Origin of the sequence: Rhodobacter sp. Har01, from assembly GCF_020564565.1 — a bacterium.
Classification (GTDB): domain Bacteria; phylum Pseudomonadota; class Alphaproteobacteria; order Rhodobacterales; family Rhodobacteraceae; genus Pseudogemmobacter.
Genome location: NZ_JAJCTD010000002.1, coordinates 388,357 through 445,015, shown reverse-complemented (window position 1 = coordinate 445,015; position 56,659 = coordinate 388,357). Strand labels below are relative to the sequence as shown.

Sequence of the window (56,659 nt, the reverse complement as noted above, 5' to 3'; positions counted from 1 at the left end):
ACCGGGGCCACGAAGGGCGCGGCTGCAGCCACCGCGCGGATGTCCGCCACCAGTGCCTCTTGCGCGGCGCGGTCCAGATGCCCGGGCCAGACACGGAAACCCCTGATCTGGAAAGACTCTGCCATTTGGTCACCTTTGCGCTGAAAATTCGCCGCAGACTCAGGCCCCAGACCGTTGCAGGGCCGAATACGCCCGCCTATATACGCCCAGTCACACGGTCCGGCATCTGACGTCGGACCAGAACCATACCCCGACCGGGGGTGCCGAAATTGCAGGGCCTCCGGACGGTGCATCGCCTGTATGAAAGGGATACGCACATGGCCAAAGTCATCGGGATCGACCTCGGCACCACGAACTCTTGCGTCGCCATCATGGACGGCGCCGCCCCTCGCGTCATCGAGAACAGCGAAGGCGCCCGGACCACCCCGTCAATCGTGGGCTTCACGGAAAGCGAGCGGCTGGTCGGCCAGCCTGCCAAGCGCCAGGCCGTCACCAACGCCGCCAACACCGTCTTTGCCGTCAAGCGCCTGATTGGCCGCCGTCTGGGCGACGCCGAGGTGGAGAAGGACAAGAAGCTGGTCCCCTATTCCATCGTGGACGGCGGCAACGGCGACGCCTGGGTCCAGGTGCGCGGCGAGAAGTATTCGCCCAGCCAGATTTCCGCCTTCATCCTGCAGAAGATGAAGGAAACCGCCGAAAGCTACCTGGGCGAAACCGTCACCCAGGCCGTCATCACGGTGCCCGCCTACTTCAACGACGCCCAGCGCCAGGCCACCAAGGACGCCGGCAAGATCGCCGGTCTGGAAGTGCTGCGCATCATCAACGAGCCGACCGCGGCCGCGCTGGCCTATGGCCTGGACAAGAAGGAATCGAAGACGATTGCCGTCTATGACCTGGGCGGCGGAACCTTCGACATCACCATCCTGGAAATCGACGACGGGTTGTTCGAGGTCAAGTCCACCAACGGCGACACCTTCCTGGGCGGCGAAGACTTCGACATGCGGATCGTCCAGTACCTGGCGGACGAGTTCAAGAAAGAGCATGGCGTTGACCTGACGCTGGACAAGATGGCCCTTCAGCGCCTGAAGGAAGCCGCCGAAAAGGCCAAGATCGAGCTCTCCTCGTCCAGCCAGACCGAGATCAACCAGCCGTTCCTGAGCATGGACCGCAACAGCGGCCAGCCCTTGCACCTGGTGATGAAGCTGACCCGCGCCAAGCTGGAAAGCCTGGTGGATGACCTGATCAAGAAGTCGATCAAGCCCTGCCAGGCCGCGCTGAAGGATGCCGGTGTCTCGAAAGAGGACATCGACGAGGTGGTTCTGGTCGGCGGCATGACCCGCATGCCGCGGGTCATCGAGGAAGTCACCAAGTTCTTCGGGAAAGAGCCGCACAAGGGCGTGAACCCGGACGAAGTGGTTGCCATGGGCGCGGCCATCCAGGCCGGTGTGCTGCAGGGCGACGTCAAGGACGTGGTGCTGCTGGACGTCACCCCGCTGAGCCTTGGCATCGAGACCCTTGGCGGCGTCTTCACCCGCCTGATCGACCGCAACACCACCATCCCGACCAAGAAGTCTCAGGTCTTCAGCACTGCCGAGGACAACCAGAACGCGGTGACGATCCGCGTCTTCCAGGGCGAGCGCGAGATGGCCGCCGACAACAAGATGCTGGGCCAGTTCAACCTGGAACAGATCCCGCCGGCCCCGCGTGGCGTGCCGCAGATCGAGGTGACCTTCGACATCGACGCCAACGGCATCGTGTCGGTGAACGCCAAGGACAAGGGCACCGGCCGGGCGCAGCAGATCACCATCCAGGCCTCGGGCGGTCTGTCGGATGAGGACATCGACAAGATGGTCAAGGACGCCGAGGCGAATGCCGAGGCCGACAAGGCCCGCCGCGAACTGGTCGAGACCCGCAACCAGGGCGAAAGCCTTCTGCACTCGACCAAGAAGTCGCTGTCCGATCACGGCGACAAGGTCGACCCGTCCACCGTCGAAGCCATCGAGTTGGCGATGAGCCCGCTGGAAGACGCGCTGAAGGGCGAGGACCCGGGCAAGATCCGCAGCGCCATCCAGAACCTGACCGAAGCCGCGATGAAACTGGGCGAGGCGATCTACAAGGCCAGCCAGGCCGAAGGCGGCAAGGGCGACGATGGCGACGAGCCGCGTCCGGTGGATGAGGAGGACATCGTCGATGCCGACTTCGAGGATCTGGGCAACAACAAGCGGAAGTAACGCCGCTTGAACGGGAACGGGGGGCGGTCCGGCGACGGGCCGCCCCCTCCCGGTTAGGGGCACAGAGGTCCTGCGATGGCAAAACGCGATTTCTATGAGGTGCTGGGGGTTTCGCGCGGGGCATCCGCAGACGAGATCAAGAAGGCCTACCGCACCAAGGCAAAGGAGTTGCACCCCGACCGCAACGCCCAGAACCCCAAGGCCGAGGCCCAGTTCAAGGAAGTGAACGAAGCCTATGACGTCCTGAAGGACGAACAGAAGAAGGCCGCCTATGACCGCTTCGGCCATGGCGCTTTTGAAGGCGGCATGGGGGCCGGGGGCCCGCGCGGCGGCCCCGGCTTCCAGCAGGGCGATTTCGCCAGCGCCTTCTCGGACGTCTTCGAAGACCTGTTCGGCGACTTCATGGGCCGCGGCGGCGCTGGCGGCGGCGGCGGTCGCGCCCGGGCGCAACGCGGCTCGGACCTGCGCTACAACCTGCGCGTCAGCCTGGAAGAGGCCTGGAAGGGCGTCCAGAAGACGATCAGCGTCCCCACCAGCGTGGCTTGCGACACCTGCCGCGGCACCGGGGCCGAGGGCGGCGCCGAGCCGGTCACCTGCCCAACCTGCTCTGGCCTGGGCAAGGTGCGTGCGCAGCAGGGCTTTTTCACCGTCGAACGCACCTGCCCCACCTGCAATGGCATGGGCCAGACGATCAAGAACCCCTGCAAGACCTGCCACGGCGCCGGCCGGGTGGAACGCGACCGCTCGCTCAGCGTCAACATCCCGGCGGGCGTGGAAACCGGCACCCGCATCCGCCTGGCAGGCGAAGGCGAGGCCGGCCTGCGCGGCGGTCCGACGGGCGATCTCTATATCTTCATCGAGGTCAAGGATCACCCGATCTTCCAGCGCGACGGCGTGCACCTGTTCTGCCGCGTGCCGATCTCGATGCCATCGGCGGCGCTGGGCGGAGAGGTCGAGGTGCCCACCATCGACGGCGGCCGCGCCCGGGTGAAGGTGCCGGCCGGCGCCCAGTCCGGCAAGCAGTTGCGGCTGCGCGGCAAGGGCATGCCCGCCCTGCGCGGCGCGGGCACCGGCGACATGGTGATCGAACTGGCGGTGGAAACCCCGGTCAACCTGACATCGCGCCAGAAAGACCTGCTGCACGAGTTCGAGAAGCTGAGCGAAGAGAACAACCCGGAAGGGCATTCGTTCTTTGCAAAGGTCAAGGGCTTCTGGGACGGCATGAAAGGCTGAGGCTGGCCGGGTGTCGGGAATTAACCATTCCTTCACCATCGCCATGCCAGGGTTGCGGCCATCATGGCCCGCCCCGGTTTCGCAGACGCCTCGCTTCCGCTCTTCGTGCCCCAGGGGGACGCAGACGAAGCCTGTCCGCAGGCGCTGACCGGCCGGCTGCCCAGCTACATCGCCGACCACCGCAAAAGGCTCCGCTCCCGCTTCATGGAGGGGGGCGCGCAGGCCATGCCGGACTACGAATTGCTGGAACTGGTGCTGTTCCGCGCCATTCCGCGGCAGGACGTCAAGCCGCTGGCCCGGCTGCTGCTGGACACCTTCGGCGACTTCAACCGCGTTGTCACCGCATCCGTCCCGCGGCTGCTGATGGTCAAGGGCGTAGGCGAGACGGTGATCCAGGAGTTGAAGATCGTCGAGGCTGCCGCCCAGCGGATGATGCGCGCGCGGGTGATGCACCGCCCGGTGCTGTCAAGCTGGGATACGCTGCTGGACTATTGCCACACCACCATGGCGCACCGCGAAACCGAACAGTTCCGCATCCTTTTCCTTGACCGCAAGAACGTGCTGATCGCCGATGAGGAACAGGCGAAGGGCACGGTGGACCATGTGCCCGTCTACCCGCGTGAAGTGGTGAAGCGGGCGCTGGAACTGAACGCCAGCGCGCTGATCCTGGTGCACAACCACCCCTCGGGCGACCCCACCCCGAGCGAGGCCGACATCTCCATGACGATCCAGGTTCAGGACGCCTGTCAGACCCTGGGGCTGGTGTTACATGACCACCTGATCATCGGCAAGTCACGCGAACTGAGCTTCCGCGCGTCGGGCTACCTTTAGCCCTCAAGGTGCAGCAGGCTTGGCGGCGGCGGGCGGTGGCGGGGCGAAGTCCGGCACCACCCACAACTCGACCCGCCGGTTCAGCCGCCGGCCCACCGCGGTTTCGTCGCAGGCCATCGGCAGAGCCTCGCCAAAGCCTTCCACGCGCGGCACTTCGTCTGGCCGCAGATCGGGCGCGATCGCGGCCAGGTCGGCGGCCACCCGCTGCGCGCGCTCCAACGACAATGCGCGGTTGGCGGCAGCCTCGCCCTGGCCGTCGGAAAAGCCGGCCAGGATCAGCGCCTGGGCCGGAAAGCGATCAGCCGCGATCAGCCGGGCCAGCTGCAACAGGTTTTCCTGCGAGGTCGCGTCCAGCATCGAGGTGCCCTCCTGGAACCGGAAGGTCAGCGACAGCCGGTCGGCGCCGTCCATCACCTCGGCCAGGCGCTTGAGATCGGCCAGCGTCACGTCCTCGCCCGCGCCCTGGATGGCGTTCAGCAGGCGCAGACCATCCTGTGTCATCGGCGCGCGCTCGACCGAGCGGTCAATATAGCCCGCCTCTGCGACGGCGGCTTCGGCGGCCGGGGTGGCCAGGAATTCAAGGAACTCGCGCGCCAGAAGCGGCAGCCGGCGCGGCGGCGTCAGCAGGAACAGCGGCAGCGCCAGCGGGTAGTCTTCCGCCTTGACCGCAATCGAACTGGGCAAGAGGGGAAAGCCACAACTGTCGGCCAGCGCAAGGGATTTGGCGGCGCCAATCTCGGATCGGCCGGTGATGGCCAGCGCCCAGGGGTCATGGGCCACGGCGGCGGCGAGGCTGGCCAGGTCTGGGTGCGTGGTGGCTTTGGCCAGCGGCTGCCCCAGCCGTTCGGACAGCGCGCGCTGGACGTCGGTCGCGGGGTCCAGCGCATGCAGGACAAGCGGCATGTCGGGTCCGCCCAGATCAGCCCAGTTGGTCGCCTCGCCGGTCAGCGCGCGGACCAGATCCACGGTCGAGACCTCGGGCGTGGGGTTGTCGGGGGCGACAATGGGCACCAGCGCATCCAGCGCCAGCGGACGGGCGCCAAAGTCGCTGTCAGACATGGCCGAAACCTTCAGTTCGGCCCTGCCCTCGGTGACGGCGGCCGCGGCCTCGTCGGGGGAGAGGGGCTGAAACGACAGGTCGGCGAGCACTTTGCCAGTGGCAGGGTCAAGGATGGTGGCGGCCCAGCCGGTCGCGGCCTCGGTCGGCGCGTAGATCAGGCCGCGGCCTTCGGCAAAGGCCCGAAGCAGCCCGGGCAGCAACCGCGCCCCGGCGTCAGGGGCGCCGACCAGGCGGATGGTGGCTTTTGGCGCGATCAGGTCAGGGCAGGCCGGGCCGTCGCAGATGACCCCCTGGGCGTCCACGGTCAGCGGGCCATAGGCCGTGTCCAGACGGTAGAATTCGCCGTCAAAGCCCTGAAGCGTGCCGTTGAGGACGATGTTCCCCTCGCGCGAGATCAGCGTGACGTCCTGCGCCAGCGCAGCCCCCGTGCCGAAAAGAACAAGCGCGGCGAAGATCGCCGCGCGTCCAGCCATGCCCTGCATGGGACCCCTTGCCTGCGCGCACCTAATTCACGGCGGCAAGTGTCACGTCGGGGACCAGATTGTTCAAGACCAGAATGTCGCCCACCGCCTCGCAGCCGGGCATCGACACGGTAAGATCGGTCACCTCCACGGCGCCTTCGCGAAGGTGGATGGTCTCGCCCAAGAGATCGCGGCCGCAGGTCATTTCGGTGACCGCCGCCTCGACCACGGGCTCGGCATAGCTGCTGCCGTCGGCGGGCCAGGTGTAGACCTCGGCCATCATCGGCAGGTCCAGTGCGGGGTTGCCCAGGGTGACCAGACTGCCGCCGTTGGGCGAATTGCGGTTCGACGCCGAGACGTCACCCGGCGTGCCGAAGACAGCACCGTTCTCATAGGCGTGCAGTTGGAAGGCATCGTCGGCCATCCATTGCACGGCAAAGCGGCGCACACCGCCCATCCCGGGCACCGGCACCGCATCGCGCAGCACCGAGGCATCGGCGAACAGGACAGACACCTCGCCCTCGGCGCCAAGCGCCGGCAGGGAAAACGCAAGCTTGCCGTCTGGGCCAAGGGCTTCGGCCACGGTCAGACCGGCGTGACGAAGAACCACCCGTTCACCGCCGCGGCAGGGCGCAGAGATCGACACCGAGATCATTGCATTCGGGCCGACCGCAAGACCCAGGTCGGTGGCGCAGCTTTCGGCCTGGGTCACGATCACCGGCGCCGGCTCGGGCTTGGCAACGGGTTGCACAGGATCGGCGGCCACCTGCACAGGGACCTCGGGCGCGACATCGGCACCGGCAGGCGCCGGCAGCTCCTTGACTTCGGCAGCCACAACGGGTTGAGCGGCGGCTTCAGGCGCGGGGGCGGAGGAGGCAACCATGCCGGCAAGAACCGGTGCGACGGGCGGCGTATCCACAGCGGCAGGCGCATCCGTCGCGGCGACCAGCGCGGCACCGGCGGGAAGCGCCGCTTCGGCCAGTTTGTCAGCCGAGGCTTTCTCGGCCGCACCCGATTCAACCTTGGCCGGCTTTGCCGGCGCATCGGTCTCGGCCTGACGCTCGGCATTCATCGTCTGAACCAGGTGACCGGCAGCCAGGGCCACGCCAAGCAGGGCCACCGCCCGGATCATGCTGCGTTTCCTGATCATCTCTGCCCCCGACAGAAAGTAGACTCGCTTTCGAGTCAAACTGATCCGCAATGGCGGCAATCCCGTGTCCGAAACGGGGAATGTTTCCTGCTGGAAACCAGCACAAAGCGCTGGAATCGCGAAAGCGGCGGGGACGCCGCCGCTTTCCCGCCGCAATCCTGCCGCCGGTCAGGCCAGACGGCCGTGGCAGTGCTTGAACTTCTCACCTGAACCGCAGGGGCAGGCGTCATTGCGGCCGGGGTTTCCCCAGGTCGAGGGGTCGGTCTCGTCGAACCCATCCAGCCGCGCCCCGGCCATGGCCGCCATTGGTGCGGACGCTGGCGCCCGTGCCGGTGCCGGTGCCGACGCTTCGGGGGCCGCATCCGCGGCCGCCGGCTCGGGCAGTGCAGCAAGCGGCGTCTTCCGAGGCTCGCCGGCCTGCTGCGACGCCACCAGCTGTGCCATCATCTGTTCCTGCTCGTCCTTGGTCAGCGGACGAATCCGGCCAAGCTGCTCGGTCACCTGCTCGCGCAGCGAGTTCAGCATCGAATCGAACAGCTGGAAGGCCTCGGTCTTGTATTCGTTCAGCGGGTCGCGCTGGGCATAGGCACGGAAGCCGACCACCGAACGAAGATGCTCAAGCCGCAGAAGGTGTTCGCGCCACTTGCCGTCGATGGCCTGCAAAAGCACCTGCTTCTCGATCGATTCCATCGTCGGCTTGCCGAAAGCCTCGGCCTTTTCGGTCATGAACTTGTCCGAAGCCTCGATCAGGCGCTCCGACAGCGCGGCCTGGTCCACGCCCTCTTCGGCGGCCCAGTCCTGCACCGGCAGATCAAGGTTCAGCTTCTCGCGCAGCGCGGCGCGCAGGCCGGCGGTGTCCCAGGCGTCGGGGTAGGTCTTCGGCGGCAGGAACTGGTCAACCAGATCGTCGATCACCTGCATCCGCATGTCGGCGGCAATCTCTGCCACATCCTCGGCCTGCATGATTTCCAGCCGCTGGCCGAAGATCGCCTTGCGCTGGTCGTTCATCACGTCGTCAAAGCGCAAGAGTTGCTTGCGGATGTCGAAGTTGCGCCCTTCGACCTTGGCCTGGGCCTTTTCCAGCGACTTGTTGACCCAGGGGTGAACGATGGCCTCTCCATCCTTCAGGCCCAGCGAGCCCAGAATCTTGTCCAGCCGTTCAGACCCGAAGATGCGCATCAGGTCGTCTTCCAGCGACAGGAAGAAGGCCGAGCGCCCGGGGTCGCCCTGACGGCCCGAACGGCCGCGCAACTGGTTGTCGATGCGCCGGCTTTCGTGTCGCTCGGTGCCCAGGACAAACAGCCCGCCGGCGGCCTTGACCGCCTCTTCCTCGTCCTTGTGTTCGGCCTCGATGCGGGCGCGAACCTCGTCGGGATGGGCGTTCGGGTCGGCCGCGATGGCCTCCATCACCTTGAACTCGACATTGCCGCCCAGCTTGATGTCGGTGCCGCGGCCGGCCATGTTGGTGGCGATGGTCACCGCCCCCAGCTTGCCGGCGTCGGCGACGATCTGCGCTTCTTGTTCATGCTGGCGGGCGTTCAGCACGTTGTGCGGAATGTCGTCCTTCTTGAGCAGGCTGGACAGCAGTTCGGATTTCTCGATCGAGGTGGTGCCGACCAGGATGGGTTGGCCGCGCGCATGGGCGTCCTTGATCGACGCAAGGATGCCGTCGTATTTCTCGCGGGCAGTGCGGTAGACCTGATCGTGTTCGTCCTTCCGCATCACTGGCTTGTTGGTCGGCACCTCGATCACGCCCAGGCCGTAGATCTGCATGAATTCCTCGGCTTCGGTTGCCGCGGTGCCGGTCATGCCGGCCAGCTTTTCGTACAGCCGGAAATAGTTCTGGAAGGTCACGCTGGCCAGCGTGACGTTCTCGGGCTGGATCTTGGTGCCTTCCTTGGCCTCGATGGCCTGGTGCAGACCGTCCGACAGGCGACGGCCACGCATCATGCGGCCAGTGAACTCGTCGATCAGGGTCACTTCGCCATCGCGAACGATGTACTGCTGGTCCTTGAAGAACAGCTTGTGCGCGCGCAGGGCCTGGTTGAGGTGGTGCACGATGGACGTGCTTTCCGGGTCGAACATGTGCTGGCCTTCGGGCAGGATGCCGGCCTCGCGCAGCAGCTTTTCGACGGCGTCGTTGCCTTCGTCGGTGTAGGTGACGTTGCGCGCCTTTTCGTCCAGCTTGTAGTGCTCTTCGGTCAGGTGCGGAATCAGCTTGTCAACCGCGGTGTAAAGATCCGACCGGTCCTGCGCCGGGCCCGAGATGATCAGCGGCGTGCGCGCCTCGTCGATCAGGATCGAGTCCACTTCGTCGACGATGGCGAAGGCATGGCCACGCTGCATCATCTCGTCGATGGTCGACTTCATGTTGTCGCGCAGGTAGTCGAAGCCCAGTTCGTTGTTGGTGGCATAGGTGATGTCGCAACGATAGGCGACGCGCTTCTCGGCCTCGGGCTGGTAAGGGACGACGACGCCGGTCGTCAGGCCGAGGTGCGCGTAGACCTTGCCCATCCAGTCGGCATCGCGGCGGGCAAGGTAGTCGTTCACGGTGACGATATGCACGCCCTTGCCGGTCAGCGCATTCAGATAGGCCGGAAGGGTGGCGACCAGGGTCTTGCCCTCGCCGGTGCGCATTTCCGAAATGTTGCCCTGGTGCAGGAAGATGCCGCCCATCAACTGCACGTCAAAGGCACGCAGGCCCAGTGCGCGCTTGCCGGCCTCGCGGCAGTTGGCAAAGGCCTCGGGAAGGATCGCGTCCAGCTCTTCGCCGCCCTCTTGCACGCGCTTCTGGAACTCGCGCGTCTTGGCGATGATGCCGTCGTCGGACAGCGCCGCGAATTCCGGCTCCAACGCATTGATCTTCGCCACCAGCGGCCGGACCGCCTTGATCTTGCGGTCATTCGGGGACCCGAAGACCTTGCGTGCAAGCGAACCCAGACCCAGCATGATTACTCCGTGAGGCGGCCTTTTACGACATCGTGTGAGGCGTGGCCTTGCCCGCCCTCACCGCCTTCCATAGAAGAGCCAAGAAGGACCGCATCGGCCCCGTCTCACGCGACTGTCGCGATGTAAGGGGTAGGGCGGGCTTAGTCAACGTCGCGCGGGCCGCGTGGCCGATCAGGAGTGGGTGATATGACCAGAGGAATGCGCCTAGGGGTGGCCGTCGCGGCCCTGATGGCCTTGGGGGCCCCGGTCTGGGCCGAGGGCGAGACCGCCGAAACCGTGGTGGCCACGGTGAACGGCACCCAGATCACCCTGGGCCAGATGATCGCGCTGCGCGAAAGCCTGCCGGAACAATACCTGACCCTGCCGGATGACGTGCTGTTCAAGGGCATCCTGGACCAGCTGGTGCAGCAGGAAGTGATGAGTCAGTCGGTGACCGCCCTGACCGCGCGTGACGCGGCGAACATCGCCAACGACAAGCGCGGCTATCTGTCGGGCGTGGTGATCGACAAGGTGGCCAGCGGCGCAGTGACCGACGAAGCGCTGCAAAAGGCCTATGACGAGCGGTTCAAGGACACCGCGCCGCAGAAGGAATACCACGCGGCCCATATTCTGGTCGAAGCCGAGGAACTGGCCAATGAGCTGAAGACCCAGCTTGAGGGCGGTGCCGATTTCGCCGAACTGGCCAAGACGAATTCGATCGACACCGGGTCAGGCGCATCGGGTGGCGATCTCGGCTGGTTCGGGCTGGGCATGATGGTCAAGCCGTTCGAGGATGCCGTGGTCGCGGCCGAGGTCGGCAAGCTTACCGGTCCGGTGCAGACCGATTTCGGCTGGCACCTGATCCTGGTGCAAGAGACCCGCATCGCCGAGAAGCCGACGCTGGACGACCTGCGCGAAGAGTTGGCGGCCGAGCTTGAGACGAAGGCGATCGAAGACCACATCAAGGTCCTGACCGAGGCCGCGAAGGTCGAGAAGCCGGGCGAGGCGATCGACCCGGCGGTGCTGAAGAACTCTGCGCTGATCGACTGATCCAAAGGGAGGCCGGGCATGGCGAAGACCGACTGGAAGGCCGAAGCGAAGGCGCTGAAGAAAAGGTTGAAAGCGCTGAAGGTGACGCTGTCGGCAGCGGCGGGCCCGGTGGCCGAGGCCGTGACCGAGGCGGTGGGTGACGTGGTGGCCGCCGCGAAGAAGGCGATGAAGCCCGTCTCGCCGCTGGCCCCGGAAGCTTTTCCCGACCTTCCCCTGATCGCCGGGGCCGAATTCGCCGCCATCAGTGCCGGGATCAAGTACCAGGGCCGCAAGGACGTGATGCTGGTCAGCCTGTCTCCCGGTACCGTGGTCGCGGGGGCCTTCACCCGATCGACCACCCGGTCGGGCTGTGTGCGCGATTGCCAGTCCAAGCTGACCTTGAAGGCCCCGCCGGGCACCGAGGCGGGCACCGGGGCGGCGATCGTGGTGAACTCGGGCAACTCGAACGCCTTCACCGGCAAGATCGGTGACGAGGCTGTGGCCGCCGTCACCGGGGGCGTGGCCGAGGCGCTGGGAATTCCCGCAGCGCGCGTGTTCTCGTCGTCCACCGGGGTGATCGGCGAGCCGCTGCCGCACGGCAAGATCACCTCCGTCCTGCCCGCTCTGGCTGCAGGGCTTTCTGAGGCCGGCATCCAGATGGCTGCCGAGGCGATCATGACGACCGACACCTTTCCGAAAGGAGCCGCCGCCACCCTGCAGGGCGACGGCGGGATGATCCGGATTGCCGGCATCGCCAAGGGATCGGGGATGATCGCCCCCGACATGGCGACGATGCTGGTCTACATCTTCACCGATGCGAAGATCGGGCAGGCCAGCCTGCAGAAGATGATCGACCGCAACCTCGGGGCGACGTTCAACTCGATCACCGTGGACAGCGACACCTCGACCTCGGACACGCTGCTGGTGGCCGCAACCGGCCGCTCGCCCGCGGCCGAGGTCAAGGGCACCGTCGCCAAGGCGTTCGAGACCGCGCTGGCTGGCGTGATGCGCGACCTGGCGCTGCAAGTGGTGCGCGACGGTGAAGGCGCGACCAAGCTGGTCGAGGTCCGCGTCACCGGCGCCGCCAGCGACGAGGATGCCGCGAAAGTGGCGTTCAGCATCGCCAACTCGCCGCTGGTCAAGACGGCGGTGGCCGGCGAAGACCCGAACTGGGGCCGCATCGTCGCCGCCATCGGCAAGTCGGGCGCCCTGGCCGACCGCGACAAGCTGACCATCCGCTTCGGCGACATCCTGGTCGCGGAAAACGGCTGGCGCGCGGAAAGCTACGCCGAAGAGGCCGGCGCGGCCTACATGCAGCAGGCCGAGCTTGTGATCGCGGTGGACCTGGGGCTTGGCAAGGGCCGCCGCACGGTCTGGACCTGCGACCTGACGGCCCGCTATGTGGAAATCAACGCGGACTATCGGTCTTGAGGACTTTGCTGGTGTCGGCCGTCGCGCTGATCGACGCCGACGGCCGGGTGCTGCTGGCCCAGCGACCGGAAGGCAAGTCCCTGGCGGGCCTGTGGGAATTTCCCGGCGGCAAGGTCGAGCCTGGCGAAACGCCGGAAGCCTGCCTGATTCGCGAGTTGAAGGAAGAGTTGGGCATCGACACCTGGCGGTCCTGCCTGGCGCCGTTGAGCTTTGCCAGCCACAGCTACGACGATTTCCATCTGCTGATGCCGCTGTTCGCCTGCCGCCGGTGGGAAGGCATCCCGCATGCCCGCGAAGGCCAGACGCTGGCCTGGGTGGCGCCGGCAAAGCTGCGCGACTATCCGATGCCGCCGGCCGATCTGCCGCTGATCCCCATCCTGCGCGACTGGCTTTAGCGACGCCATGCCACAGCCGCGGCCGTGCCCGGCTTTGGCATTTTGTTTTCCGTTTTCTCGCGAAAGGCGATAAACACGCCTCTGGCATCGATCTTGGGGGAGAATCGCTTGCTTCGCACCATCGCCATCGGCAGCTGCATTTCCGTTCAGGGCCTGTTCGTGGGCCTGACCGCAGACGGCAAGACCATTGTCCGCGTCGACGAAAAGAATTTCGTCGGCACGCCGGTCAGTGGCAGGCCGCACCTGTCCTGAAAACCAGGCCGCACCGAATGCAAAAGGCCGGGCACATGGCCCGGCCCTTGCGGCGTTTGTAAAGGATCAGGCCAGCGAGCGCTGGACTTCCTCGCGTTCGAAAATCTCGATCACGTCGCCGGCGCGGATGTCTTCGTAACGCTCGAAGGCCATGCCGCATTCCTGGCCGGAATGCACTTCCTTGACCTCGTCCTTGAAGCGCTTGAGCGTCTTGAGCGTGCCTTCGTGGATGACCACGTTGTCGCGCAGAAGCCGCACGCCTGCCGAGCGCCGCGCCACCCCTTCGGTGACCAGACAGCCCGCAACGTTGCCGGCACCGGTGATCTTGAAGACCTCCTGGATCTTCGCGTAGCCGATGAAGTTCTCGCGCACTTCGGCCTTGAGCAGGCCCGAGGCGGCTTTCTTGATGTCGTCGATCAGGTCGTAGATGATCGAATAGTAGCGGATCTCGACGCCTTTCTGCTGGGCGGCCGACCGCGCGGTGGCATTGGCCCGAACGTTGAAGCCGATGATCGGCGCGCCCGAAGCCTCGGCCAGACCGACATCGCTGTCGGTGATCGCGCCGACGCCATGGTGCAGCACGCGCACGCGCACCTCGTCGTTTCCGACCTTTTCCAGGGCCTGCACGATGGCTTCGGATGAACCCTGCACGTCGGCCTTGACCAGAATCGGCAGTTCGGACACGTCCTGGTCGGCCTTGGCCTTGGCCATCAGCTGTTCCAGCGTCGCCGCCGCACCGGCCGCCGCGCGCTTGTCCTTGGCGGCTTTCTCGCGGTAGTCCGCGATCTCGCGCGCCTGGGCTTCGGTGTCGACCACGTTCAGCACGTCGCCGGCTTCGGGCGTGCCGTTCAGGCCCAGAACCTCGACCGGGACGGAGGGGCCGGCCTCGGTGACGGTCTCGCCCTTGTCGTTGACCAGCGCGCGGACCTTGCCCCACTTCTCGCCCACGACGAAGATGTCGCCTTTCCGCAGGGTGCCGTTGTGCACCAGGACGGTTGCCACCGGGCCACGGCCGACGTCAAGCTTGGCTTCGATCACGGCGCCCGCGGCGGCCCGGTTCGGGTTCGCCTTCAGCTCCAGGATTTCGGCCTGCAGCGCGATGGCCTCAAGCAGATCGTCCAGGCCCTTGCCGGTCAGCGCCGAAACCTCGACATCCTGCACCTCGCCCGACATGGCTTCGACCACCACCTCGTGCTGCAGCAGGTCGGTCCGCACCTTCTGCGGGTTGGCCGAGGGCTTGTCGCACTTGTTGATCGCCACGATCATCGGCACTTTGGCGGCCTTGGCGTGGTTGATCGCCTCAACCGTCTGCGGCATCACGGCGTCGTCCGCCGCAACCACCAGCACGACGATGTCGGTGACCTGTGCTCCGCGGGCGCGCATGCTGGTAAAGGCAGCGTGGCCGGGGGTGTCAAGGAAGGTGATCAGCGCGCCATTGGCGGTGCGCACCTGATAGGCGCCGATGTGCTGGGTGATGCCCCCGGCTTCGCCCGAGACCACGTTGGTCTTGCGGATCGCATCCAGAAGGCTGGTCTTGCCGTGGTCGACGTGGCCCATGATGGTCACGATCGGCGGGCGGGATTCCAGGTTCTCAGCGGTGTCCTCGACGGTGTCGATGACCTGTTCCACGTCGGCGTCCGAAACCCGCACGGCGCGGTGGCCGAACTCCTCGATCACCAGCTCGGCGGTGTCGGCGTCGATGGGCTGGTTCATGGTGACCATCATGCCCATCTTCATCAGCGCCTTGACCACGTCGGCGGCGCGTTCCGCCATCCGGTTCGCCAGTTCGCTGACCACAATGGTTTCCGGCAGCTGCACGTCGCGCACCTGCTTTTCGGCCTTCATGCCCAGACCCAGCGCCTTGGCGCGGGCCTTTTCCTGCTTGCGCTTGATCGCGGCCAGGCTGCGCTGGCGGCCGCTTTCGTCGCTGATCGCGTCGGACAGCGTCAGCTTGCCCGACTTGCGGCCCTCGTCGCCACGCTTGGCGCCGCGGTCGGTGGCGCGGTCGTCGCGCTCACGGTCGGTCTTGCGCGGCGAAAGGCCGGGCTTGGCGCCGCGGTCTTCTTCCCCGGCAGCCGGAGCGGCACCGGGTTTCGGCCGCGCCTGCCCGGTCGAACGGTCGGTCGGCGTGGCTGCAACGGCTGCAGGCTCTTCCGGCTTGGACGCCTGGCGGCGCGTGGTTCCCAGAACATCGGCCTTTCGGGCGGCCGCCTTGGCGGTTGCCTCGACCTCGGCCTCGCGGCGAACGCGCTCCTCTTCCTCGGCCTTGGCGCGCAGGGCGGCCTCGCGCTGACGCTCTTCGCGCTCTTTCGTCTCGATCTCTTCGCGGCGGCGCTGGCGGTCTTCCTCGCGCGCCTTCTCGTCGGCGGCCCGCTTGGCGTTGTCTTCCTGCTCGCGCGCCTTGGCGCTGCGCAGGGCGTCAAGACGCCGCTGCATCTCGGCTTCGGAAATCCCGGCAGGACGCTTTGACGGATCGCCAAGGTGCGTCGCGGCCGGAGCCCCGCCGCCTGCGGACCCCGAAACGCCCGGTTTCGCCGGGGTGGCCACCACCACGCGCTTGCGCTTGGTCTCGACGACCACCGCATGTGTGCGGCCATGGGAGAAGCTTTGCTTCACCTGACCGGAACGGGGGGCGCCACCCAAGCCCAGGGGTTTCTTGCCGTCAGTATCGCTCATGCGTCCTTCGTATCCTTCCCGGCGGTCTTTCCGCCGTCCTGCCTGCCCGCTTCATCCCGAAGCCCGGCAAGCCTTGCCGCTTCCTCTACAACACGAGTTGTGAGTCCACCAGCCGCAAGCGCGGCGTGTATGGCACGTTCGCGGCCGAAAGCCAAACCGATTTCCCCTGCCGAAAGGCAAGAAATCAGGCTGTTTTCGCCGTTGGGCGCCCTGAGTTTCGTCTTGCCGCGTTCCGAGCCGTCTTCCGCCTGAATCAGCACCGTCGCGCGACCCGTCACCAACCAGTCTTTCACCTTCTCGTAGCCCATCACCGCAGCGCCCGCCTTGCGCGCCAGCGAGAGAAGATCGACCACCCGCCGCAGCACCAGCGACTCGACCAGATCGGCCAGATCGGCGGGCGCCTTGACCGGCGCCTTGGCGGCCCGCGAAAACAACCCCTTCGCTGCCGCCTTCGCGATCATCGCCCGGTCGGCCGAGACATAGATGCCCCGCCCCGGCAGCCGCCCCGTCAGATCGGGAACCACGGTCGCATCAGGCCCCACGACGAACCGGATGAGCCCCGCCTTCGGGCCCACCGCGCCGGAGACGATGCACTTGCGCTCCGGTTCGTCCTGGTCTTTTTCCCGGCCGCCGCGTGTCATGGGCGGGTTCCCCAGGGCCTGAGATCAGGCCCCGGCCTCCTCTTCCTCTTCGGCCGGCGTTTCTTCGGTGGCGCCGCCCATCTCGGTCGGGTCGACCCAACCCAACATGACCCGCGCGGTCATCACCAGGTGCTGAGCCTCTTCCAGGCTCATGTCGAACTTTTCAAGCAGGCCGTCGTCCTTCTTGCGCTGACCGTTCTCGGTGGTCCAGCCGCCCGCAAGTTCCCAGTCGGCGCAGGTGGCAAAGTCCTCCAGCGTCTTGATGCCGTCCTTGCCCAGCGCCTCAAGCATTTGCGGAGTCAGGCCCTCAAAGCCGATCAGGCTGTCGTCCACACCCAGCGCGCGGGCATTGTCCAGCGCCTTCTTGGCCTGCTCTTCCAGATAGTCGCGGGCGCGGGCCTGAAGCTCGGCCGCGGTGCCTTCGTCGAAGCCGTCGATCGACAGGAGCTCGTCCTGATCGACGTAGGCGACTTCTTCCAGGTTGGTGAAGCCTTCCGAGACCAGCAGCTGGGCCATCATCTCGTCGACGTCCAGCGTGTCCATGAACAGCTTGGTGCGTTCGGCGAATTCGGCCTGGCGGCGCTGGCTTTCCTCGGCCTCGGTCAGGATGTCGATGTCCAGGCCGGTCAGCTGGCTGGCCAGCCGCACGTTCTGCCCGCGGCGGCCGATGGCAAGCGAAAGCTGCTCATCCGGCACCACCACCTCGATCTTGCCGGCGTCCTCGTCCACCACGACCTTGGAGACCTGCGCCGGTTGCAGCGCGTTGACCAGGAAGGTCGCCTGGTCCTGGTTCCACGGGATGATGTCGATCTTTTCGCCCTGAAGCTCGTTCACCACGGCCTGCACGCGGCTGCCGCGCATGCCGACGCAGGCGCCAACCGGGTCGATGCCGTTGTCGTAGGAGATCACGGCGATCTTGGCGCGGCTGCCCGGGTCGCGGGCGACGGCCTTGATCTCGATGATCCCATCATAGATTTCCGGCACCTCCATCTTGAACAGTTCGGCCATGAACTGCGGGTCGGTGCGGCTCAGGAACACCTGCGGCCCGCGCACTTCGCGGCGCACGTCCTTGATGAAGCAGCGGATGCGGTCGCCGATGCGATAGGCCTCGCGGCCGATCTTCTCGTTGCGGCGCAGGATGCCTTCGCCGCGGCCGATGTCGACGATGACGTTGCCGTATTCCTCGCGCTTGACCACGCCGTTGATGATGCTGCCCTTGCGGTCGCGGAATTCCTCGAACTGGCGGTCACGCTCGGCCTCGCGCACCTTCTGCAGGATCACCTGCTTGGCCGATTGCGCGGCGATGCGGCCCAGGTCCACGGGGGGCACCTCATCGACGATCTCGTCACCGATCTGCGGATCGGCCAGGAAGGACTTGGCCTGCTTGACCGTCAGCTGCGCGTGGTGATTCTCCAGCGCCTCGTCTTCCACCACCGTGCGCACGCGGGTAAAGGCGGCGCGGCCGGTCTTGCGGTCAATCTTGACGCGGATGTCCATCTCGGCGCCGTAACGCGACTTGGCGGCCCGGGCGAGGCTGTCCTCCATCGCCTGGATCACCAGATCCGGGTCGATCATCTTTTCGCGCGCCACGGCCTCGGCCGTTTGCAGAAGTTCCAGCTGGTTGGCCGACGTAATCGCCATGGGACATCCCCCCTAGTGTTTCGTCTCGGGGGCGGCGTCTTCCTCGTCCCCGTCGATTTCTTCAATCTCGTCAAAGCCGCCGTCTTCGGGCAGCTGCACTTTCCTTTGCCGCAGCATCTCGGCGATCAGCTCTTCGGTCAGGATCAGCTTGGCGTCCGACAGCCAGTCGAATTTCAGGCCGATGGTCACGTCCTTGCCCTGATCCTCGATCTCGATCAGCACCTCGTCGCCCTCGACCCCCATCAGCCCGCCCTTGAAGCGGCGGCGGCCGTCAATCAGCTCGGTGGTCTCGATGCGGGCCTCCCAGCCCTTCCAGGTCTCGAAATCCTTGAGCCGGGTCAGCGGCCGGTCGATGCCGGGGCTGGAGACCTCGAGCACGTAGTTTTCCTCGATCGGGTCTTCGACGTCCAGCACGGCCGAGACGGCGGTCGAGATCGCGCCGCAGTCTTCGACGCCAATGCCGCCATCGGCCTTGTCGGCCATGATCTGCAAGGTGCGCGTCACCTTGCCCAGCCCGCCCATCAGGCGCAGCCGGATCAGTTCGAACCCCAGCCCCTCGATCACCGGGCCGACGATGTCGGCCAGCCGGCGGTCGATGGAGGTCTTGGCGATGAGGTCGGTCATGCGAACCCTGAGAAAAACAAAAAGGCGGACCCAGCGGCCCGCCTGTGGCTTTCGGTAGCTTCGGGTTTGGACCCCGAAACCGCTGTTGAAGGGCATATACGCGCGCGCCCCGGAGTCTGCAAGGGGTTTGACCCTAGAGCTTGCGGAACACCATCACCAACCCGCGGTCGTCCCGGTGCGGATGGTCGACGCCTTCATAGATGGGAATGTCGCGCCAGGCGACCGGGGTGATCCGGCCCAGCGCCACCATGCGGGCCAGGGCCGAACCGAAGCCCGCACCGTCCAGAACCGGGCCGATGGTGCCGCAGGCGAACACGCCGCCGGGCCGCGTGATGCGAAGCAGCTCGGGGAAACACACGGGGCCGACGTGGCCGTGGGTGAAGGTGCCGCAGGAGACGATGCCACCATAGCTGGCGTCCGCGATGTCCAGGGCCTTGGTCAGGTCACCTTGCATCAGGTTGCGGTACAGACCCTTGTGCCGCGCCACCTCAAGCATCTCGGGCGTGATGTCCAGCGCATCGACGGTCCGTCCTTGCAGGCTTTCCGCCACCAGGCCGGTGCCGGCACCGATGTCCAGGATTTCGGCCTGCGGGTCGATCTCCGACTTCAGGATCGCGGCAATTTCGCGCGGGGCGATGTAGCCCCAGCCGCGGCCAAAGCTCTCGTCATAGGTTTCGGCCCAGGCGCCGTACATCTGCCGCGCCTCTTCGGGACCGTTGATTTCGTAGGCCTGGTCCAGATCGTAGCCGTCCAACGACATGGCGTCCCTCCAAGGTTCGGTGCCCCGGCATGAATCCAGAGCCGGATGACACGGCGATGACGAACATGTTTCGCGAAAATGACGGGCCGGCGCCGGGATGGCCCGCTTTGCGCCCGTGTTTCCGCGGCATGGTGCAACCGACAGCGCCCCTGCACGTTGCCCTTTCCGGTGGGCCTGCCATACTTGGCCCAGGCATCTTGGGGGCTTGGTTGGTTCGCACGGCAATCCATCGTGGCAGGGTTCGGGGGGTTGCCCTCGCGCTGATCCTGGCCGCAGCTGCCCCGGCGATGGCGCTGGACCGGCTTGACTTTGCTGTCACCTCGGGCGGCGAGTCGGTGAAGAAGGCGGCGCGCGGTGCCTCCCTGCTGCTGGCACAGCAGGCCGACGGGGCGACCGATGCGCAGGACCTGTTCGCCGCCGCCCGCGCCGACTATGCCCGCATCCTGGGCGCGCTTTACGCCGAGGGGCATTATTCTGCCGTCATCCACATCCGGATCGACGGGCGCGAGGCCGCCGGGATCGCGCCGCTGGACGCGCCCGACCGGATCGGCACCATCGAGGTGCGCATCGACCCTGGTCCGCGGTTTGCCTTCGGGCAGACACGGATCGCCCCGCTGGCGCGGAAAACCGAATTGCCCGAGGCCTTTGCCCCCGGCCAGCCGGCCCGCGCCGGCGTGGTGGAAGAGGCGGTCGGCGCCGCCATCCTGGGCTGGCGCGAACAGGGCCATGCCCGCGCCCGCACCAGCCGCGACACGATCCTGGCCGACCACGCCGCGGCCACGCTCTCGACCGACATTGCGCTGGACCCCGGCCCCGAACTGCGCTTCGGCCCGACCCTGGTGACCGGGGCCAAGCGGATGAGCGTCGCCCGCATCGTCAAGATCGCCGGCCTGCGCCCGGGCGAACGCTTCAGCCAGACCGAGCTGGACCGCGCCAAGGCCCGCCTGCGCCGGTCCGGCGTCTTCGCTTCGGTCACCCTCAGCGAGGGCGAGACGCTGACCGCCGAGGGCCTGCTGCCCATCCTGGTGACGGTCGCCGAAGCCAAGACACGGCGCTATTCCTTCGGCGCCGAGATCGCCAGCCTGGATGGCTTGTCGCTGTCAGGCTACTGGCTTCACCGCAACCTGTTCGGCGAAGGCGAGCGGCTCAAGATCGACGGCGCGATCACCAACATCGGCGCCGGCACCAGCGGTCTGGACTATTCCCTGGGCTTCACCCTCGACCGGCCGGCAACCTTTTCGCCCGACACGACGGCCAGCCTTTCGGCCGGCATCGGCCATCAGGACGAGGTGGACTATGCCGCCGACACGGCGCAAATCGGCCTGTCGCTGCGGCACTACTTCTCGGACAGTCTGACCATCCGCGCCGGAATTGCCTACGAATACACCGAAGGCTCCGACCCCGGCGGCGACTTCCGCTTCCGCAACCTTTCGCTGCCGATCGGCGCCACCTGGGACCGACGGGACAATGCCGCCGATGCCCGCAGCGGGTTCTACATCGACGCCGAGGCCAAACCGTTCCTGGGCTTCGGCACCACCGGCTCTGGTGTGCGGTTGACGTTCGATGCCCGAGGCTACCGCAGCTTTGGCGCCAGAGACGGCGCCACATTGGCGCTGCGCTTTCAAGGCGGGGCGATCACCGGCAGCAGCCTGCTGGATACCCCGCGGGACGAGCTGTTCTTCTCGGGCGGCGGCGGCACGGTCCGGGGGCATCCCTACCGCAGCCTGGGCATCTCGGTCACTCGCGGGTTCGGGCCGGCCTTCCTGATCGGCGGCACCCACATGCTGGCTGGCTCGGCCGAACTGCGCACCCGGGTCACCGACCGGCTGGGCGTCGTCGGCTTCTTCGACATCGGCCGGGTCGGTGTCGACGGGTTCTTCGATTCCCTGGGCGACTGGCATTCCGGGGCCGGTCTTGGCCTGCGCTACGAGACCGGCTTCGGTCCGATCCGGTTCGACGTGGCCGCTCCGGTGCAGGGCAGCACCGGCGACGGGGTGCAAATCTACATCGGCCTGGGGCAAAGCTTCTGATGCGCGCCGCCGTCCTTGCCCTTTGCCTGTGCACCGCGGCCGGCGCCGCCGCAGCCCAGACCGACGACCGCGACACCCTGACCGCCTGGCTTGAGGATTCGCTGTCCGATGCCGGCCGGCAAGTCATCGTCACCGGCTTTCAAGGCGCACTTTCATCGCGCGCCACGGCCGAGCGGATCGAGATCGGCGATGCCAAGGGCATCTGGATCACCCTTGAGGGCGTCACGCTGGACTGGAGCCGCTCATCGCTGCTGTCCGGTGAGGTGGTGGTCAACGAACTGGTCGCGGACCGCATCGCACTGGCACGGTGGCCTGAAGCTGACACCGGCACCTTGCCCGACCCCGAGGCACCGGGCTTCAGCCTGCCGGACCTGCCGGTTTCGGTCGAGATCGGGCAGATCGCGGCCCAGGACATCGTGCTGGGCGCGGCCGTCCTGGGCCAGCCGGTGCGCGGCCGCATCTCTGCATCGCTGACGCTGGCCGATGGCGCGGGTGAGGCAAAGGCGGACCTGCACCGCACCGACGACGGCCCCGAGGGCAAGATCGTGCTGGCGGCCAGCTATGCCAATGCCACCGGACAACTGCAGCTGACGCTAGACGCGCGCGAGGACGCCGGCGGAATTGCATCCGGCCTTCTGGGCCTGCCCGGCCAGCCCGCCGTCGCGCTGACAGTTTCGGGCAGCGGCACGCTGGACCAGTTCACCGCCGATGTCCGGCTGGAAAGCGACGGCGTCGAGCGCCTGTCCGGCCCGATCACCCTGCAGCTGGACGCAGCCGGCGCGCGCGCCTTTTCGGCCCGGCTGTCCGGCAACCCGGCGCCGCTGTTCCTGCCCGATTACGCCGGCTTCCTGGGCGACCGCGTGGCACTGGAGGTGACCGGGCGCCGCTTCCCCTCGGGCCAGCTGAAGCTTGAGCGTTTTCATCTTTCCGCCCAGGCGCTGGAGCTAGACGGCAGCGCCACCATTGCCGGCGATGGCCTGCCCGAAGCCTTCGACCTGACCGCCCGTGTCGGACTTGCGGACGGTGCATCCGTGGCCCTGCCGCTGCCGGGCGAGGGAGTCACCCAGGTCCGCCGCGCCGATCTGGCCTTGCGCTTCGATGCCGCAACCGACAGCGGATGGTCCGGCCTGGCCACGGTCGAAGGGCTGTCGCGCCCCGATCTTACGGTGGACCGGGCCGAACTGCGCGGCGCCGGCCGGATCGAGCGAACGGCCAAGGGCAATGCGGTGGGCGGCACGCTGGACTTTGCCTTGACCGGGGCCTTGCCGCGCGACCCCGACCTTGCCCGCGCCCTGGGCACCGACGCGACCGGCATCGCCGAGTTCAGCTGGCACGAGGGCGACGACGCCCTGGCCCTGCCGCAGGTGGTGCTGTCGGGCGAGGGTTATGACCTGACAGCTGCGCTGTCGATCGAGGGCCTGTCCGACGCCCTGCGCATGACCGGCCGGGTCCAGGCCGAGATGACCGACTTTGCGCGTTTGTCCGGGGTGCTTGGGCGGCCGCTGGGCGGGTCCGGCACGGTGCGGCTTGAGGGCAGCGCCAGCATCCTGAGCGGGGCCTTCGATCTGGTGCTGACCGCGCTGGCCCAGGGGCTCGCCCTGGGGCAGCCGCAGGCCGATCGGCTGCTGGCCGGGCCGTCGCGCCTGACCGCGCAGGTTCTACGCGACGAAACCGGCACGCGGCTGCGCGCGTTGCAGCTCGACGCGGCCTCGCTGAGGCTGACAGCTGAAGGGCTGCTGTCAACCACCGGCAATGTCCTGACCGGTCAGGTCGAGATCGGCAGCCTGGCCGACGTGGTGCCCGGATTTGGCGGCAGCCTGTCGGCCGAGGCGCGGTTCGACGGTGATCTGGCGCGCGCCACGCTGTCGCTGGCCGGCACCGGGCGCGGCCTGCGCATCGGCCAGCCCGAGATCGACCGCGTTCTGGCCGGAGACACCCGCCTTACCGCCGCGCTTGCCCTGGTGGATGGCACGGCGCGGCTGGAGTCGCTGGATCTGGCCGGGCCGAACGCTTCGCTGACGGCCAAAGGCACCGGAGACGGGGCGCGGCTCAGCGTGGACGGACGGCTGCGCGACCTGCGGCTGATCGCCGAGGCGTTTTCCGGGCCAGTCACGGTGTCGGGCAGCGTCGAGCCAAGCGGCGCGGCGCAATCGGTGGACCTGCGGATCAGCGGCCCGGCCGGGATCAGCGCCCGGGTCACCGGCCTGGCGGGCACAACGGCCGATCTGGCCATTGCCGGCACCTCGGCCGCGGCGGTGGCCAACGGCTTCATCGTCCCGGTCACGCTGGACGGCGCGGTGGCCTATGACCTTCGGCTGGCCGGGCCTTGGCGACTGTCGTCGCTGACCGGCCGGGTGACCCTTGCCGGGGGCAAGGTGGCCGTCCCGGCGCGCGGACTGTCGCTGAACCGGGTGGCGCTGGCGGCCGACCTGGCGGGCGGGCGGGCCCGCATCTCTGCCACCGGAGAGGGTGCGCGCGGCGGCACGCTGCGGGTCGATGGGCCAATCGAGTTGACGCCCCCCTTCGCCGCCGATCTGGCACTGCGGCTGGACGCGATCAACCTGCGCGACCCCGAGCTTTACGAAACCACCGTCTCGGGCGCGCTGGCGCTGTCAGGGCCACTGCGGGGTGGCGCCCGGCTGTCCGGCGCGCTGGTGCTGGGCACAACCGAGTTGCGCATTCCCTCGACCGGCTTCGCCACCGCGGCCGAACTCGAGGCAATCAGCCATGTCAACGACACCGCCGACGTCCGTGCAACGCGCGCCCGTGCCGGGGTCGGCGGCGGCGCTTCGGCCGATGGCAGTTCGGCCGCGAGCGGCCTGCCGGACTGGGCCTTGGACATTGCACTGTCGGCACCCAGCCGGGTCTTCCTGCGCGGCCGCGGACTGGATGCCGAACTGGGCGGCAGCCTCCGCCTGGGCGGCAGTCTGCGCAGCATCGTGCCTGCGGGCGGGCTGGAACTGATCCGCGGCCGGCTTGACCTGCTGGGCAAACGGCTGGATCTGTCCGAGGCTTCCCTGGTGCTGGAAGGCGACATCGTTCCCTTCCTGCGCATCGCGGCCTCGAACCAGACCGAAGGGGTGACCAGCACGGTCACCATCGAAGGCCCGGCCGACGCGCCCGAGGTGCGCTTCACCTCGAACCCGGAACTGCCGCAGGAAGAGGTGCTGTCCTGGCTGCTGTTCGGTCGCGGCCTCGACACCCTCTCGGCGTTTCAGGCGGCGCAACTGGCCAATGCGGTGGCGGTGCTGGCCGGGCGCGGCGGCGAAGGCATCATCGGCGGGCTTCGCAAGGGCTTTGGCTTCGACGATCTGGACATCGCCACCGACGCCGATGGCGGGGTGGCGGTAAAGGCCGGCAAATACATCTCCGAGAAGGTCTATACCGAGATCGGGGTCGATCAGGACGGCAAGAGCCGCATCAACCTGAACCTCGACGTCCGGCCCGGCGTCACCGTCAAGGGCCGCATCGATTCGGATGGAGAAAGCGGGATCGGCGTGTTCCTGGAAAAGGACTACTGACGCCGATCCCGCCCCGCGATCGCCGGCCCCCTGTTCACGGAGGGTTCATGCTGATCTGCTCATCGTTGTCGCCGCAGGCGATGGCGCAGATGATCACCACGCCCAGCAGGATGGGCAGAAGACCAACGCTCGACGAGGATTTCTCCTGCACGACTTCGGGCTGGCCTTCTTCAACCACGACGACCGGGCCCCCGGCAAGCGCGGCGGAACCGGTCAGGGCAAGAATGGCAACCGCCGAAAGAACCTTCTTCATCGTTTCACTCCCTCGATTCTGCGCCTTTTGCGCACGCTCATGTGTCGCGCCGAAGATGGCATGACGCAAGCTTCAACCAACGGATGAATTGCAGAAAAGTACCGTCCCTTGGCTGAAAAGCCAGGCGCACCGATCAAGGCAGTCTTGCGAAACCACAGCGGCACGGCAAGATCGGGCGCTGTCCGATGCTGTTCAAGGCTGCAGCGTTTCGGGCTGGCTTGAACGCGCACAGCGCAAGTCGTGGCCGCGAGGGTCGCCCGCCGGTTCCGGCCAGTTGGAGAAACCCCATCAAGGTCAAAATGAATCGCACCCGCGCCATCGGCACGGGTGCGATCCAGATCGACCTCCGGTCAATAGCTGACCGGAGCAAATTCAATCAATTGCCGGCAGAGCCGCCGTCACTCGGGAACGGTTTCCGGGGCGGGCTCGTCATCATCGCCACCGCAGGCGATGGCGCAGAGGATCACGACACCCAGCAGGATCGGCAGGATGCCGACGCTGGAGGAGGATTTCTCCTGCACCACTTCGGGCTGGCCCTCTTCGACAATGACGACCGGACCGCCGGCCATGGCGGCCGAGGCGGTCAGCGACAGCGCGGCAAGAGCAGAGGCAATTTTCTTCATTTGATGTCTCCAGTTTCCGTTAAGTGATTGGTGACCCTTGGGGTCCTTGCTTCTATGACTGGCCGGACCCTATGTCGTCGGAACCGGACCGCCATTCCTTGATGAGGCAGCTGCCCGCCTCAGATCACGCAGGCGGCTCGTCGTCGTCGCCACCGCAGGCGACAGCGCACAGGATCACGACGCCCAACAGCAGCGGCACAAGGCCGACACTGGAGGACGACTTTTCCTGCACCACTTCGGGCTGGCCTTCTTCGACCACGACCACCGGACCGCCGGCAAATGCCACCGAGGTCGAAAACGACAGGGCACAAAGCAACACGACGAACTTGTTCATGGAGAGTTCTCCTCGCCTTTTGCCAAGGTATACCATTGGCTTTGCCCGGAAAGAAGCCGCTTCGCCGGTGAACTCTGCGCCCTGTGCCCAATAGCACACAGTGTTGTGGCATTCGAATCTCGGAATATGTCAGTCCTTGACCGCCTCGAACTCGGCATAGCCGGCGCCAGGGCTGGCCCATTGCCGCGATTTGCGGACGATGGGTCCCTCCAGCCAGTAGTCCGACGTCAGCTTTCCGGCGTCGCGCTGACAGGTTTCGCGCAGGTGCAGGGCGCGACGGGGCTGGCCGGCGATCTTCAGGTCTTCCGGACCAAGGGATTCGGTGGTGCAGACATAGACACGTTGTTCGAAGTCGCCGTCCGGGCCGGTCACATACCACGCCCGGCGATATACCGTGCCGGTCTTTGCCAGCTGCGCCGGGTCTGGCGCCGCCGCCGACATCAGGTCCGATCCAAGCCCCCGGGTCTCGATCAAAAGGCCGTTGCGGAAGGTGAAGGTGGTGCCGCCCGAGGTCGTCCAGGTGGTGACCGCACCATTGCTTTCGCGCGGAGTTAGCCAGGTGTCGATCCCGCGCGCGGCGATCCGGACCTGCATCAGCGGCGTATCCGAGGCGGCGATCTCGGCCTCGGACAGCGTCTTCGGCCCGGCTGCGGCCGGCGCCCTGGCCTTGCGCCCACCGACCATCTGCTGCGCGGTCGCCATGACCTTGGCGACCGGACCCTTGCCGGCGCCGCCCGATCCGGCGCCGCAGCCGGCCAGGGTCACCGCCAGCACTGCCGCAAGGCCGCAAGGGGCAAGCCGCTTCACCGCCAGAACGTGCCCCATTGATCGTCCAGTTCGTTGCCGTGGAACGTGCGGATGTTGTCATACAGCCGTCCGGACACATCCAGCCGCGCCCCGCCGTCACCTGAGTTCGGTCGGAAGGTGCGGCTGAACTCGCCGGACTTGTCCTTGCCCAGCAGCCAGTCAAGCGGCATGGTGATGCGCACGCCCTTGTCGAACGAGCCTTCGCCGAATTCCGCCGCGGTTGCATCGGTGACGGTCGCGAAGGCGCCGAAACGCCAGCCATTGGCAAATTCCCGGTCCAGCGAGAGGGTCGCCCCGACATCGCCGGCCAGATAGCGGCCCACGTCCAGCTGGCCCAGGTAGCCGCGGCCGAAGTCGTAGTAAGCCGAGACGTGGCCGCTGGTCACAGAATAGTCGAACTCGGAAAAGCCGAAGCCGCCGTCGGTGTCGCGCTGACGGGTGTGGTTCACTTCGATGCCCAGCGCCAGCCGGCTGTCCACCGGTTTCCACAGCAGCTCGCCCGAGACCCCGGCGTGCATCCGTTCCAGGTAGCCCAGGCTCACCCGCGAATAGAGGTTCTCGCCCGGCCGGGCGTACCAGGCCAGCTGCAGCGTCTCAAGCCCCGGGTCGCCATTGCGGGAATAGTCGATGCTTCGGCTGCGCACCGGCGGCAGCAGCGAAGGGTCCGCCGGGCTGGATCCCAGGTTGTCGGCCAGGGGTTTGTAGACCGACCCGCTCAGCACAAGGCCGGGCCGAAACTCATAGCTGGCGCGAAGCCGCAGGCCGACGTCGCCCTTGAGGTTGCTGGTCAGGCGCAGCGCCGGCCGAAGACCCCAGGAGAACTTCGGGAAGCGGTCCTCGGGGTAGACCAGGCCCGGCGGCACCGGGCCGGCGTCGGAAATCGCGATGCGGTCGCGCATCGCGGCATGGTTGCCGGCGACGTGCTCCAGTGCCTCCAGATCGGCCCGGCGAACGGTGATCTTCGACGTGCCCATGCCATGACTGACCGGCACGATCTCGAACACCTCCACCGAGGCCGGCATCACATGGCTCATCGCCCGCGCCACCCGGCCCACCACCTGCGACTCCGAATCCATCCGGTTCGAGCGGATTCGCAACTGCGCCTTTCCGGCGGTGTAGGCCAGGCCCTCGACCGCGATGCCATCGACGGCCAGCCGCTTGGCCAGGTTGGCCTGCAGGATGCCGGCCGCATCGGGCTGGGTAACCCAGCCGCTGTCATAGGCCTCAGGGTCGGCCGCGCGCGTCGGGCGTTGGCCCACGGCCACCGGGGCACCGCCGGTTGCGCCGCCATGCAGCGCCGTCTTCGGGTCCAGCACCAACTGGAACCGCAGCCCGATCTCCGAGCCGTACAGCGAATAGACCCCGGCCTTGAAGAACCGGCCGCGGCTGTATTCGACGCCAAAGTTCAGCGGGCTCTTGTGCTCGAACACGCCGCGGGTGCCGGCGATCTCGTCATAGCCGTCCGAGGAATACTCGGCCTTCACCGTCCAGGCGTCGTTGATCTTCCATTCCACCCCGGCAAAGGCGGCGGCGGGACCCCGGAACCAGTTGTCGGGCTCCGGCTGGCCGCCCAGGCCGAAATCGGTGACCGGGCGGCCACCGAACGGCGTGCCGATGTCACCATAGGACCCCAGCCGGCCCCAGCCCAGGCCGGCGGTGACCTTCAGCCGGTCGCCAAAGGTCTTGGTGGCCGCCAGGTATTCGGCGGCGTCGTTGCCGGTGTTGAAGATGTCCTGCAGGCCCAGCGTCACCGCGGGCAGGTTGGCGGTCTCTTCCAGCAGGGTGAAGCGCAAGTCGAAGCTCTTGCCGTCGTAGGAATTCTCGTCGGCCGGGAACAAGGCGTTCCAGTTGCCCACCGTTTCGAAGCGATAGGTGGCGGCGATGCGGGGAGAGAGCTGGAAGGTCAGCGCACCGCGGCGCATATCGCCGAAAAAGGCGGCGGTCACCGAAAATGTGCCATCGGGCTGGCTTTCGCCCGAGGGCATGTCGATCACGCCGGGCACGCCGCGGAAGCTGAGCGTCGGCTTCATCTCGGCCAGGGCGGGCGCCGAAAGGTCGCAGGACAGCGCCGAAATCCACGCCGCCGTCGCCAAGAGGCGCTGTCTTCGTCCTGCCACGTTCCGCCCTCCGTTTCAGCCTCTATGGACGGGCGGTGCAATCCGGGCAAGACCCGTCGCTCGGCAGATCGAATTCCGAGTGCGACTATGACCGGCTGGCCGCAGTGCCCCGTCCCCCGGCGGCATCATGGCCATGGACCAGCGCAAGCGCAAGCCGGCGCGCGGCGTCGGCCTTTCCGGCCGCGGCGCAGCGATGAAGCTCTTGCAGGGCCGCCGCAACTTCCAGCGCGGAAGGAACGGATTCGCGGGCCCGCAGAATGCGGGCATGCGGTGTCGGCAAGAGACGGTCGCCGATCAGCAGTTCTTCGTGCAGCTTCTCGCCCGGGCGCAGGCCGGTGACGCGAATCTCGATGTCGCCGCCCGGGTTCTGGCCATCGCGGACGCTGTAGCCGGCGGCATGGATCAGCTGTTCGGCCAGATGCCGGATGCGCACCGGCGCGCCCATGTCCAGCACGAAGACATCGGCGGCCGCGGCACCCTCGCCCTCCAGGGCGCCGGCCAAGAGAACCAGGCGCGACGCCTCTTCGAGCGTCATGAAGTATCGCGTGACCGCCTCGTCGGTCAGCGTCACCGGGCCGCCGCGGGCGATCTGTTCCTTGAACAGCGGGATCACCGATCCGGAAGAGCCAAGCACATTGCCGAACCGGACGATGGCGAAGCGCGTCGCCGGCGCGCGGCGGGCCAGGTCCTGCACCACCATTTCGGCCAGCCGCTTCGAGGCCCCCATGACATTGGCCGGTCGCACCGCCTTGTCGCTGGAAACCAGGATGAACCGTTCAACCCCGGCCTGGCGGCTGGCCTCGGCCAGGATGCGGGTGCCGATGACATTGTTTTCAAGGCCCGCCAGCGGGTTCGCCTCGACCAGGGGAACATGCTTGTAGGCTGCGGCATGGACCACGATCTCGACGCCATGGTCTTGCAAGGCCCGCTGCACAGCACCGGCATCGGCGACATTGCCAAGGACGGCGACGATCTCGGTCCAGCCCTCGGTGTTCAGGTCGCCCAACTCGCGATCGATCTGGTACAGCGCAGCCTCGGACAGCTCGAACAGCACCAGCTTGCGCGGCCGGCAGGCCAGGAGCTGCCGGCACAGTTCCGACCCGATCGACCCACCCGCGCCACTGACCAGGATCGTCCGCCAGCCGTAGGTGTCCGAGCAATCCGGCAGCCCCTCGCCCCGGGATTCGCGGCCGAGGAACTGGTTCGGCGGCAGCGCGGTCAGCGTGTCCATCATCCGTTCGGTTCCCACCAGCTGGGCGAACGAGGGCAGCGCCTGCACCTCAAGCCCAAGGTGCCGCAGCCGATGGCCCAGTTGCGCCTTCTTCGGGGCCGAGACCGAAGGCATGGCCAGGATCACCCTTGTGATGTCGTGGCTGCGCACCGCCTGGACAAGACGCTCGGGCGGGTGGATCGGCAGCCCGCCCAGCCGTTGCCCGGCCAGCGCCGGATCGTCATCGATAAAGCCGTAGACGGCAATTCTGGCATGCGACCGCAGGGCCGAGGCGAGTTGCAGCCCGGTCGACCCAGCGCCGTAGATCAGCACCCGGGTCAGCGGCCGCCCGGTCCGCAGTGCCCAGCGCAGCAGCCCCAGCAGGGCCAGCCGGGCACCCAGCGCGCCCAGATGCAGCAAGAGCGCGAACACCAGCAGGCCCACCAGCGGGAAATCCAGCCCGATCCCCCGGACCATCAGCGCCAGGGCCAGCGTGACAATGGCGGCCAGCGGCAGAAGCCCGGTCATGCCGTGGCTTTCATAGGTTTGCAGCTTCTGCCGCGGCAGGCCCAGCAGCAGCGAGAACCCGGCCGAGACCAGGGCGATCAGGACAAACAGGTCAACCTGGTTCAAGAGCCCGGGCAGCGGCCAGACCGAGCCCTGCACCGCCGCCCAGGCCAGGTACAGCGCGACCGGAGCCATCACGACGTCGATCGCCCAGAGCACCAGTTGCTTGGACCGGCGGGTCATCCGGCGAAACAGGTCGAAAAGCACTGTCCTTGGCCCGGTCATGGCTGGCGAACCCCTGCGGGCCTGCGCAACCCGCCTGCGCCGAAATACGCGGAGAATGGTTAGGAACAGGATAACCGCGTCGGCCCCAACCGAGGCATGGCGCTGATACAGCAGGTCCAGCCGCGCCTTGCGCGGAATGCATCGGCGGGCATAGACGGCATCGGTCTCTTCGGCGCTGCGGCAGGGGGAAAGCAGGCGTTCTTCGTGCCGGTGAAAGACCAGAGTCGCCAGGCCAGTCAGACCGGGTCGGCTGCGCAGGACGGCGGCGTACAGCGCGGGAAACCGCTCGACATAGGTCCGCAATGGCGGGCGGGGGCCGACAAAGCTCATGTCGCCGCGCAGGATGTTCCAAAGCTGCGGGATCTCGTCCAGCCGGGTGCGGCGCAGGAACCGTCCCTCAGGCGTGACTCGCGCCGCCTTGTCGCCGCCGGAAACCCCCGATTCGCCGCAGCCGGCCGGGGCCATGGTGCGGAATTTCCACAGCCGGAACGGGTGTCCGGGGGCGGCCATCCGTTCCGAGACGTAGAACACCGGGCCGCCGCGAACTGCCAGCCAAAGCGCGATCCCCAGCGCCGGCAGCGCCAGCAGCGCCGCGAGGATCAGGGCGAAAACAATGTCGAACAGGCGCTTGGCCGGCGTCACGCGGACACCTCCTGCAGCCCTGCCAATTCGGCGGTCAGGGCGCAAGGCGTGGCCCGCGGCAGCGGAAGAAGCGCGCCAAGGCGGCGGGTGTCCAGCGCATGCCGCGGCACCACACCCGGGTTGGGCGGGCCATAGGCCCAGGGCCGGCGGGCGGCACAAAGCAGCGCCTCCATCGGCAGCGGCGGGCTTTGCGCCAGGTTCAGCACCGGAGGCAGCGCGCCGCTGCAGGCCAGCGGCACCAGCCGCGCCAGCGCCAGGGCCAGCGTCTGCGGCCCGATCCAGGACCGCACCGGCCCGCCTGGCCGACCGGGCACCGGGTCCAGCAGGATGGGGCCGGGGCGCGGCGCAAACAGCGCATCGGCGCCAAGGACATTGCCAATCCGCAGGGCCGTCACCGGACGCCCGCCCACCAGGGCCAGCGCCGCGCCTTCGGCGGCCAGTTTCGCCCAGCCATAGTCGGACCGCGGGTCGGGGGCGCTGTCTTCGGTGCAATCCTGCGGACCCGCGGCATAGACGGCCGCGGTCGAGGCGAGCAGCACCGCCGAGGCCCGTGCCGCCTGCGCCGCCGCCATCAGGGGCGGGATCATGCGATGGTTCGCCTCAAGCGCCTTGGCGGGGCCGCGCAACACACCGGCCAGGTGCAGGATCACCGCACCCTGCGGCAAGGCCGGGGCGGGGCCAGACAGGATGTCCCACTGCAGATCTCGACCCGGCCCTCGCGACGACCACAGCACCGGCAAGCCCGGCAGGCTGGACTGCCAACTGCGACGCAGAAGGTCCGCCACCCGGCCGTCTGCGCCGGTGACCACGATTGTCCGTTGCGTCTGTGCCGCCATGGCCGGACCCCCTTTGCCGCCGCCCGGATGGGCTGCGTCTCGGGATCATTTGTCGCGATTCCTTTCGATCCGGTTTCCGGCGCTCAGTTCTCGCGCTCAAGCCGGGCGCGAAGCTCGCGCAGTACCGGCAGCACCGCGCGCACCCGATCGGCGCCCAGCGCCGCCACCACTTCGGCGATCAGCGGCGCGACCGCCTGCACCGCGGCATCGCGCGCCGTCCGGCCCGAGGGGCTGATCGACACGAACTTCCGCCGGGCATCGTCCCAGTCGGGGCGGATATGGATATGCCCGGCCCATTCCAGCCGGGTCAGCGTGTTGGTCATCGCCCCGCGGGTGACGTGGAACGCCCGCGCCAGCTGCGCCGGGGTCCGCTCATCGCCCACCCGCGCCAGGTGGTTCAGCACCGAGAAATGCGACAGTTCCATGCCCTTGGGCAGCGCCTTCGATACCAGGTTGCGCGCCAGCTGGTCGGCCATGAACAACTCACCGAACAGCGCCACCGCGATATCGTCGGTCCGGTCGCTCATGGCCCCTCATACGCCCGGTCATGCAAGAGCGAAGGCACCCGGCCCCGGGCCTGCGCCACGCGGGTCAGGTCAAGATCGACCAGCGTCACCCCCGGCTCGGTGCCGGCATCGGCCAGGATTTCGCCCCAGGGCGCGATGGCCAGCGAATGGCCATGGGTGCGCCGGCCCTTGCCGGCGGTTTCGGCGTGAAAGCCGGTCTGCGCCGGAGCCAGCACGAAACACCCCGTCTCGATCGCCCGCGCGCGCACCAGGGTTTCCCAATGCGCCGCGCCGGTCAGGTGGTTGAAGGCGGCCGGAATGGTCAGGATTTCGGCGCCTGCCTGCGCCAGGCGGCGGAAGAGGTGCGGAAAGCGGATATCGTAGCAGACCGTCAGGCCCACACGTCCGAAGGCGGTCTCGGCCAGAACCGCGCGCCCGCCCGGCCGGTAGGACGCGCTTTCGCGGTAGACCTCGGTTTCCGACACGTTCACGTCGAACATGTGGATCTTGTCATAGCGCGCGACGATGCCGCCATCCGGCCCGATCAGGAAGGACCGGTTGGCAAAGCGGCCGTCCGCATCATGCGTCAGCAGGCCCAGAGAGCCGATCAGCAGCCAGACCCCCGCCCCGGCGGCAAAGTCGCGCAAGGCGGCCAGCGTCTCGTCCGCGCCTTCATGCCGGAAGACGGCGCGCTGGTGGTCGCGGCTGGAGGACAGGCAGTTGGTCATCTCGGGCGTCAGCACGAAACCCGCGCCCCCCGCCACCGCCTGCCGGCAGAACGCCAGGGTCTGTGCCAGATTGGCCTTGGGGTCATCGGTGACGGTCAGCTGAACGAGCGCGGCCCGCATCAGCCGGCCAGAAGGGCGTCAAGCTGCCCCCTTGCGTCCAGGTCGTACAGATCGTCGCAGCCGCCGACATGCTGCCCGCCGACAAAGACCTGCGGCACTGTGTAGCCGCCGCCGGCGCGCGCGGTCATCGCCCGCCTCAAAGCGGGGTCGCGGCTGACATCGGTCTCGGCAAAGGCCACGCCCTTTGCCGCCAGCAACCGTTTGGCCGCGTGGCAGTAGGGGCAGGTGGGCGTGGTGTAGATCTCGACGGGTTTCATCGGCCAAATCCCTTGTCCAGACCGGACTATAGGGATTTAGGCCTGCTTCGCAACGCGTGCCAGTGACAGCACCGACACCGAGGCCGCGCCCGCCGCGACCAGCGCCTCGGTCGCCGCGGCAAAGGTCGCACCCGAGGTCATGACGTCATCGACCAGCAGGATGTGGTGGCCGCGAATTCGCTCGCTCCGCCGGGGATTGGCCTGAAAGGCGCCCTGCATGCTGGCAAAGCGGGCATCACGGGTGCGGCCTTCCTGACTGCCGGTGCTGCGGCGGCGAAGCAGCGCGTCGGGGCACTGCTGCAGCCCGGCCACCCGCGCCAGCGCCGCCGCCAGCAGCACCGCCTGGTTGTACTTGCGCTTCAGCATCCGGCCCCAGTGCAGCGGCACCGGCACCACCAGCATGCCGGGCTGCAGCATCGGTCGCGCCGCTCGCGCCAGCCACTCGCCGGCCGGGCGGGCCAGCTCCATCTGGTCGCCGTGCTTGAGGGCCAGCACGATCTTGCGGGCGTTGTCGCGATACAGCATCGCCGACCGCCCCGATTGCCAGGGCCGGGCGGTCTGCAGGCAATCGTCGCACAGCGCCTCGGCCTCGTTCGGGTCGCCCGGCAGGGGTGTGCCGCACTTGCCGCAGACCAGACCGGTGATGAAGGGAGTATCGCGCCAGCAATCGCCGCAGAGGCCGAAATCGGTGGCCACCAGCGCATGGCAGGTGATGCACTGCGGCGGGTAAAATGCGTGGATCAAGGCTTGCAATGCCATCCCGTCCCCCTAAGGTCGCGCTCCATGTCGCAAGCCCTCCTGACCGACCGCCCGGCGCTGCTGCGCGCCCGCGCCCGTGCGCTTCGCCAGCCGGAACCAGCCTTGTTCCTGCACGAAATGGCCGTCGCCGAGGTGCAGGAAAGGGTGGGATTGGTTAACAGAACCTTTACAGCGCCCGCCGTGGTGACGGGTTTTGCGGGCCTGTGGCATTCGGCCCTGCCTGCCGCCCGCGTGGTGGCGGATGACGACACGCTCGACCTGGCGCCCGGCGCGCATGACCTGGTGGTGCATGCCCTGGCCCTGCACTGGGCGAACGATCCGGTTGGCCAGATCATCCAGTGCCGCCGCGCCCTGCGTCCGGACGGGCTGTTCCTGGGCCTGGTGCTCGGCGGCCGCACCCTGCACGAACTGCGCGCCGCGCTGGCCGAGGCCGAGACGCAGGTCACCGGCGGGTTGTCGCCCCGCGTGCTGCCAATGGGCGACATCCGCGATCTGGGCGCGCTGGTGCAGCGGGCCGGGCTTGCGCTGCCGGTGGCCGACAGCTTCACCCGATCCGTCGCCTATCGCGACCTTCCGCACCTTGCCGCCGACCTGCGCGCCATGGGCGAAACCAACGCCCTTGCGGCCCGCCTGCGCCGCCCCACCGCCCGGGCCGTCTTCGCCCGCGCCGGCGAAATCTACGCCTGCACCTTTCCCGGCCCGGACGGCCGCATCACCGCCAGCTTCGAGATCGTGTGCCTGACCGGCTGGGCCCCGCACGAAAGCCAGCAGAAACCGCTTCGCCCCGGCTCCGCGGCGCAAAGACTCGCCGTTGCCCTGAACGTGACCGAACGTCCGTTGCCCGGAACCGCGCAGGACGGTTGACCACGGCGCGGAACCCTATATCTCCGCCTTGTAACTGAAGCTGAAAGCCACAGGATGCCGGATTCGAACGAAGCAAGAGGCGCCGCGTCCACCAGGGCGACCGACGATGGCTTCGTGCGGCCCGGCCAGGGCCGGCTGGCCCACGCCCCGGCCGACCACCCTTTGGTGCGCCGGCCCAAGGTCGGCGTGCTGCTGGCAAACCTCGGCACCCCCGACGGCTACGGCTACTGGTCGATGCGCCGCTATCTGAACGAGTTCCTCTCGGACAAGCGCGTGATCGACTACGACAGCTGGAAATGGCAGCCGCTGCTGCAACTGGTGATCCTGTCGAAGCGGCCGTTCTCCTCGGGGCGCAACTACCAGGAAATCTGGAACCACGAGCTGAACGAAAGCCCGCTGATGACCATCACCAAGGCACAGACCGCCCGGATCGCCAAGACCCTGGCAGCCCGGCACGGCGATGGCGTCATGGTCGATTTCTGCATGCGCTACGGCAATCCTTCGACCGAATCGAAAGTGCGGGAACTGGTCGAGGCGGGTTGCGAGAAGATCGTGTTCTTTCCGCTTTACCCGCATTACGCCGGCGCCACCTCGGCCACCGCGAACGATCAGTTCTTCCGCGCCCTGATGAAGGAAAAGCGCCAGCCCGCGGTGCGGATCGTGCCGGAATACTACGACCACCCGCTTTACATCGAAGCTCTCGCTGCATCGGTGAAGCGGGCCTATGCGGCGCTGGCACGCAAGCCCGACGTGCTGGTGGCCAGTTACCACGGCATGCCCAAGCGCTATCTGATGGAGGGCGATCCCTACCACTGCCAATGCGCCAGGACCACGCGCCTGCTGCGCGAGCGGCTTGGCTGGGGGTCCGAGGCGATCAACACCACCTTCCAGTCGGTGTTCGGTCCCGAGGAATGGCTGCAGCCCTATACCGTTGACCATGTCGCGGCGCTTGCCCGCCAAGGCAAGAAGCACATCGCCGTCATCGCTCCGGCGTTTTCCGCCGACTGCATCGAGACGCTGGAAGAGATCAACGGCGAGATTCGCGAAAGCTTCGAACACGCGGGCGGCGAGGAATTCACCTACATCCCCTGTCTCAACGATGACGAGGCCCATATCGCGGCGCTGTCGGCGGTGATCGAGGAAAACCTGTCCGGCTGGGTTCGGCGCTGAGCCCCCCGCGCGGCACAAGACGACACAATGAAAAAAGGCGGCAGCCGAGCTGCCGCCTTTTCTTCGGCCAGGCCGAAATCAGTTCGAAACGACAGCCGCGAGCAGCACGAGCAGCAGCAGCGGAACAATGATGCCGCCGGCCGACGACGAGGTCTCAGCCTTGACGACTTCCGGTTCCATCACCGGCTCGGCCATACCGCCCGCAAAGGACGTGGTGGCAGCGACCGAAAGCGCGGCAGCGAGCGCGAGTTTCTTCATGTTAGCCTCCAGTTACGGCACGCCGTCGGAATTGCAGAGGCGACGGCATGCACCCAAGTTTTTCCTCGTAGGCCCGTCTAAGCAGGCACTTCGGGAATTTGCAATCGGGGTTGCGCGCCCGCGTCCTTGCCGGCGTTCAGTTTGTCAAATAAGCAACACCTGCGTGCCGATTTGCGCCATCTCGAACAGCTCTTCGACATGCTCGTTGTACAATCCGATGCAGCCGTTCGACGATTTGCGACCGATCTTGCGGGTGTCGTGGGTGCCGTGGATTCGGTAGTAGGTCCAGCTCAGGTACATCGCGCGGGTGCCCAGGGGATTGTCCGGCGCGCCGCCCAGAACCTGATCCGGCCAATCGGGATTGCGCTCTTTCATCGCCGGGGTCGGTCGCCACGGCGGGTTCACCACCTTCTGCACCACCTCGGTGCGGCCGCGGCGGGTCAGGTCTTCCGACAGCGGCACCGAAGTCGGGTAAAGCCGGTAGATCGACTGGTCTTCCGACCAGAAATGCAGCGCCCGCGAGGTGATGTCGATCAGGATCGCACCGTTGCGGGTGCTGTCGAAATACTCTTGCCATTGCAGCATCCGGAAACTCGAGACGTTGTTCCTGATGGTGCTGGAGGCAGGCGGGGTGAACTCGGTCGTGCCGTCCTGGGCACGCGCCGGAACGGTCAGCAGGCCGGCCCCAAGGGCGGCTGCGGCCCCCAGGAATGCACGGCGTGGAAGCCTTTCGGCTGTCATCGGAAGCTCCTCGGTCGTCGGATTTGACGGCAACCTATCCGCTCCGGCGGGAAGCCGCAAATCAAACGCCCGTCAGCAGGCAGGTTCACGCAGACTTGGGTTTGCCTGTCACACCGGCTTTCGCTAAAGGGAAGGCGCAAGCCGCCCCGCGGGGCCAAATCATCCTGGTGAGACCCATGAACAGACGCGCCATCGTCCTGCTGGCTCCTGCACTCCTGGTGGCCGGTTGCGTCTCCGGCTCAAACGACGTGCCGCTTGGCGCTGACGGCAAGCCCCTGCCCCGCGTCTATCGCATCACGCCCGACGTGGCGCAGGACATCCCGTTCCGTTTCCTTGACGGCATGAACACGCTGCGCGCCGCCAAGGGCCTGCAGCCGGTGGCCTTCAACGCCCAGCTGAATGCCGCTGCCGAGACGCATTCGCGCGACATGTCGGTGCAGAACCGGCCCTGGCACTTCGGCTCGGACGGGTCGTCGCCGCTGGTGCGGGTGCAGCGCGTCGGTTACGGCGGTCGCCTCCTGGGCGAGCTGATCTCAGAGACCTACCAGACCGAGCTGGAAACCCTTTCGGCCTGGATGGCGCAAGGCGACACCCGCACTGTCATCATGGACCCGTCGGCCCGCGACCTTGGCTTCGCCTGGTATCAAGAGCCAAGCGGCAAGATCTGGTGGACAATGCTGACCGGCGGCTGAGACCGGCCCAAATCGCCTATTTCGAGACGCGCACCGGCGTGACCAGCGTTTCCGGCGCAACCGCAACTTTCTGGAACAGCGGGTATCCTTCGGCGGCGAAACCCTCGGGGTCGGTCGGCTCGAACCCGGCGTAGAAGCGATCAAGTCCAAAGCTGACAAGATCGACTTCGGTCCATTCCGCCACGATCTTCTCGTAGTTGCGCTTCAGGACCGTGCTCTTGGGGTCAAGCCCGGAAATCAGGATCAGTCCGGTCGGCCGGCACGACAGCGCGGTGATCTTCAGGTCGGGCCGGTACTGCCGCAGGATCGGGATCATCTTCCACACGTCTCCTGTCCAGGGACCGCGCGGCAGGTTCTTCAGATCTCGGGTCAGCATCCGCTCGTTGAACGGCAGGCAGTCATGCAGCGCGATCACGCCATCGGGGTCGCTGTTGGCCTCGGTATTCAGGAAATCGCGCAGCAGGAACTCGAACAGGTGCAGCCCGTCCAGGAACGAATAGGACAGCTTGATCTTGGCCGCCTTCAGGAAGCCGGACTCGAAGAAAGCATCGCTGGTTTCCTGAAACACCAGCAATCTCGGCTTGGTGCCGATCACATCGGTCTCGACCTTGAAGAAAGGGTCCACGGCAATGGTCTTGCCGCGCACCGGGGCGAAGGTGCGGCCGCTGCGGCAACCGACCTCCATGTACCAGTCGAAGGCATGCGTCTGGTGCAGCCCGTCCAGAAAGTCGCCGTATCTCTGGCCGGTGTTGCGCCGAAAGCCCGGCCGGGCGGCTACCGCGTTGTCCATCGCTGGCTCCCACTTCGTTGCGATCTGACCAAACCTGATCGGCCGGCCGAGAGGACTTGGATTTCCCGGCAACTGCAAGAGACTTTGCCCCGCTGCGCGGCATCCCACGCCGTCAAGGCAGGATGTGGATCGGGGTGCCAGGCTTGATCATCGAATAGATCACCTCGATCTGCCGGTCGGTCACGGCGATGCAACCCGCCGTCCAGTCGCGCTGCGAGACCCTCTGTCTGGGGCCACCGTGGATGAAGATGTCGCCGCCGGGCTCCTTGCCCATGCTGCTGGCATAGGCGCGGTCAATGTCATTCGGGTAGCTCACCCGCAACGACAGGTGGAAATCGGACCCCGGGTTCTTGTGGCTGATGGTGTAGGTGCCTTCCGGCGTCTTGCCATCGCCCTCGAACTGCTTGTGCCCCTCGGGCGCGAAGCCCAGGCCGACATCGTAGCTTTTCAGCACCTTGTCGTTGTGCAGCAGGTACATCTTGCGCTCGGTCTTGTGGACCTGCACCGAGGTCACTTCCGGCCCGTAATAGCGCTTGAACTTCGAGCTGCATCCCGCCAGCCCGACCACCACCAGAAGAACCAGAATGACCCTGAGCGCCCGCATGTCCCGCTTCCGACGTTTCTTTTTCCGTCGGTGATAGCCGAAAAGCGCCAGCCCCGCCAGCCACCGCACCCCAGTGCCGACTCACGGATGCGTTATTTGCGGGAAAACCGGGCGGCCAACTCCACATGCACCGACCAGCGGAACTGGTCCACCACCTGCACCCAGTCCAGCCGATAGCCGCCATCCGCAAGCGTGCGGGCGTCGCGGGCAAAGCTGGCCGGGTTGCACGACACCATGGCGATCACTGGCACCGCGCTTTTCGCCAGCCGTTCCGCCTGCGCCTCGGCCCCGGCGCGGGGCGGGTCGATCACGACCGCGTCCAGGCCCTTCAGCTCATCCGGCTCCAGCGGCCGGCGGAACAGGTCGCGGGTTTCAACGGTCAATTTCCTCAGGCCCGCCGTGGTCCGCGCCGCCCGGTCCAGCGCCGCCGTCAGGGCCGCGTCGCCTTCCACCGCCCGCACCTCGGCCGTGGCGGCCAAAGGCAGGGCAAACGTCCCCAGCCCGCAGAACAGGTCGGCCACCCGCCGCGCCGGCCCGACCGCATCCGTCACCGCCGCCACCAGCGCCGCCTCGCCGGCCTCGGTCGCCTGCAGGAAGGCGCCCGGCGGCAGCGCCACCCGTGCCGGCCCCACCTGCACCTGCGGTTCCGCCCGCAGGGCCACCGTCTCGTCGTCCCAGGTCAGCCGGGCCAGGCCGAACCGCTCGGCCAGCCGCGCCAGGTCCATATACAGAGCCGAATCCGCGGGTTTTCCACCGGTCACCGCCACGTCCAGCCCGGTCAGGCTGCGCGTCACCGTCAGCTGCACTTCGCCAGTGCGAGAGCCGCCCAGCGCAACCACCGCCTCAAACGCCGGCAGCCCCGCCATCAGGTCGGGGTGCAGCAGCCGGCATTGCGGCACCGGCACGACCATGTCGCTGGCCTTGGCATGGAAGCCCAGCAGCACGCCGCCCTTGGTCCGCCGCCCCGACAATGTCGCCCGCCGCCGTGTCGCGGGCGGAGAGGTCTCGACCCGCCCACGCACCGGCGCCGCCAGCCCCTGTTGCGCCAGCGCCTGCACCACCACGCCTTGCTTCCAGTCCGCCAGGAACCCGTCGGCCACATGCTGCAACTGGCAACCGCCGCAGGTTCGCGCATGGGCGCAGGGCGGCCGCACCCGATCCGGGCTGGGCGTGACGATCCGAACGCCTTGCAGCCGGTCGCCGACCAGCGTGCCCTCGGCCTCCTCGCCCGGAAGCAGCCCTTCGGCATAGACCGGCCCCGCCGCCACGCCATCGCCCAGATGGCCCAGCCGCTCGACGACAATCCTCACTCGGCCGCCTCCGCCTCATCGGTGCCCAGGAACCCGCCTGATTGCCGCTGCCAGTAGCGCGCATAAAGCCCGCCCTTCGCCAGCAACGCCGCGTGCCGCCCCTCTTCCACGATCCGGCCCTGGTCCAGCACCACGATCCGGTCCATCGCCGCGATGGTGGACAGCCGGTGCGCGATCGCCAGCACCGTCTTGCCCTGCATCACCCGGTCCAGCGCGTCCTGAATGCTGGCCTCCACCTCGCTGTCCAGCGCACTTGTTGCCTCGTCCAGCACCAGGATCGGCGCGTCCTTCAGGAACGCCCGCGCCAGCGCGATCCGCTGCCGCTGACCGCCCGACAGCTTGACGCCCCGCTCGCCCAGATAGGCGTCATACCCGGTGCGGCCCTTGAAATCGGCCAGATCGGCCACGAAGCCATCCGCCTCGGCCGCCTGTGCCGCGGCCACGATCTCGTCCTGCCCGGCATCGGGCCGGCCATAGGCGATGTTGTCGCGCGCGCTGCGGTTAAACATCGCGGTGTCCTGCGTGACCATCCCGATCTGCCGGCGCAGCGATTCCTGCGTCACGCCGCGCACGTCGTGGCCATCCACCGTCACCCGCCCCTCCTCGGCGTCATAGAGACGCAACAGCAGCGCCACCAGCGTCGATTTCCCCGCCCCGCTGGCGCCCACGATGCCGATCTTCTCGCCCGCCTTGATGTGCAGGGAAATTCCCTGCACCCCGCCGCGCTGCCGGCCATAGGCGAAACTGACCCCGTCAAAGCCGATCTCGCCCCGCACCGGCGGCAGCTCCCGCGCATCGGGCGCATCGGCCAGCCCATAGGGCGCCGACAGCGTGCGCATCCCGTCCTCGACCTCGCCTACGCTTGTGTAGATTCCCATCAGCGTGAAGCTGACCCAGCCCGACATCTGCGCGATCCGCAGCGCGATGGCCCCGGCCGCCGCGATGTCCCCCGCCGTCGCCCCGCCGCTTTGCCACAAGAGCACCGTGCCGCCGATCAGCAGCACCGGCAGCACCCCGGCCACCGTCATCAGCGCCAGCCGGAACCAGGTGGAAATCACCCCGAACTCCAGCGAGGCCGCGCGGAACTCTTCCATCGCCCTCAGCGCCACCCGGTCCTCGAACGAGGCATGGGCGAACAGCTTCACCGTCTTGATGTTGGTGATCGTGTCCACCACCTGCCCCGAGACCATCGCCCGGGCCGAGGCCCTTGCGGCCGAATTCACCCGCACCCGCGGCAGGAAATACCGGATCAGCGCGATGTAGACCGCCAGCCAGACCGTCAGCGCCAGCGCCACCCGCGCGTCCACCGCCAGCAGGAACACCGCCGAGCCGATGACCGAGGCCAGCGCGAAGCAGACCGTGTTGATGACCTCGGTCGCGACATCGGTCACCGCCCGCGCCGCCTGCATCTGCTTTTGCGCGATGCGGCCGGCGAAATCGTTGTCGAAGAAGGTCACATCCTGGCCGAGCGTCCAGCGGTGCAGCCGGCTCAGCACCAGCGGCAGCACGTTCGGCCCGATGACAATGCTGTTCGACGCCGAAGACACCCCGAAGGCCAGCGGCCGCAAGACCAGGTAGAACAGCAGGAAGGCCAGGATCAGCCCGCCGTGGTCCGGCAGGAAGGTGGCCGGGTCCGACGTCACCGCCGCATCAACCACCCAGCCCAGGATCAGCGCGCTGATCACCTCGGTCACGCCCGCCAGCGATGACAGGATGCCCGCCACCCACAGCATCGGCCAGCTGCCCCGCAGGCCCCAGCGAAGGAACGCGCCCAGTTGTTGCGGCGGCGGGCCATCCGCAAGGCGGAAGGCGTCGATCGTGTCGCCAAGTCGGGCCAGCAGTTTCACTCGGCCGCCTCCTCGGCATCTTCGCCCAGGAACCCGCCCGACTGGCGCGCCCAGAACCGGGCATACAGCCCATTGCGGGCCAAAAGCGCCGCGTGAGAGCCTTCTTCGGCCACATGCCCGCCGTCCAGAACCACGATCCGGTCCATCGCCGAGATGGTCGACAGCCGGTGCGCGATGGCGATCACCGTCTTGCCCTTCATCACCCCGTACAGCGCCGCCTGGATCGCCGCCTCGGCCTCGCTGTCCAAGGCGCTGGTCGCCTCGTCCAGGATCAGGATCGGCGCGTCCTTCAGGATCACCCGCGCCAGCGCCACCCGCTGCCGTTGCCCGCCCGACAGCTTGACCCCCCGCTCGCCGACATGCGCGTCGTATCCCTTGCGGCCCTCGGGGTCTTCCAGCGTCAGGATGAACTCATGCGCCTCGGCCTGCCGTGCCGCCGCGATCATCGCCTCGTCGCCCGCATCGGGGCGGCCATACAGGATGTTGTCCCGCACCGAGCGGTGCATCAGCGAGCTGTCCTGCTGCACCATCCCGATCTGCCGCCGCAGGCTGTCTTGCGTCACCTGCGCGATGTCCTGCCCGTCGATCAGGATGCGCCCGGCCTCGCAGTCGTAGAACCGCAGCATCAGCTTCACCAGCGTCGACTTGCCGGCACCCGACCGCCCGACAAGGCCGATCTTCTCGCCCGGCCGGATGGTCAGCGCCACGTCCTGCAACCCGCCCGAGCCGCGGCCATAGTGATGGCTGACGCCCTGGATCTCGATCAGCCCCTTGCGGAAGTCCAGCGCCTTCGCGCCGGGCGCATCGACCAGCGTCACCGGCTGGGCAATGGTCTCCATCCCCTCCTGCACCACGCCCAGCGCCTGCACCAGAGACGTGAACGCCCACATGATCCAGTAGGTCATGTTGTTCAGCCGCAAGACCAGCGCCGTCGCCGCCGCCACGGTTCCGGCCGTGGCCGAGCCCTGCACCCAGAGCCAGACCGCCCAGGCGGTGATCCAGACGATCAGCATCCCGTTCAGCATGGTCAGCGCCAGATCCATCTTGGTGACGATCCGCATCTCGCGGGCAAAGGTGCTGCGCGCGTGCTCGATCGCCTCGCGGGCATAGTCCAGCTCGCGGCCGTGGTGGGCGAACAGCTTGACCGAGTGGATGTTGGTATAGGCATCCACCACCCGCCCCGTCACCGCCGAGCGCGCATCGGAACTGGCCTTCGATGCCGGCCCCGCCCGCCGCACCGTCCAGCGCACCAGCGCCATGTAAAGCACGAACCACACCACCAGCGGCAGCAGCAGGCGCGGGTCCGCCTGCGCCAGCATGATCCCGGCGCCGACCACCGTCACGCTGGCAAAGGCCATCGCGTCGAAGGTCTGGAACACCGCGTCGCCCGCCGCCGGGGGCGTCTGCATGATCCGGTTGGCGATCCGGCCAGCGAAATCGCTTTCGAACCAGCCCACCGGCTGGCGGATCACATGGCGGTGCGCGCGCCAGCGGATCATCGTGCCGAAGTTCGGCAGGATCGTGTTGTGCAAGAGCGCCACGTTGCCCACCAGGATCAGCGGCCGCAGCACCAGAACGGCCAGCGCCACCATCGCCACCTCAACCCCGTGCGCGGAGACGAACTGCTGCGGCCCGGTGGCCGCCATCAGGTCGATCAGCCGACCCAGATACCACAGCAGCGCGACATCGGCGAAAGCCGCCACCACCGAAAGCACCGCCGTCGCGGCAAAGACCTTGCGGAACGGCCGGACGTAACCCTTCAGAAAGGGCCACAGCTTGCGCGGCGGGGTGTCGGTCTGCTCGTAGGGACCGTAGGGGTCCACGAGGTTTTCAAAGAAGGCGAACATCGGAAAGCTCCAGGAAAGCATCGAACATGGAAAGGGTCGGCGGCGCAAGACAGGCCGCCCGAACGGGGATCGAACCTGTCAGATCAGGTGTCGGATAAGCCCGTTCTCCATGTCGCGTTCTCCGTGGTTGCAGGCGCGTTTCTTAGCGCAGAACGCCCCGCCTGTCACGCCGAAACCTGCACCGGCTTGGCAGCTTATCTCAGCAGCGCGTCCTTCCCGTCCCGCAGGCCCCCCGCAAGCCATTGCGCCTGCACCTCTTTCAGGCGCGCGCCCAGGGCTTCGCCCGCCAGCGGCGCCAGGTCTGCCGCCTTGACCGGGAACTTCGCCCCAGCCCCCCGCGCCACCTCGGCCTGCCACCCATCGGCTGGCGGCATCTCCAGGCTTGCCGCCCGCGCCAGCACCGCATCGGCCGCCAGGTCCGGCCCCAGCCTCCAGCCCAGGGCCGCCGGCAAGTCCGTTGCACCCAAGGCCGCCCGCAAGGCCCCCAGGTCGCGCGCCTCGGCCTTTGACAGGCGCAGACGGTCGGGCGCGTCCTCGCCCCCCAGAACCGCCAGCCGCCGCAGCCAGCGCGGGGCTTCCCCGCCTTCCAGATGCACCAGCGGCGCCAGCGCCCGCGGGTCGGCCCCCGGCAGAACACGCGCCAGTACCCCGGCCGCGGCCATTGCCGCGACCGAGGGCGCGGGATCCCGCGCGCCCAGCAGCTTGCGCATCTCGGCGCCGATGCGTTCCCGGGAAAGCGTCTCTATGCCTGCAGAATGCGCTGCACAGGCCGCCAGCCCCTCCGCGTCCAGCCCCTCGGCCGGATCGCCATACTGGGCATGAAAGCGAAAGAACCGCAGGATGCGGAGATAGTCTTCCCGAATCCGGGTCTCGGCGTCGCCCACGAAGCGCACGCGGCGCGGCCCGAGGTCCGCAAGCCCCCCCAGCGGGTCCAGAACCGCGCCAAGCCGGTCGGCATACAGCGCATTCATGGTGAAGTCGCGTCGTGCAGCGTCTTCCTCGATCCGGTCGGAAAAGGCCACGGTTGCATGGCGGCCGAAGGTCTCCACGTCGCGCCGGAAGGTCGTTACCTCATGCGGCACGCCCTCGGCGATCACTGTCACCGTGCCGTGCTCGATGCCCGTCGGCACCACCCGGAAACCCGCGCTTTCCGCAATGTTCGAGACGATTCCGGGCGCGGCATCGGTGGCGATGTCCACATCCCCGACCGGCACCCCCAGCAGGGCATTGCGCACGCAACCTCCCACGAACAGCGCCTGATGCCCCGCCGCCTCCAGCGCCGCCAGCAGCGCCTGCGTTCCCGCCCGCGAAAGCCAGGCCCCCGAGACCTTCATTCAACCACCCGCTCCGCCAGCCCGCGCAGAATCCGCGCAGTGGCGCCCCAGATGTAATACGGCCCCCAGGGCACCGCATAGTAACGCCGTCTCTGACTCTGCCAGAGCCGGCTTTCAATGACATATTGGCTGCGGTCCAAGAGATGGGCCAGCGGGGCCACAAAGACCTCGTCCACCTCGCCCGCCTCGGGTACCGGCAGGAACGGCTGTCGCACCAGCGCCAGGATCGGCGTCACCGTGAACCCCGTCACCGTTTCGTGCGCGGGCAGCCGGCCCAGGATCTCCACCGCCTCGGGCGGCAGGCCCACTTCCTCCTGCGCCTCGCGCAGGGCGGCGGCCTCGGCCGAGGCGTCGCCTTCGTCCACCTTGCCGCCGGGAAAGGCAATCTGGCCGGGGTGATGCTTCAGGTGCGACGACCGCTTGGTCAGGATCACCCCGTCGCCCTGCACCGCCACCAGCACCGCTGCCGGGCGCAGCTTGCGGCCCGGGGGCAGATGGATTGCGGGATTCAGGTCGAAGTCCGACGATTCGCCTGCCGGGCGCAACAGCGCACGGCGCAGGCGGGCCTCAACCTCCATGCGTGCCCTCAAAGCCCAGGGTCGTGGGGTCCAGCTCGTAATGCGCGCCGCAGAACTGGCAGTCGGCGGTGACCATGCCATTCTCGGCCGTCATCTTGCCGATGTCCTTCTGGCTGTAGATCGACATGGTGTTGCGCACCTTGTCTGCAGAGCAGGAACAGCCGAACCGCACCGGCTGCGCCTCGAACACCCGCGGCCCTTCTTCATGGAACAGCCGCACCAGCAGGTCCGACGGCGTGACCGATGGGCCGATCAGCTCGATTTCCTCGACGGTATCCAGCAGCAGGTTCGCCCGCGTCCAGTCGTCGGACGCCACCCCCGACAGGATGTCGGCGTGGGTCAACAGCCCCCCCTCGGCCGAGCCGCCTTCGGCCGCCACGCCCCCGGTCTGCGGCATGTGCTGCAGCATCACCCCGCCGGCCCGCCAATGCACCGGGCGACCGGGCTCCACGCTTTGCCCATAGGTCAGGGCGAAGCGGGTGGGAATCTGCTCGGACTGGGCAAAATACGTCTCTGCACAGGCAGAAAGGCTGCCTCCGACAATGGGGGTGAAGCCCTGGTAGGGCAACGTCCCCTGGCCTTGATCCAGCATCACCGCGAAATACCCCTCGCCGATCTGGCCAAAGCCCGGCGCCTCCGGGTCCAGCCTGTCGGCATCGAAACTGGCATAGGCGCGGATCCGCGCCGGTTCGCCCGGTTCCTGCGGGCCGTAGTAGTCGGTCGCGATCAGCCGCGCCGCACCCTTGCCGCGGACCTGGATCGACAGCTTCCAGCGCAGCTTGATCGTCTGCCCGATCAACGCCGTCAGCAGCGCGGTCTCGGCCACAAGCGCCCCGATCACCGGCGGGTAGGCGTGCTGCTTCAGCACCTGGTCCAGCACGCCATCCAGCCGCGCCACCCGGCCGCGGATGCCGGAGACGTCAAGCTGGAAGGGCAGGACGGTATCGTCCCAGGCGAGTTTCACACCAAGCGTCATCGGGGGGTTTCCTTGCGCCGCCATGTCTGGCAATCCGTGGCTATATAGAACCACAGAACGCCCGCACCAAGAGGCCCCCATGATCCGACGCTATGGCGAACCCGTCCGTGCGGGGCAATTCTACAAGCGGCGACCGGGGGTCTATGCCATCCTGCAGGACGGCGACCACATCCTCGCCACTCACCAGGCCGAGCCGATCCCCGAGTTCCAGCTGCCGGGCGGCGGCATCGACAAGGGCGAAAACCCGATCGCCGCCCTGCACCGCGAGGTGTTCGAGGAAACCGGCTGGTCAATCCGGCTGAACCGCCGCCTCGGCGCCTATCGCCGGTTCACCTACATGCCGGAATACGATCTCTGGGCCGAGAAGCTCTGCACCATCTACCTGGCCCATCCCGTGTTGCGCCGCGGCCCGCCGCTCGAGGCCGGGCACACCGCCGTCTGGATGTCCCTGCGCGAGGCGCCTGCGCTGCTTTCGACCAAGGGCGACCGGGCGATGGTTGCCGCTCTGCTGGCCTAGCTGCGGAAATCCAGGATCAGGCCCGAGACGTCATCGGGCAGCCGGTCGGTGCCGGCATGGCGGGCCAGGTCCCAGACCAGCGCTTCAAGCAGGGCCGGACTGTCCAGATCGGCCAGCCGCACCAGCATCCGCTTCAGACCGTCCTCGCCCAGTTCGAAGCCACCCTCGCCCGGGCATTCGGTGATGCCGTCCGACATCAGGAACAGCCGGTCACCGCGATGCAGGGTGAAATGGGTGTCATCATAGACGGCGTCCGGGATCAGCCCCACCGGCATCCCGCCGCTGCCGACCCGCTCCAGCCGCCCGTCGGACCGCAGCACCACCGGATGCGGGTGACCCGCCTGCGCCAGCCGCACATCGCCGCTGAGCAGGTCCACTTCGGCATAGGCCATGGTGAAGTACTGCTCGACCTGCAGCTCCTCCAGCATCATCCGGTTGAACTCCATCATCAGCCGCGCCGGCGGGCGCACCATCCGGCCGCCATCCGGCATCGCCTGAAACGCCAGGTTCTGTTCCGGCGACGAGCCTGACAGATACCCCGCCAGTCGTGCCGTCATCATCGCCGAGGCGACGCCGTGGCCTGAGACATCAACCGAATAGGCGGCGATCCGGCGGTCATCCAGTTGGAAGCAGCCGACCAGATCGCCGCCGACATGCCCCGATGAACGGATCATCAGGCTGACGGTCGCCCGCCCGAAATCGCGGAACCGGTCGCGCACCAGGGTCTGCTGCAGCTTGCGCGCCTCGACCAGGTCGCGGTCAAGCGAATCATACAGGCGCTGCAATTCCTCCAGCGTCTGGGCGACCACCCGGTTCTTTTCCACCAGCTCCGCCTGCATCGAGATGATGCGCATCCCGGCACGAAGGCGGGCGCGCAACTCTTCGCTGCTGACTGGTTTGGGCACGAAATCGTCAGCCCCGGCTTCCAGCCCGTCGGCAATCTCGGATTTTTCGGATTTTGACGTCAGCAGGATGAAATACCCATATCCCTCTCTTGGAAGCGCCCGGAATCGCTTGCAGAATTCGACGCCGGTCATGCCCGTCATCATCCAGTCGCTGATCACCACCTCAATCCGCATGGCCGAACACAGCGCCAGCGCTTCTTCGGCCGAGGCGGATTCGAACACTTCATAGCCCCAGCGGCGCAGATACATCGCCAGGAGCTGACGCTGCGCCCGGCTGTCATCCACGACAAGGACGCGCGCCGGGGCGCCCACCGTTTCCCCCGACAGGTGGTCTTGCTTCACGGGTTTCGAACCTTGCGACATTCGCATTCCAATGCTGCTTTGGCCGGCAGGATTGTCCGCCGCGGGTTAAGCCCGGGTGAAGCGTAAAATTGCCGGTGTCCGGGTCGGGCCGACTTACCGCTTGTTAATCCGGCAATGGAACCATCCCCCCCGGGTGTGAACGAAGGTCCGAGGGGCCGGAGGGTGCGATGATCGACTGGGACAGACTGAACGAATTGCGCGATGAGATCGGCGAGGACGACCTGGCTGAGGTGGTGGTCATCTTCCTGGACGAGGCTGACGAAGTGATCGGCCGCCTGGCCTCTGGGCAGTCGACCAACCTGGAATCCGACCTGCATTTCCTCAAGGGCAGCGCGCTGAATCTTGGGCTTTCCGATCTGGCGGGCCTGTGTCAGGACGGCGAAAAGCGGGCCGCCGCCGGCGACAATGCCAGCGTCGATCTGGCCCGCGTCGCCAGCCTGTACGAGGCGTCGAAACGATCTTTCCTGGGGGCCCTGGCCCGCGGCAGCGCCGCCTAGATCAGGAACTCGGTCAGCGCTTCGTCATCGGTGATGTCTCGGTAGCTGAACTCGGCCGCGTCCATCCGGCCGGTGAAATGCGCAAAGTTCTCGGCCCTTTTCGTCTCGATCCCGATCAGGACCGAGCCGAAGTTGCGGGCCGACTTCTTCAGGTATTCGAACCGCGCGATGTCGTCTTCCGGGCCCAGCATCGACAGGAACTCGCGCAGCGCCCCCGGCCGCTGCGGCATCCGCAGGATGAAATACTTCTTCACCCCGGCGTAGCGCTGGGCGCGTTCCTTCACCTCGGGCAGGCGCTCGAAGTCGAAGTTGCCCCCCGAGGTGACGCAGACCACCGTCTTGCCGCGGATCAGCGGCGCGATCTCGGGCAGGACGTCGACCGCCAGCGCGCCGGCCGGTTCCAGCACGATGCCTTCGACGTTGAGCATTTCCAGCATGGTGGTGCAGATCCGGTCCTCGGGCGCAAGATGCACCTGTTCCGGCCGAATCCAGTCCAGCCGCCGCCAGGTCAGCTCGCCCAGCTTCGCCACCGCCGCGCCGTCGACAAAGCTGTTCACCTTCGGCAGCTTGACCGGCCCGCCATGCTCCAGCGCCGCGGCCAGACTGGCTCCGCCCTTCGGCTCGACAAACTGGAACCGGGTCTCCGGCGCCACCTCGCGCAGATACCCCGTCACCCCCGAGGCCAGCCCGCCCCCACCCACCGGCAGCACCACCACATCCGGCGCCCGGCCCAGCTGGTCGATGATTTCCACCGCCACGCTGGCCTGGCCCTCGATCACGTCGGGGTCGTCGAACGGCGCCAGGAAATGCGCGTGGCGGTCGCGACACCAGGCCTGTGCGGCGGCCAGGGTCTGGTCGAAGTAGTCGCCCGTCAGCTCGATGGTGATGTTGTCGCCGCCGAAGATGCGGGTTTTGTCGATCTTCTGCTGCGGCGTCGTCACCGGCATGAAGATCGTGCCGTGCACGCCAAAATGCCGGCAGGCGAAGGCCACGCCCTGCGCATGGTTCCCCGCACTGGCACAGACGAACTCGCGCTGGTCCGGCGCCTTCGCCCGCACCTTGCGCATGGCGTTGAACGCCCCGCGCAGCTTGTAGCTGCGCACCGGCGTCAGGTCTTCCCGCTTGAGCCAGATGTCGGCGCCATAGCGTGCCGAAAGATGCTCGTTCCGCTGCAGGGGCGTTTCGGGAAACAGGCTGCGAAGGGCCTCGGTGGTCTGGCGCGCGCCTGCTTCGAAACTGTGCATCATTCGGTCCATCTGGGGCGGCTGCTGCCGGTCTACCTTGTTTCTGCCGCATTTCTGACCAGCCCTCGCCGGCCTCCTGCGGGTACGGTTTCGCCTGAATTGCGTTCACGGAGGATGAAATGGCAAGCCCCAAGCGACTGATTGCGTTCCTCGCCCTGTCCTGTCTTGCCGTCACGCCGGTCCTGCCGTTGTTCGACGGGTCTGATGGCGCGGCCGCCTACGCCGGAAACGGCAATGGCGGCGGCAACGGCGGCGGGAATGGTGGCGGCAACGGCGGCGGCAAGTCCGACAAGGCCGGCCACTCCGACAAGGGCAAGTCGGGCGCGAAGGCCACCGGCGGCAAGACCAAGGCCGCAAAGGCCAAGGTCCAGAAAACCCGGGCCAATCCGCCTGCCGCCAAGCCCGCCAAGGCCGTCGTCACCGAAGAGGTGATGACCGCCAGCGACCTGGGCAAGATGAACGGCGCGCTGCATGCCAGCCCGAACGCCATCCTTGCGCATATCCGCAACGGCCGAATGTCGAACGGCCCCGTCGGCCTGATGGCCGGCCTTGCCGTTGCCGATGCCCTGGCCACCGATTCGCTGACCGCCGCGGCCGACCTTCAGGCCGCCGTGGATGCCCATGCCGCTCTGGCCGATGGTCTTTCCACCGCGGGATATGATTCGCTTGACTCCTACCTGGCGGCCAAGGAGACCGGCGAAGTTGCGCCGGAAGACCAGGCCGCCATTGACCAGCTGGTCGCCGATGCCGGCGGCCTGACCGAAGACGGCACCGGCCTGGCCACATCCCCCCCGACCGAGGAAGAGATCGCGGCGGCCGAAGCGGCGGCGGCCGAAGCCGCGGCCGGCGTGACCGCGGCCGAAGACGCCTTCGTCGAAGCCTGGAACAAGGACGGCAACCCGGAAGACCTGCTGTCCCTTGCCCGCGAACGGATCGACACCTACGCCGACCAGGTCACCGCCACCCTGGACGAGATGAAGGCCGAAGAGGCCGCCGTCGAAGAGACCACTTCGGCGGAGGAGTCCCTCGAAGAGGTCATTCTGGAAGACGCCGCCCATCAGGGCTGATCCCTTCCCGTCCGGCCGGCGCCGTCTGCGGGCGGGCGCCGGCCGCCCCTCCTCTTGCCGCATGGGACAAAGCCCGCTAGAGGCTGGCGCCGAACGCATGCGCAAGAGGCTCAGATGCAGAAGCCGAAGAAAGTGGTCCTCGCCTATTCGGGCGGGCTCGATACCTCGATCATCCTCAAGTGGTTGCAGACCGAATACGGCTGCGAGGTGGTGACCTTCACCGCCGACCTGGGCCAGGGCGAAGAGCTTGAACCGGCGCGGCAGAAGGCCCTGCTGATGGGCATCCGGCCGGAAAACATCCACATCGTCGACGTGCGCGAGGAATTCGTCCGCGACTTCGTCTTCCCGATGTTCCGCGCCAATGCGCTGTATGAGGGGCTGTACCTGCTGGGCACCTCGATCGCCCGCCCGCTGATTTCGCAGCACCTTGTCCGCATCGCGCACGAAACCGGCGCCGATGCCGTGGCCCATGGCGCCACCGGCAAGGGCAATGACCAGGTCCGGTTCGAACTGTCCACCGCCGCGCTGGACCCGGCCATCCGCGTCATCGCGCCGTGGCGGCTGTGGGATCTGACCAGCCGCACCCGGCTGCTGGAATTCGCCGAAGCGAACCAGATCCCGATCGCCAAGGACAAGCGCGGCGAGGCGCCGTTCAGCGTCGACGCGAACCTCTTGCACACCTCGTCCGAGGGCAAGGTGCTGGAGAACCCCGCCGAAGAGGCGCCCGAGTTCGTCTACCAGCGCGTGACGCCGGTCGAACGCGCGCCCGACACGGCCGAAATGGTGGAAATCACCTTCGAGAAGGGCGATGCCGTGGCGATCAACGGCGAACGCCTGTCGCCCGCCACCATCCTGGCCCGGCTGAATGACATCGGCGGCAAGCATGGCGTGGGCCTGCTGGACCTGGTGGAAAACCGCTTTGTCGGCATGAAGTCGCGCGGGCTGTATGAAACCCCCGGCGGCACCATCCTGCTTGAGGCGCACCGCGGCATCGAGCAGATCACGCTGGACAGCGGCGCAGGCCACCTGAAGGATTCGATCATGCCGCGCTATGCGGAGCTGATCTACAACGGCTTCTGGTTCAGCCCCGAGCGTGAGGCGCTGCAGGCCCTGATCGACAAGACCCAGGAACACGTCACTGGCACCGTCCGCGTGAAGCTCTACAAGGGCAGCGCCCGGACCGTGGCCCGCTGGTCCGAGCATTCGCTTTACAGCGAAAAGCATGTGACCTTCGAGGAAGACGCCGGCGCCTATGACCAGAAGGACGCCGAGGGCTTCATCCGCCTGAACGCGCTGCGCCTGAAACTGATCGCCACCCGCAACGCCCGCGTGGCGAAAAAGGCTTAGACGTCAGGCCCTTCCCAACCCGTGGCGGGCCAACGTCTCATAGTAGGGCAGCGCCGCCTCGGCCAGTCTGGCGTGCTCGGCCGCAAGGTCCGGCAGCCCGCCTTCGGGGTCTTCGAACCCGGTCGAGGCATGCACGGCGCCATACCAGTGCGGCGCCCAGATGCCGTCATAGGGCTTGGGGCCGGCGGGCCAGGACAGCATCCGGTCGGTAAAGGGAATGCCCAGGCGACCACAAAGGATTCGCAGCGATTCCAGTGGGTTGGCGCGGATCGACGCGCTGTCGATCACCGGGGGCGCCTGCCCTGTCATCTGGGCGACCTGATCGAACAGTTCCGCCTGCTGGACAAAGCCGATATCCTGCAACGTGGGATTTTCCCTTTTCCTTGAATAGCTTGCCACCACCCGCGCCGGATGACGGATGAGAAACACGTTGGTCAGGCCCGCAAGGAAGCCCCGGCCGAAGGACGGGATCATGTGCAGGGTCATGTGCTTTTGGTAAAACAGGCTCTGTTCCTGCCGAATCGGCCCCAGACAGGCCGCGGCAACCCGGGCCGGGTCCGCCTCGCCGGCCGCGATCACCTGGTCGGCCATGGGGTGGGCCAGGCCGGTGGCGGCAAGGTAGGCGGCGTAGAACGGCTCATCCCAGACAGCACAGTCGCCCCGCGCCGCGAAGGCATACATCAGTGCCGTCGACAGGTTCCGCGGCCCGGACCACATGGCAATGCGTTTGGGATCGGGGGTCATGCGCCCACCATCTGCCTGTACAGGCCGCGCAGGCGTTCGGTCACCGGCCCCATCTGCCCGGTCCCGATGACGCGCCCGTCGATCGCCCCCACCGGGGTTTGCGCGCCGAAGGTGCCGGTCAGAAAGGCCTCATCCGCGCCGTAGGCATCGACCAGAGAAAAGTTGCGTTCGCGGGCCACGATGCCGTTCGCGCGGCACAGGTCCAGCACCTTGGCCCGGGTGATCCCGTTCATGCAGTAGTCGCCGGTGCTGGTCCAGACCTCGCCCTTGCGCACGATGAAGAAGTTGCAGGCGTTGGTCGTGTTCACGAAGCCATGCACGTCCAGCATCAGCGCCTCATCCGCCCCCGCCTTCTGCGCCGCGATGCAGGCCAGGATGCAGTTCAGCTTGGAGTGGCTGTTCAGCTTGGGGTCCTGGGTCATCGGCAGGCCGCGCAGGTGCGGCACGGTGGCCAGCGTGATCGGGCGGGGCAGCTTCGGGCGCGAATGCTCCATGATGATGACCATGGTCGGCCCCTGCTGCGACAGGCGCGGGTGCTGGAACGGCCGAGTCTTGACCCCCCGCGTCACCATCAGCCGGCAATGCGCATCCGTCACCATGCCATTCGCCATTTGTGTCTCTAACACGGCGGAAACTACGTCTTCCCGGCTGCGGCCAATGTCCAGGTCAATCGCCTTCGCGGCCTCGAACAGGCGGTCGATGTGTTCCTCGATGAAGGCCCAGCGGCCGTTGTACAGACGGATGCCTTCCCACACGCCATCGCCCAGCATGAAGCCGGAATCGTAGACCGAGACGACGGCTTGCGCCTTGGGGCGAAGCACGCCGTCGACCCAGATCAGAATCCGGTCGTTGCGGGCGTCTTCCTCGGCCTGATGGGCTGAGACGTGGTCGGTCATCGCGCGCTCCTTGCGGGTTTGCCGCAAGGCTAGGGCGCGCGATGCCAAAGGGAAACCCCCCTCCCGGGGCGCGAAGGAGTTCGCGCCCGTTCGGCCCTGTAAACGCTCCACCGGAGCGTTTTCTCCCCGGCTTGGGCCGGGGCCGGGCCTCACCCCACCTTGCAGGCCGCCATGACCGCCATGTTCAGGATGTCGTTTGCGGTGGCCCCGGTCGAGCAGATCTGGATCGGCTTCTTCACGCCGGTCAGGATGGGACCGATGACCGTGGCCCCGGCCATTTCCTGCATCAGCTTGACCGAGATCGAGGCGGAGTGCCGCGCCGGGACAACCAGGATGTTCGCCGGTCCGGTCAGGCGGCAGAACGGATAGGCCGCCATCCGCTGCATGTTCAGCGCCACATCGACGGTCATTTCGCCATCGTATTCGAAATCGACGTTTCGCTTGTCCAGCGCCAGCGGGGCGCGGTGCATCTTCAGCGCGCGTTCGGACATCGGATAGCCGAAGGTCGAGAAGCTCACGAAGGCAACCCGCGGCTCAAGCCCCAGGTTGCGGGCCACACCGGCAGCCCGAATGGCGATCGTGGCCAGGTCCTCTTCCTCGGGCCATTCATGCACCAGGGTATCGGCGATCAGCAGGATGCGACCCTTGTGCAAGAGCGCCGTCACCCCCACGGCCCCATCGGCAGCCGATGCGTCGAAGACCGTGTTGATCAGGCTCAGCACATGCGCCGACTTGCGGGTGGCCCCGGTCACCAGCGCGTCGCCATGCCCATGCGCCAGCATCAGCGAGGCGAAGACATGCCGGTCGCGGGCGGCCAGACGGTGGATATCCTCGCGGTCCTGGCCCTGACGTTGCAGGCGGCTGTAGAGAAAGTCCTTGTAGGCGTCGAGGTGCCGGGTGTTGCCGGCGTTGACCACCTCAAGTTCCTTGACGGCATCCGACAGGCCGACGGATTCCAGCTTTTCGCGGACGTCGTGGTCGCGGCCTACGACCAGCGCCTTGCCAAGGCCGCTGCGCTGCCAGGCGACGGCGGCACGCAACACGCGGGGATCGTCGCCTTCGGCAAAGATCATCCGGGCCTGGGCCTGGCGGGCGCGGGCGTGGATGCCTTGCAGGATGCTGGCCGTCGGGTCCATCCGGGCCTTGAGGCCGGCCTCGTAGGCCTTCATGTCGATGATCGGGCGGCGGGC

General features: G+C 67.3%; 51 protein-coding genes (2 of these 51 running past the window's edge). 16 read left to right on the top strand and 35 right to left on the bottom strand.

Annotated features, from left to right (window positions below; genetic code table 11):
- Positions 1 to 125: the beginning of an alpha-ketoglutarate-dependent dioxygenase AlkB family protein gene (locus tag LHP98_RS07925; protein ID WP_227251972.1), read on the bottom strand. The gene continues 484 nt to the left of window position 1, outside the view; only the first 125 of its 609 coding nucleotides appear in the window; its start codon is at positions 123 to 125; its stop codon lies beyond the left edge, outside the window.
- A gap of 192 nt (positions 126 to 317) precedes the next feature.
- Between LHP98_RS07925 and dnaK the strand changes: the two genes are divergently transcribed.
- From dnaK to radC, 3 genes are all read left to right on the top strand, one after another.
- A complete protein-coding gene (gene dnaK, locus LHP98_RS07920) occupies positions 318 to 2,231 on the top strand; it encodes a molecular chaperone DnaK (RefSeq protein ID WP_227251971.1) in 1,914 nt (637 codons plus the stop codon).
- A gap of 75 nt (positions 2,232 to 2,306) precedes the next feature.
- Positions 2,307 to 3,464 (top strand): molecular chaperone DnaJ, encoded by a 1,158-nt coding sequence (dnaJ, locus tag LHP98_RS07915; protein WP_227251970.1) that lies wholly within the window; start codon positions 2,307 to 2,309, stop codon positions 3,462 to 3,464.
- Positions 3,465 to 3,527: 63 nt separating this feature from the next.
- Complete coding sequence (gene radC, locus LHP98_RS07910; RefSeq protein WP_227251969.1) at positions 3,528 to 4,295, top strand: RadC family protein; 768 nt, start codon at positions 3,528 to 3,530, stop codon at positions 4,293 to 4,295.
- Between the two features lie 3 nt (positions 4,296 to 4,298).
- On the opposite strand, the gene LHP98_RS07905 is transcribed toward radC, so the two are convergent.
- The 3 genes from LHP98_RS07905 to secA form a co-directional block, all read right to left on the bottom strand.
- A complete protein-coding gene (locus LHP98_RS07905) occupies positions 4,299 to 5,828 on the bottom strand; it encodes a phosphate ABC transporter substrate-binding/OmpA family protein (protein ID WP_227251968.1) in 1,530 nt (509 codons plus the stop codon).
- Positions 5,829 to 5,859: 31 nt separating this feature from the next.
- Complete coding sequence (locus tag LHP98_RS07900) at positions 5,860 to 6,966, bottom strand: hypothetical protein (RefSeq protein WP_227251967.1); 1,107 nt, start codon at positions 6,964 to 6,966, stop codon at positions 5,860 to 5,862.
- 168 nt (positions 6,967 to 7,134) lie between these two features.
- Positions 7,135 to 9,915, bottom strand: a complete 2,781-nt coding sequence (gene secA, locus LHP98_RS07895) for a preprotein translocase subunit SecA (RefSeq protein ID WP_227251966.1) — start codon at positions 9,913 to 9,915, stop codon at positions 7,135 to 7,137.
- A gap of 177 nt (positions 9,916 to 10,092) precedes the next feature.
- On the opposite strand from secA, the gene LHP98_RS07890 reads away from it, so the two are divergent.
- From LHP98_RS07890 to LHP98_RS07875, 4 genes are all read left to right on the top strand, one after another.
- Entirely contained in the window at positions 10,093 to 10,944 is an 852-nt protein-coding gene (locus LHP98_RS07890) for a peptidylprolyl isomerase (protein WP_227251965.1), read from the top strand.
- A 165-nt stretch (positions 10,945 to 11,109) separates the two neighbouring features.
- The gene (gene argJ, locus LHP98_RS07885) at positions 11,110 to 12,354 is read left to right on the top strand and encodes a bifunctional glutamate N-acetyltransferase/amino-acid acetyltransferase ArgJ (RefSeq protein WP_413687623.1); all 1,245 of its coding nucleotides are present in this window, start codon (positions 11,110 to 11,112) and stop codon (positions 12,352 to 12,354) included.
- Positions 12,351 to 12,749, top strand: a complete 399-nt coding sequence (mutT, locus tag LHP98_RS07880; RefSeq protein WP_227251963.1) for an 8-oxo-dGTP diphosphatase MutT — start codon at positions 12,351 to 12,353, stop codon at positions 12,747 to 12,749. Before argJ ends, mutT begins: the two co-directional genes overlap by 4 nt.
- Before the next feature lie 108 nt (positions 12,750 to 12,857).
- Positions 12,858 to 13,001: a hypothetical protein gene (locus tag LHP98_RS07875; protein WP_227251962.1), complete on the top strand. Its 144-nt coding sequence runs from the start codon at positions 12,858 to 12,860 to the stop codon at positions 12,999 to 13,001.
- A 66-nt stretch (positions 13,002 to 13,067) separates the two neighbouring features.
- Here the strand turns inward: LHP98_RS07875 and infB are convergent, their stop codons facing one another.
- From infB to LHP98_RS07850, 5 genes are all read right to left on the bottom strand, one after another.
- On the bottom strand, positions 13,068 to 15,677 hold the full coding sequence (infB, locus tag LHP98_RS07870; RefSeq protein WP_227251961.1) for a translation initiation factor IF-2: 2,610 nt from the start codon (positions 15,675 to 15,677) through the stop codon (positions 13,068 to 13,070).
- On the bottom strand, positions 15,674 to 16,318 hold the full coding sequence (locus LHP98_RS07865) for an RNA-binding protein (protein WP_227251960.1): 645 nt from the start codon (positions 16,316 to 16,318) through the stop codon (positions 15,674 to 15,676). The genes infB and LHP98_RS07865 overlap by 4 nt, the downstream gene beginning before the upstream one ends.
- A 24-nt stretch (positions 16,319 to 16,342) precedes the next feature.
- On the bottom strand, positions 16,343 to 17,959 hold the full coding sequence (gene nusA / locus LHP98_RS07860; protein WP_227251959.1) for a transcription termination factor NusA: 1,617 nt from the start codon (positions 17,957 to 17,959) through the stop codon (positions 16,343 to 16,345).
- A 12-nt stretch (positions 17,960 to 17,971) separates the two neighbouring features.
- Complete coding sequence (gene rimP / locus LHP98_RS07855; RefSeq protein WP_227251958.1) at positions 17,972 to 18,583, bottom strand: ribosome maturation factor RimP; 612 nt, start codon at positions 18,581 to 18,583, stop codon at positions 17,972 to 17,974.
- 133 nt (positions 18,584 to 18,716) lie between these two features.
- Positions 18,717 to 19,343 carry a class I SAM-dependent DNA methyltransferase gene (locus LHP98_RS07850; RefSeq protein WP_227251957.1) on the bottom strand — a complete coding sequence of 209 codons (627 nt, stop codon included), beginning with the start codon at positions 19,341 to 19,343 and terminating at the stop codon, positions 18,717 to 18,719.
- Positions 19,344 to 19,552: 209 nt separating this feature from the next.
- Here LHP98_RS07850 and LHP98_RS07845 point away from each other — a divergent pair, with 209 nt between their 5' ends.
- Positions 19,553 to 21,373 carry an autotransporter assembly complex protein TamA gene (locus LHP98_RS07845; protein WP_227251956.1) on the top strand — a complete coding sequence of 607 codons (1,821 nt, stop codon included), beginning with the start codon at positions 19,553 to 19,555 and terminating at the stop codon, positions 21,371 to 21,373.
- Positions 21,373 to 24,894 carry a translocation/assembly module TamB domain-containing protein gene (locus LHP98_RS07840; RefSeq protein ID WP_227251955.1) on the top strand — a complete coding sequence of 1,174 codons (3,522 nt, stop codon included), beginning with the start codon at positions 21,373 to 21,375 and terminating at the stop codon, positions 24,892 to 24,894. The genes LHP98_RS07845 and LHP98_RS07840 overlap by 1 nt, the downstream gene beginning before the upstream one ends.
- Positions 24,895 to 24,928: 34 nt before the next feature.
- Here LHP98_RS07840 and LHP98_RS07835 read toward each other — a convergent pair whose 3' ends face one another.
- From LHP98_RS07835 to LHP98_RS07780, 11 genes are all read right to left on the bottom strand, one after another.
- Positions 24,929 to 25,147, bottom strand: a complete 219-nt coding sequence (locus tag LHP98_RS07835) for a hypothetical protein (RefSeq protein WP_227251954.1) — start codon at positions 25,145 to 25,147, stop codon at positions 24,929 to 24,931.
- Between the two features lie 398 nt (positions 25,148 to 25,545).
- Positions 25,546 to 25,770 carry a hypothetical protein gene (locus LHP98_RS07830; protein WP_227251953.1) on the bottom strand — a complete coding sequence of 75 codons (225 nt, stop codon included), beginning with the start codon at positions 25,768 to 25,770 and terminating at the stop codon, positions 25,546 to 25,548.
- A 124-nt stretch (positions 25,771 to 25,894) separates the two neighbouring features.
- A complete protein-coding gene (locus LHP98_RS07825; protein WP_227251952.1) occupies positions 25,895 to 26,104 on the bottom strand; it encodes a hypothetical protein in 210 nt (69 codons plus the stop codon).
- A 129-nt stretch (positions 26,105 to 26,233) separates the two neighbouring features.
- A complete protein-coding gene (locus LHP98_RS07820; protein ID WP_227251951.1) occupies positions 26,234 to 26,929 on the bottom strand; it encodes a YjbF family lipoprotein in 696 nt (231 codons plus the stop codon).
- A complete protein-coding gene (locus LHP98_RS07815; RefSeq protein WP_227251950.1) occupies positions 26,908 to 29,028 on the bottom strand; it encodes a YjbH domain-containing protein in 2,121 nt (706 codons plus the stop codon). The genes LHP98_RS07820 and LHP98_RS07815 overlap by 22 nt, the downstream gene beginning before the upstream one ends.
- Positions 29,029 to 29,113: 85 nt before the next feature.
- Complete coding sequence (locus tag LHP98_RS19690; RefSeq protein WP_413687592.1) at positions 29,114 to 31,672, bottom strand: polysaccharide biosynthesis protein; 2,559 nt, start codon at positions 31,670 to 31,672, stop codon at positions 29,114 to 29,116.
- A complete protein-coding gene (locus LHP98_RS07800; protein ID WP_227251949.1) occupies positions 31,669 to 32,508 on the bottom strand; it encodes an NAD-dependent epimerase/dehydratase family protein in 840 nt (279 codons plus the stop codon). Before LHP98_RS07800 ends, LHP98_RS19690 begins: the two co-directional genes overlap by 4 nt.
- Before the next feature lie 83 nt (positions 32,509 to 32,591).
- A complete protein-coding gene (locus LHP98_RS07795) occupies positions 32,592 to 33,035 on the bottom strand; it encodes a MarR family winged helix-turn-helix transcriptional regulator (protein WP_227251948.1) in 444 nt (147 codons plus the stop codon).
- A complete protein-coding gene (locus LHP98_RS07790; RefSeq protein ID WP_227251947.1) occupies positions 33,032 to 33,862 on the bottom strand; it encodes a carbon-nitrogen hydrolase family protein in 831 nt (276 codons plus the stop codon). Before LHP98_RS07790 ends, LHP98_RS07795 begins: the two co-directional genes overlap by 4 nt.
- Positions 33,862 to 34,119 (bottom strand): glutaredoxin 3, encoded by a 258-nt coding sequence (gene grxC, locus LHP98_RS07785; RefSeq protein WP_227251946.1) that lies wholly within the window; start codon positions 34,117 to 34,119, stop codon positions 33,862 to 33,864. The genes LHP98_RS07790 and grxC overlap by 1 nt, the downstream gene beginning before the upstream one ends.
- Before the next feature lie 36 nt (positions 34,120 to 34,155).
- Positions 34,156 to 34,878 (bottom strand): ComF family protein, encoded by a 723-nt coding sequence (locus tag LHP98_RS07780; protein ID WP_227251945.1) that lies wholly within the window; start codon positions 34,876 to 34,878, stop codon positions 34,156 to 34,158.
- Between the two features lie 24 nt (positions 34,879 to 34,902).
- Here LHP98_RS07780 and LHP98_RS07775 point away from each other — a divergent pair, with 24 nt between their 5' ends.
- On the top strand, positions 34,903 to 35,742 hold the full coding sequence (locus LHP98_RS07775) for a methyltransferase domain-containing protein (RefSeq protein WP_227251944.1): 840 nt from the start codon (positions 34,903 to 34,905) through the stop codon (positions 35,740 to 35,742).
- A gap of 54 nt (positions 35,743 to 35,796) precedes the next feature.
- A complete protein-coding gene (gene hemH / locus LHP98_RS07770) occupies positions 35,797 to 36,912 on the top strand; it encodes a ferrochelatase (protein WP_227251943.1) in 1,116 nt (371 codons plus the stop codon).
- Between the two features lie 78 nt (positions 36,913 to 36,990).
- On the opposite strand, the gene LHP98_RS07765 is transcribed toward hemH, so the two are convergent.
- Together LHP98_RS07765 and LHP98_RS07760 are read right to left on the bottom strand one after the other, a co-directional pair.
- The gene (locus LHP98_RS07765; protein ID WP_227251942.1) at positions 36,991 to 37,170 is read right to left on the bottom strand and encodes a hypothetical protein; all 180 of its coding nucleotides are present in this window, start codon (positions 37,168 to 37,170) and stop codon (positions 36,991 to 36,993) included.
- Between the two features lie 144 nt (positions 37,171 to 37,314).
- The gene (locus LHP98_RS07760) at positions 37,315 to 37,911 is read right to left on the bottom strand and encodes a L,D-transpeptidase (protein ID WP_227251941.1); all 597 of its coding nucleotides are present in this window, start codon (positions 37,909 to 37,911) and stop codon (positions 37,315 to 37,317) included.
- 176 nt (positions 37,912 to 38,087) lie between these two features.
- Between LHP98_RS07760 and LHP98_RS07755 the strand changes: the two genes are divergently transcribed.
- Positions 38,088 to 38,603 carry a CAP domain-containing protein gene (locus LHP98_RS07755; RefSeq protein ID WP_227251940.1) on the top strand — a complete coding sequence of 172 codons (516 nt, stop codon included), beginning with the start codon at positions 38,088 to 38,090 and terminating at the stop codon, positions 38,601 to 38,603.
- Positions 38,604 to 38,619: 16 nt separating this feature from the next.
- On the opposite strand, the gene LHP98_RS07750 is transcribed toward LHP98_RS07755, so the two are convergent.
- The 8 genes from LHP98_RS07750 to LHP98_RS07715 form a co-directional block, all read right to left on the bottom strand.
- Positions 38,620 to 39,393 carry a class I SAM-dependent methyltransferase gene (locus LHP98_RS07750; RefSeq protein ID WP_227251939.1) on the bottom strand — a complete coding sequence of 258 codons (774 nt, stop codon included), beginning with the start codon at positions 39,391 to 39,393 and terminating at the stop codon, positions 38,620 to 38,622.
- A gap of 112 nt (positions 39,394 to 39,505) precedes the next feature.
- A complete protein-coding gene (locus LHP98_RS07745; protein WP_227251938.1) occupies positions 39,506 to 39,997 on the bottom strand; it encodes a L,D-transpeptidase family protein in 492 nt (163 codons plus the stop codon).
- A gap of 92 nt (positions 39,998 to 40,089) precedes the next feature.
- Positions 40,090 to 41,307, bottom strand: a complete 1,218-nt coding sequence (locus LHP98_RS07740) for a class I SAM-dependent RNA methyltransferase (protein WP_227251937.1) — start codon at positions 41,305 to 41,307, stop codon at positions 40,090 to 40,092.
- On the bottom strand, positions 41,304 to 43,154 hold the full coding sequence (locus tag LHP98_RS07735; RefSeq protein ID WP_227251936.1) for an ABC transporter ATP-binding protein: 1,851 nt from the start codon (positions 43,152 to 43,154) through the stop codon (positions 41,304 to 41,306). The genes LHP98_RS07740 and LHP98_RS07735 overlap by 4 nt, the downstream gene beginning before the upstream one ends.
- Entirely contained in the window at positions 43,151 to 45,001 is a 1,851-nt protein-coding gene (locus LHP98_RS07730) for an ABC transporter ATP-binding protein (protein WP_227251935.1), read from the bottom strand. Before LHP98_RS07730 ends, LHP98_RS07735 begins: the two co-directional genes overlap by 4 nt.
- A 194-nt stretch (positions 45,002 to 45,195) precedes the next feature.
- Positions 45,196 to 46,335: a CCA tRNA nucleotidyltransferase gene (locus tag LHP98_RS07725; protein WP_227251934.1), complete on the bottom strand. Its 1,140-nt coding sequence runs from the start codon at positions 46,333 to 46,335 to the stop codon at positions 45,196 to 45,198.
- The gene (locus LHP98_RS07720) at positions 46,332 to 46,913 is read right to left on the bottom strand and encodes a CoA pyrophosphatase (RefSeq protein WP_227251933.1); all 582 of its coding nucleotides are present in this window, start codon (positions 46,911 to 46,913) and stop codon (positions 46,332 to 46,334) included. Before LHP98_RS07720 ends, LHP98_RS07725 begins: the two co-directional genes overlap by 4 nt.
- Positions 46,903 to 47,889 carry an Hsp33 family molecular chaperone HslO gene (locus LHP98_RS07715; RefSeq protein ID WP_227251932.1) on the bottom strand — a complete coding sequence of 329 codons (987 nt, stop codon included), beginning with the start codon at positions 47,887 to 47,889 and terminating at the stop codon, positions 46,903 to 46,905. Before LHP98_RS07715 ends, LHP98_RS07720 begins: the two co-directional genes overlap by 11 nt.
- Positions 47,890 to 47,968: 79 nt before the next feature.
- On the opposite strand from LHP98_RS07715, the gene LHP98_RS07710 reads away from it, so the two are divergent.
- On the top strand, positions 47,969 to 48,406 hold the full coding sequence (locus LHP98_RS07710) for an NUDIX domain-containing protein (RefSeq protein ID WP_227251931.1): 438 nt from the start codon (positions 47,969 to 47,971) through the stop codon (positions 48,404 to 48,406).
- On the opposite strand, the gene LHP98_RS07705 is transcribed toward LHP98_RS07710, so the two are convergent.
- Positions 48,403 to 49,674, bottom strand: coding sequence for a PP2C family protein-serine/threonine phosphatase (locus LHP98_RS07705; RefSeq protein ID WP_413687622.1), 1,272 nt, complete (start codon positions 49,672 to 49,674; stop codon positions 48,403 to 48,405). The genes LHP98_RS07710 and LHP98_RS07705 overlap by 4 nt on opposite strands.
- A 167-nt stretch (positions 49,675 to 49,841) precedes the next feature.
- On the opposite strand from LHP98_RS07705, the gene LHP98_RS07700 reads away from it, so the two are divergent.
- A complete protein-coding gene (locus LHP98_RS07700) occupies positions 49,842 to 50,171 on the top strand; it encodes an Hpt domain-containing protein (protein WP_227251929.1) in 330 nt (109 codons plus the stop codon).
- Here LHP98_RS07700 and ilvA read toward each other — a convergent pair.
- The gene (gene ilvA, locus LHP98_RS07695; protein WP_227252086.1) at positions 50,168 to 51,415 is read right to left on the bottom strand and encodes a threonine ammonia-lyase IlvA; all 1,248 of its coding nucleotides are present in this window, start codon (positions 51,413 to 51,415) and stop codon (positions 50,168 to 50,170) included. The two genes, LHP98_RS07700 and ilvA, sit on opposite strands and share 4 nt — an antisense overlap.
- 119 nt (positions 51,416 to 51,534) lie before the next feature.
- Between ilvA and LHP98_RS07690 the strand changes: the two genes are divergently transcribed.
- Both LHP98_RS07690 and LHP98_RS07685 read left to right on the top strand, forming a co-directional pair.
- A complete protein-coding gene (locus LHP98_RS07690) occupies positions 51,535 to 52,482 on the top strand; it encodes a hypothetical protein (RefSeq protein ID WP_227251928.1) in 948 nt (315 codons plus the stop codon).
- Positions 52,483 to 52,596: 114 nt separating this feature from the next.
- Positions 52,597 to 53,829: an argininosuccinate synthase gene (locus LHP98_RS07685; RefSeq protein WP_227251927.1), complete on the top strand. Its 1,233-nt coding sequence runs from the start codon at positions 52,597 to 52,599 to the stop codon at positions 53,827 to 53,829.
- Positions 53,830 to 53,832: 3 nt separating this feature from the next.
- Here the strand turns inward: LHP98_RS07685 and LHP98_RS07680 are convergent, their stop codons facing one another.
- From LHP98_RS07680 to LHP98_RS07670, 3 genes are all read right to left on the bottom strand, one after another.
- On the bottom strand, positions 53,833 to 54,546 hold the full coding sequence (locus LHP98_RS07680) for an HAD family hydrolase (protein ID WP_227252085.1): 714 nt from the start codon (positions 54,544 to 54,546) through the stop codon (positions 53,833 to 53,835).
- 23 nt (positions 54,547 to 54,569) lie between these two features.
- Positions 54,570 to 55,469, bottom strand: a complete 900-nt coding sequence (locus LHP98_RS07675; RefSeq protein WP_227251926.1) for a D-amino acid aminotransferase — start codon at positions 55,467 to 55,469, stop codon at positions 54,570 to 54,572.
- Between the two features lie 149 nt (positions 55,470 to 55,618).
- Positions 55,619 to 56,659: the 3' portion of an NADP-dependent malic enzyme gene (locus LHP98_RS07670; protein ID WP_227251925.1), read on the bottom strand. 1,218 nt of this gene lie beyond the right edge of the window; the window shows 1,041 of its 2,259 coding nt (coding positions 1,219–2,259); its start codon lies beyond the right edge, outside the window — the gene reads right to left on this strand; it ends in the stop codon at positions 55,619 to 55,621.

Bases quoted from the DNA above. Each gene is read 5' to 3' on its own strand.
- LHP98_RS07710 (WP_227251931.1), top strand. From the start codon at position 47,969: ATGATCCGACGCTATGGCGAACCCGTCCGTGCGGGGCAATTCTACAAG.
- LHP98_RS07700 (WP_227251929.1), top strand. From the start codon at position 49,842: ATGATCGACTGGGACAGACTGAACGAATTGCGCGATGAGATCGGCGAG.
- LHP98_RS07675 (WP_227251926.1), bottom strand. From the start codon at position 55,469: ATGACCGACCACGTCTCAGCCCATCAGGCCGAGGAAGACGCCCGCAAC.
- LHP98_RS07745 (WP_227251938.1), bottom strand. From the start codon at position 39,997: ATGCGGGCGCTCAGGGTCATTCTGGTTCTTCTGGTGGTGGTCGGGCTG.
- radC (WP_227251969.1), top strand. From the start codon at position 3,528: ATGGCCCGCCCCGGTTTCGCAGACGCCTCGCTTCCGCTCTTCGTGCCC.
- LHP98_RS07820 (WP_227251951.1), bottom strand. From the start codon at position 26,929: ATGGGGCACGTTCTGGCGGTGAAGCGGCTTGCCCCTTGCGGCCTTGCG.
- LHP98_RS07905 (WP_227251968.1), bottom strand. From the start codon at position 5,828: ATGGCTGGACGCGCGGCGATCTTCGCCGCGCTTGTTCTTTTCGGCACG.
- LHP98_RS07825 (WP_227251952.1), bottom strand. From the start codon at position 26,104: ATGAACAAGTTCGTCGTGTTGCTTTGTGCCCTGTCGTTTTCGACCTCG.
- LHP98_RS07760 (WP_227251941.1), bottom strand. From the start codon at position 37,911: ATGACAGCCGAAAGGCTTCCACGCCGTGCATTCCTGGGGGCCGCAGCC.
- LHP98_RS07680 (WP_227252085.1), bottom strand. From the start codon at position 54,546: ATGTGGTCCGGGCCGCGGAACCTGTCGACGGCACTGATGTATGCCTTC.
- LHP98_RS07795 (WP_227251948.1), bottom strand. From the start codon at position 33,035: ATGAGCGACCGGACCGACGATATCGCGGTGGCGCTGTTCGGTGAGTTG.
- dnaJ (WP_227251970.1), top strand. From the start codon at position 2,307: ATGGCAAAACGCGATTTCTATGAGGTGCTGGGGGTTTCGCGCGGGGCA.
- LHP98_RS07750 (WP_227251939.1), bottom strand. From the start codon at position 39,393: ATGGACAACGCGGTAGCCGCCCGGCCGGGCTTTCGGCGCAACACCGGC.
- LHP98_RS07840 (WP_227251955.1), top strand. From the start codon at position 21,373: ATGCGCGCCGCCGTCCTTGCCCTTTGCCTGTGCACCGCGGCCGGCGCC.
- LHP98_RS07800 (WP_227251949.1), bottom strand. From the start codon at position 32,508: ATGGCGGCACAGACGCAACGGACAATCGTGGTCACCGGCGCAGACGGC.
- LHP98_RS07765 (WP_227251942.1), bottom strand. From the start codon at position 37,170: ATGAAGAAACTCGCGCTCGCTGCCGCGCTTTCGGTCGCTGCCACCACG.
- LHP98_RS07725 (WP_227251934.1), bottom strand. From the start codon at position 46,335: ATGAAGGTCTCGGGGGCCTGGCTTTCGCGGGCGGGAACGCAGGCGCTG.
- LHP98_RS07900 (WP_227251967.1), bottom strand. From the start codon at position 6,966: ATGATCAGGAAACGCAGCATGATCCGGGCGGTGGCCCTGCTTGGCGTG.
- LHP98_RS07755 (WP_227251940.1), top strand. From the start codon at position 38,088: ATGAACAGACGCGCCATCGTCCTGCTGGCTCCTGCACTCCTGGTGGCC.
- LHP98_RS07830 (WP_227251953.1), bottom strand. From the start codon at position 25,770: ATGAAGAAAATTGCCTCTGCTCTTGCCGCGCTGTCGCTGACCGCCTCG.
- rimP (WP_227251958.1), bottom strand. From the start codon at position 18,583: ATGACCGACCTCATCGCCAAGACCTCCATCGACCGCCGGCTGGCCGAC.
- hemH (WP_227251943.1), top strand. From the start codon at position 35,797: ATGCCGGATTCGAACGAAGCAAGAGGCGCCGCGTCCACCAGGGCGACC.
- LHP98_RS07775 (WP_227251944.1), top strand. From the start codon at position 34,903: ATGTCGCAAGCCCTCCTGACCGACCGCCCGGCGCTGCTGCGCGCCCGC.
- LHP98_RS07780 (WP_227251945.1), bottom strand. From the start codon at position 34,878: ATGGCATTGCAAGCCTTGATCCACGCATTTTACCCGCCGCAGTGCATC.
- dnaK (WP_227251971.1), top strand. From the start codon at position 318: ATGGCCAAAGTCATCGGGATCGACCTCGGCACCACGAACTCTTGCGTC.
- LHP98_RS07835 (WP_227251954.1), bottom strand. From the start codon at position 25,147: ATGAAGAAGGTTCTTTCGGCGGTTGCCATTCTTGCCCTGACCGGTTCC.
- LHP98_RS07865 (WP_227251960.1), bottom strand. From the start codon at position 16,318: ATGACACGCGGCGGCCGGGAAAAAGACCAGGACGAACCGGAGCGCAAG.
- grxC (WP_227251946.1), bottom strand. From the start codon at position 34,119: ATGAAACCCGTCGAGATCTACACCACGCCCACCTGCCCCTACTGCCAC.
- ilvA (WP_227252086.1), bottom strand. From the start codon at position 51,415: ATGCACAGTTTCGAAGCAGGCGCGCGCCAGACCACCGAGGCCCTTCGC.
- argJ (WP_413687623.1), top strand. From the start codon at position 11,110: ATGAAGCCCGTCTCGCCGCTGGCCCCGGAAGCTTTTCCCGACCTTCCC.
- secA (WP_227251966.1), bottom strand. From the start codon at position 9,915: ATGCTGGGTCTGGGTTCGCTTGCACGCAAGGTCTTCGGGTCCCCGAAT.
- LHP98_RS07685 (WP_227251927.1), top strand. From the start codon at position 52,597: ATGCAGAAGCCGAAGAAAGTGGTCCTCGCCTATTCGGGCGGGCTCGAT.
- LHP98_RS07705 (WP_413687622.1), bottom strand. From the start codon at position 49,674: ATGTCGCAAGGTTCGAAACCCGTGAAGCAAGACCACCTGTCGGGGGAA.
- LHP98_RS07690 (WP_227251928.1), top strand. From the start codon at position 51,535: ATGGCAAGCCCCAAGCGACTGATTGCGTTCCTCGCCCTGTCCTGTCTT.
- LHP98_RS07730 (WP_227251935.1), bottom strand. From the start codon at position 45,001: ATGTTCGCCTTCTTTGAAAACCTCGTGGACCCCTACGGTCCCTACGAG.
- LHP98_RS07790 (WP_227251947.1), bottom strand. From the start codon at position 33,862: ATGCGGGCCGCGCTCGTTCAGCTGACCGTCACCGATGACCCCAAGGCC.
- LHP98_RS07850 (WP_227251957.1), bottom strand. From the start codon at position 19,343: ATGTCGTTGGACGGCTACGATCTGGACCAGGCCTACGAAATCAACGGT.
- infB (WP_227251961.1), bottom strand. From the start codon at position 15,677: ATGAGCGATACTGACGGCAAGAAACCCCTGGGCTTGGGTGGCGCCCCC.
- LHP98_RS07715 (WP_227251932.1), bottom strand. From the start codon at position 47,889: ATGACGCTTGGTGTGAAACTCGCCTGGGACGATACCGTCCTGCCCTTC.
- LHP98_RS07720 (WP_227251933.1), bottom strand. From the start codon at position 46,913: ATGGAGGTTGAGGCCCGCCTGCGCCGTGCGCTGTTGCGCCCGGCAGGC.
- nusA (WP_227251959.1), bottom strand. From the start codon at position 17,959: ATGGCGATTACGTCGGCCAACCAGCTGGAACTTCTGCAAACGGCCGAG.